52 protein-coding genes and 2 pseudogenes (2 of these 54 only partly in view) are annotated in these 56,552 nt (G+C 55.7%); 31 read left to right on the top strand and 23 right to left on the bottom strand.

The features are described 5' to 3' along the window. The 4 genes from ABCR88_RS14540 to ABCR88_RS14555 all read right to left on the bottom strand — a co-directional run. Positions 1 to 574, bottom strand: partial view of a c-type cytochrome gene (locus ABCR88_RS14540; RefSeq protein ID WP_236188167.1) — the beginning only. The gene continues 1,451 nt to the left of window position 1, outside the view; 574 of the gene's 2,025 nt are visible here — the first part of the coding sequence; it begins with the start codon at positions 572 to 574; the stop codon falls past the left edge of the window. A 352-nt stretch (positions 575 to 926) separates the two neighbouring features. Beyond that, on the bottom strand, positions 927 to 1,727 hold the full coding sequence (locus ABCR88_RS14545) for a sulfite exporter TauE/SafE family protein (RefSeq protein WP_236178662.1): 801 nt from the start codon (positions 1,725 to 1,727) through the stop codon (positions 927 to 929). Between the two features lie 28 nt (positions 1,728 to 1,755). After that, positions 1,756 to 3,426, bottom strand: coding sequence for a bifunctional protein tyrosine phosphatase family protein/NAD(P)/FAD-dependent oxidoreductase (locus ABCR88_RS14550; protein ID WP_236188165.1), 1,671 nt, complete (start codon positions 3,424 to 3,426; stop codon positions 1,756 to 1,758). A gap of 53 nt (positions 3,427 to 3,479) precedes the next feature. Next, positions 3,480 to 4,358 (bottom strand): MBL fold metallo-hydrolase, encoded by an 879-nt coding sequence (locus tag ABCR88_RS14555; RefSeq protein WP_236184431.1) that lies wholly within the window; start codon positions 4,356 to 4,358, stop codon positions 3,480 to 3,482. Between the two features lie 243 nt (positions 4,359 to 4,601). Between ABCR88_RS14555 and ABCR88_RS14560 the strand changes: the two genes are divergently transcribed. From ABCR88_RS14560 to ABCR88_RS14585, 6 genes are all read left to right on the top strand, one after another. After that, positions 4,602 to 5,927 carry a sigma 54-interacting transcriptional regulator gene (locus tag ABCR88_RS14560; protein WP_236184428.1) on the top strand — a complete coding sequence of 442 codons (1,326 nt, stop codon included), beginning with the start codon at positions 4,602 to 4,604 and terminating at the stop codon, positions 5,925 to 5,927. Positions 5,928 to 6,085: 158 nt separating this feature from the next. Next, positions 6,086 to 6,262, top strand: a complete 177-nt coding sequence (gene cydP / locus ABCR88_RS14565; RefSeq protein WP_024076427.1) for a cytochrome oxidase putative small subunit CydP — start codon at positions 6,086 to 6,088, stop codon at positions 6,260 to 6,262. After that, positions 6,259 to 7,830 carry a cytochrome ubiquinol oxidase subunit I gene (locus ABCR88_RS14570; RefSeq protein ID WP_236184419.1) on the top strand — a complete coding sequence of 524 codons (1,572 nt, stop codon included), beginning with the start codon at positions 6,259 to 6,261 and terminating at the stop codon, positions 7,828 to 7,830. Before cydP ends, ABCR88_RS14570 begins: the two co-directional genes overlap by 4 nt. Beyond that, on the top strand, positions 7,823 to 8,959 hold the full coding sequence (gene cydB / locus ABCR88_RS14575) for a cytochrome d ubiquinol oxidase subunit II (protein ID WP_236184417.1): 1,137 nt from the start codon (positions 7,823 to 7,825) through the stop codon (positions 8,957 to 8,959). The genes ABCR88_RS14570 and cydB overlap by 8 nt, the downstream gene beginning before the upstream one ends. A 22-nt stretch (positions 8,960 to 8,981) precedes the next feature. Beyond that, positions 8,982 to 9,104, top strand: coding sequence for a cytochrome bd-I oxidase subunit CydX (gene cydX, locus ABCR88_RS14580; protein WP_236184415.1), 123 nt, complete (start codon positions 8,982 to 8,984; stop codon positions 9,102 to 9,104). After that, complete coding sequence (locus ABCR88_RS14585) at positions 9,104 to 9,388, top strand: cyd operon YbgE family protein (RefSeq protein WP_276574944.1); 285 nt, start codon at positions 9,104 to 9,106, stop codon at positions 9,386 to 9,388. Before cydX ends, ABCR88_RS14585 begins: the two co-directional genes overlap by 1 nt. 222 nt (positions 9,389 to 9,610) lie before the next feature. Here ABCR88_RS14585 and ABCR88_RS14590 read toward each other — a convergent pair whose 3' ends face one another. Beyond that, entirely contained in the window at positions 9,611 to 9,814 is a 204-nt protein-coding gene (locus ABCR88_RS14590) for a hypothetical protein (protein ID WP_224796979.1), read from the bottom strand. A 583-nt stretch (positions 9,815 to 10,397) separates the two neighbouring features. Between ABCR88_RS14590 and ABCR88_RS14595 the strand changes: the two genes are divergently transcribed. Then, the gene (locus tag ABCR88_RS14595) at positions 10,398 to 11,009 is read left to right on the top strand and encodes an ACP phosphodiesterase (RefSeq protein WP_236184413.1); all 612 of its coding nucleotides are present in this window, start codon (positions 10,398 to 10,400) and stop codon (positions 11,007 to 11,009) included. A gap of 45 nt (positions 11,010 to 11,054) precedes the next feature. Here ABCR88_RS14595 and ABCR88_RS14600 read toward each other — a convergent pair whose 3' ends face one another. Beyond that, a complete protein-coding gene (locus ABCR88_RS14600; protein ID WP_069787660.1) occupies positions 11,055 to 11,558 on the bottom strand; it encodes an Lrp/AsnC family transcriptional regulator in 504 nt (167 codons plus the stop codon). Between the two features lie 275 nt (positions 11,559 to 11,833). Here ABCR88_RS14600 and ABCR88_RS14605 point away from each other — a divergent pair, with 275 nt between their 5' ends. The 8 genes from ABCR88_RS14605 (at position 11,834) to ABCR88_RS14640 (ending at position 19,634) form a co-directional block, all read left to right on the top strand. Continuing rightward, positions 11,834 to 12,655 (top strand): transporter substrate-binding domain-containing protein, encoded by an 822-nt coding sequence (locus ABCR88_RS14605; protein WP_236184405.1) that lies wholly within the window; start codon positions 11,834 to 11,836, stop codon positions 12,653 to 12,655. 48 nt (positions 12,656 to 12,703) lie between these two features. Then, positions 12,704 to 13,507 (top strand): amino acid ABC transporter ATP-binding protein, encoded by an 804-nt coding sequence (locus ABCR88_RS14610; RefSeq protein WP_150750596.1) that lies wholly within the window; start codon positions 12,704 to 12,706, stop codon positions 13,505 to 13,507. Beyond that, on the top strand, positions 13,491 to 14,159 hold the full coding sequence (locus tag ABCR88_RS14615; RefSeq protein WP_108538218.1) for an amino acid ABC transporter permease: 669 nt from the start codon (positions 13,491 to 13,493) through the stop codon (positions 14,157 to 14,159). Before ABCR88_RS14610 ends, ABCR88_RS14615 begins: the two co-directional genes overlap by 17 nt. Positions 14,160 to 14,169: 10 nt before the next feature. Next, a complete protein-coding gene (locus ABCR88_RS14620) occupies positions 14,170 to 14,835 on the top strand; it encodes an amino acid ABC transporter permease (RefSeq protein WP_236184403.1) in 666 nt (221 codons plus the stop codon). Between the two features lie 70 nt (positions 14,836 to 14,905). Beyond that, positions 14,906 to 16,216: an FAD-binding oxidoreductase gene (locus ABCR88_RS14625; protein ID WP_224790104.1), complete on the top strand. Its 1,311-nt coding sequence runs from the start codon at positions 14,906 to 14,908 to the stop codon at positions 16,214 to 16,216. 277 nt (positions 16,217 to 16,493) lie between these two features. Beyond that, the gene (locus ABCR88_RS14630; protein WP_236184401.1) at positions 16,494 to 17,996 is read left to right on the top strand and encodes an NAD(P)/FAD-dependent oxidoreductase; all 1,503 of its coding nucleotides are present in this window, start codon (positions 16,494 to 16,496) and stop codon (positions 17,994 to 17,996) included. Between the two features lie 106 nt (positions 17,997 to 18,102). After that, positions 18,103 to 18,480, top strand: a complete 378-nt coding sequence (locus tag ABCR88_RS14635; protein WP_236188162.1) for a Rid family detoxifying hydrolase — start codon at positions 18,103 to 18,105, stop codon at positions 18,478 to 18,480. 32 nt (positions 18,481 to 18,512) lie between these two features. Then, complete coding sequence (locus ABCR88_RS14640; RefSeq protein ID WP_236184399.1) at positions 18,513 to 19,634, top strand: PLP-dependent cysteine synthase family protein; 1,122 nt, start codon at positions 18,513 to 18,515, stop codon at positions 19,632 to 19,634. Positions 19,635 to 19,757: 123 nt separating this feature from the next. Here ABCR88_RS14640 and ABCR88_RS14645 read toward each other — a convergent pair whose 3' ends face one another. Beyond that, complete coding sequence (locus ABCR88_RS14645; protein WP_236184398.1) at positions 19,758 to 20,072, bottom strand: EthD family reductase; 315 nt, start codon at positions 20,070 to 20,072, stop codon at positions 19,758 to 19,760. A gap of 25 nt (positions 20,073 to 20,097) precedes the next feature. Continuing rightward, the gene (locus ABCR88_RS14650) at positions 20,098 to 20,973 is read right to left on the bottom strand and encodes a TauD/TfdA family dioxygenase (RefSeq protein ID WP_236184396.1); all 876 of its coding nucleotides are present in this window, start codon (positions 20,971 to 20,973) and stop codon (positions 20,098 to 20,100) included. Positions 20,974 to 21,268: 295 nt separating this feature from the next. On the opposite strand from ABCR88_RS14650, the gene ABCR88_RS14655 reads away from it, so the two are divergent. Then, entirely contained in the window at positions 21,269 to 22,867 is a 1,599-nt protein-coding gene (locus ABCR88_RS14655; protein WP_236184395.1) for an NAD(P)/FAD-dependent oxidoreductase, read from the top strand. Here the strand turns inward: ABCR88_RS14655 and ABCR88_RS14660 are convergent. The 5 genes from ABCR88_RS14660 to ABCR88_RS14680 all read right to left on the bottom strand — a co-directional run bounded on the left by ABCR88_RS14660 (position 22,864) and on the right by ABCR88_RS14680 (position 28,258). Further along, positions 22,864 to 23,979: an AraC family transcriptional regulator gene (locus ABCR88_RS14660; RefSeq protein WP_078732109.1), complete on the bottom strand. Its 1,116-nt coding sequence runs from the start codon at positions 23,977 to 23,979 to the stop codon at positions 22,864 to 22,866. The two genes, ABCR88_RS14655 and ABCR88_RS14660, sit on opposite strands and share 4 nt — an antisense overlap. 276 nt (positions 23,980 to 24,255) lie before the next feature. Next, on the bottom strand, positions 24,256 to 24,831 hold the full coding sequence (locus ABCR88_RS14665) for a peroxidase-related enzyme (RefSeq protein WP_236188161.1): 576 nt from the start codon (positions 24,829 to 24,831) through the stop codon (positions 24,256 to 24,258). Next, positions 24,828 to 25,325 carry a hypothetical protein gene (locus ABCR88_RS14670; protein ID WP_008015713.1) on the bottom strand — a complete coding sequence of 166 codons (498 nt, stop codon included), beginning with the start codon at positions 25,323 to 25,325 and terminating at the stop codon, positions 24,828 to 24,830. The genes ABCR88_RS14665 and ABCR88_RS14670 overlap by 4 nt, the downstream gene beginning before the upstream one ends. 81 nt (positions 25,326 to 25,406) lie before the next feature. Then, on the bottom strand, positions 25,407 to 26,843 hold the full coding sequence (locus ABCR88_RS14675; RefSeq protein WP_309295707.1) for an NAD-dependent succinate-semialdehyde dehydrogenase: 1,437 nt from the start codon (positions 26,841 to 26,843) through the stop codon (positions 25,407 to 25,409). A gap of 398 nt (positions 26,844 to 27,241) precedes the next feature. Then, the gene (locus tag ABCR88_RS14680; protein WP_236188158.1) at positions 27,242 to 28,258 is read right to left on the bottom strand and encodes an AraC family transcriptional regulator; all 1,017 of its coding nucleotides are present in this window, start codon (positions 28,256 to 28,258) and stop codon (positions 27,242 to 27,244) included. Between the two features lie 222 nt (positions 28,259 to 28,480). Here ABCR88_RS14680 and ABCR88_RS14685 point away from each other — a divergent pair. From ABCR88_RS14685 to ABCR88_RS14700, 4 genes and pseudogenes are all read left to right on the top strand, one after another. Next, positions 28,481 to 30,151, top strand: a pseudogene (locus ABCR88_RS14685) (GMC family oxidoreductase N-terminal domain-containing protein). Next, positions 30,138 to 30,674 (top strand): NAD(P)/FAD-dependent oxidoreductase, encoded by a 537-nt coding sequence (locus ABCR88_RS14690; protein ID WP_350404764.1) that lies wholly within the window; start codon positions 30,138 to 30,140, stop codon positions 30,672 to 30,674. Before ABCR88_RS14685 ends, ABCR88_RS14690 begins: the two are co-directional and overlap by 14 nt. Then, complete coding sequence (locus tag ABCR88_RS14695; RefSeq protein WP_350404765.1) at positions 30,614 to 31,435, top strand: NAD(P)/FAD-dependent oxidoreductase; 822 nt, start codon at positions 30,614 to 30,616, stop codon at positions 31,433 to 31,435. Before ABCR88_RS14690 ends, ABCR88_RS14695 begins: the two co-directional genes overlap by 61 nt. After that, positions 31,410 to 32,576 (top strand): alpha/beta hydrolase, encoded by a 1,167-nt coding sequence (locus tag ABCR88_RS14700; RefSeq protein ID WP_350404766.1) that lies wholly within the window; start codon positions 31,410 to 31,412, stop codon positions 32,574 to 32,576. The genes ABCR88_RS14695 and ABCR88_RS14700 overlap by 26 nt, the downstream gene beginning before the upstream one ends. Positions 32,577 to 32,648: 72 nt before the next feature. On the opposite strand, the pseudogene gorA reads toward ABCR88_RS14700, so the two are convergent. From gorA to ABCR88_RS14725, 5 genes and pseudogenes are all read right to left on the bottom strand, one after another. Further along, positions 32,649 to 34,010: pseudogene (gorA, locus tag ABCR88_RS14705) on the bottom strand (glutathione-disulfide reductase). Between the two features lie 316 nt (positions 34,011 to 34,326). Further along, positions 34,327 to 34,845, bottom strand: coding sequence for an alpha/beta fold hydrolase (locus ABCR88_RS14710; RefSeq protein WP_350404767.1), 519 nt, complete (start codon positions 34,843 to 34,845; stop codon positions 34,327 to 34,329). 484 nt (positions 34,846 to 35,329) lie between these two features. Beyond that, positions 35,330 to 36,076, bottom strand: a complete 747-nt coding sequence (locus ABCR88_RS14715) for a sulfite exporter TauE/SafE family protein (protein ID WP_236188152.1) — start codon at positions 36,074 to 36,076, stop codon at positions 35,330 to 35,332. Between the two features lie 48 nt (positions 36,077 to 36,124). Further along, complete coding sequence (locus tag ABCR88_RS14720) at positions 36,125 to 37,708, bottom strand: rhamnogalacturonan lyase B N-terminal domain-containing protein (protein ID WP_236188151.1); 1,584 nt, start codon at positions 37,706 to 37,708, stop codon at positions 36,125 to 36,127. Further along, complete coding sequence (locus ABCR88_RS14725) at positions 37,708 to 38,961, bottom strand: pectate lyase (RefSeq protein ID WP_236188150.1); 1,254 nt, start codon at positions 38,959 to 38,961, stop codon at positions 37,708 to 37,710. The genes ABCR88_RS14720 and ABCR88_RS14725 overlap by 1 nt, the downstream gene beginning before the upstream one ends. Positions 38,962 to 39,202: 241 nt before the next feature. Between ABCR88_RS14725 and ABCR88_RS14730 the strand changes: the two genes are divergently transcribed. Next, positions 39,203 to 40,738 carry an aldehyde dehydrogenase family protein gene (locus tag ABCR88_RS14730; RefSeq protein WP_236188149.1) on the top strand — a complete coding sequence of 512 codons (1,536 nt, stop codon included), beginning with the start codon at positions 39,203 to 39,205 and terminating at the stop codon, positions 40,736 to 40,738. Positions 40,739 to 40,744: 6 nt separating this feature from the next. Here ABCR88_RS14730 and ABCR88_RS14735 read toward each other — a convergent pair whose 3' ends face one another. From ABCR88_RS14735 to ABCR88_RS14750, 4 genes are all read right to left on the bottom strand, one after another. Further along, positions 40,745 to 41,758: an AraC family transcriptional regulator gene (locus ABCR88_RS14735; protein ID WP_236188148.1), complete on the bottom strand. Its 1,014-nt coding sequence runs from the start codon at positions 41,756 to 41,758 to the stop codon at positions 40,745 to 40,747. 21 nt (positions 41,759 to 41,779) lie between these two features. Further along, a complete protein-coding gene (locus ABCR88_RS14740) occupies positions 41,780 to 43,216 on the bottom strand; it encodes a coniferyl aldehyde dehydrogenase (protein ID WP_350404769.1) in 1,437 nt (478 codons plus the stop codon). 54 nt (positions 43,217 to 43,270) lie between these two features. Next, a complete protein-coding gene (locus tag ABCR88_RS14745; RefSeq protein WP_236188146.1) occupies positions 43,271 to 44,491 on the bottom strand; it encodes an amino acid deaminase/aldolase in 1,221 nt (406 codons plus the stop codon). 136 nt (positions 44,492 to 44,627) lie between these two features. Beyond that, positions 44,628 to 45,302, bottom strand: a complete 675-nt coding sequence (locus ABCR88_RS14750; protein ID WP_236188145.1) for a TetR/AcrR family transcriptional regulator — start codon at positions 45,300 to 45,302, stop codon at positions 44,628 to 44,630. Between the two features lie 162 nt (positions 45,303 to 45,464). Between ABCR88_RS14750 and ABCR88_RS14755 the strand changes: the two genes are divergently transcribed. The 7 genes from ABCR88_RS14755 to ABCR88_RS14785 are packed head-to-tail and all read left to right on the top strand — an operon-like array spanning position 45,465 to position 53,222. Then, positions 45,465 to 45,890 carry a DUF2147 domain-containing protein gene (locus ABCR88_RS14755; protein ID WP_150689072.1) on the top strand — a complete coding sequence of 142 codons (426 nt, stop codon included), beginning with the start codon at positions 45,465 to 45,467 and terminating at the stop codon, positions 45,888 to 45,890. A gap of 27 nt (positions 45,891 to 45,917) precedes the next feature. Next, positions 45,918 to 46,799: a TorF family putative porin gene (locus ABCR88_RS14760; protein WP_236188143.1), complete on the top strand. Its 882-nt coding sequence runs from the start codon at positions 45,918 to 45,920 to the stop codon at positions 46,797 to 46,799. 10 nt (positions 46,800 to 46,809) lie between these two features. Then, positions 46,810 to 48,438, top strand: a complete 1,629-nt coding sequence (locus ABCR88_RS14765; protein WP_236188141.1) for an FGGY-family carbohydrate kinase — start codon at positions 46,810 to 46,812, stop codon at positions 48,436 to 48,438. Further along, positions 48,435 to 49,112 (top strand): class II aldolase/adducin family protein, encoded by a 678-nt coding sequence (locus tag ABCR88_RS14770; RefSeq protein ID WP_236178698.1) that lies wholly within the window; start codon positions 48,435 to 48,437, stop codon positions 49,110 to 49,112. Before ABCR88_RS14765 ends, ABCR88_RS14770 begins: the two co-directional genes overlap by 4 nt. Continuing rightward, complete coding sequence (locus ABCR88_RS14775) at positions 49,109 to 50,590, top strand: aminotransferase class III-fold pyridoxal phosphate-dependent enzyme (protein ID WP_236184365.1); 1,482 nt, start codon at positions 49,109 to 49,111, stop codon at positions 50,588 to 50,590. The genes ABCR88_RS14770 and ABCR88_RS14775 overlap by 4 nt, the downstream gene beginning before the upstream one ends. A gap of 10 nt (positions 50,591 to 50,600) precedes the next feature. Next, entirely contained in the window at positions 50,601 to 51,221 is a 621-nt protein-coding gene (locus tag ABCR88_RS14780) for a class II aldolase/adducin family protein (protein WP_236184363.1), read from the top strand. 24 nt (positions 51,222 to 51,245) lie between these two features. Next, entirely contained in the window at positions 51,246 to 53,222 is a 1,977-nt protein-coding gene (locus ABCR88_RS14785; protein ID WP_236188139.1) for an SDR family NAD(P)-dependent oxidoreductase, read from the top strand. Between the two features lie 9 nt (positions 53,223 to 53,231). Here ABCR88_RS14785 and ABCR88_RS14790 read toward each other — a convergent pair whose 3' ends face one another. Beyond that, complete coding sequence (locus ABCR88_RS14790; RefSeq protein WP_236184353.1) at positions 53,232 to 54,278, bottom strand: AraC family transcriptional regulator; 1,047 nt, start codon at positions 54,276 to 54,278, stop codon at positions 53,232 to 53,234. A 222-nt stretch (positions 54,279 to 54,500) separates the two neighbouring features. Between ABCR88_RS14790 and ABCR88_RS14795 the strand changes: the two genes are divergently transcribed. The 3 genes in view from ABCR88_RS14795 to ABCR88_RS14805 are tightly spaced (at most 38 nt apart) and all read left to right on the top strand, a layout consistent with a single transcriptional unit that may run on beyond the window. Beyond that, complete coding sequence (locus ABCR88_RS14795; RefSeq protein ID WP_236188137.1) at positions 54,501 to 55,130, top strand: NAD(P)/FAD-dependent oxidoreductase; 630 nt, start codon at positions 54,501 to 54,503, stop codon at positions 55,128 to 55,130. A 38-nt stretch (positions 55,131 to 55,168) separates the two neighbouring features. Next, positions 55,169 to 55,924, top strand: coding sequence for a hypothetical protein (locus tag ABCR88_RS14800; RefSeq protein WP_236184350.1), 756 nt, complete (start codon positions 55,169 to 55,171; stop codon positions 55,922 to 55,924). Continuing rightward, positions 55,914 to 56,552 carry the 5' portion of an SDR family NAD(P)-dependent oxidoreductase gene (locus ABCR88_RS14805; protein WP_236184348.1) on the top strand. It continues 231 nt past the right edge of the window, so the window shows 639 of its 870 coding nt (coding positions 1-639); the start codon lies at positions 55,914 to 55,916; its stop codon lies off the right edge, out of view. Before ABCR88_RS14800 ends, ABCR88_RS14805 begins: the two co-directional genes overlap by 11 nt.

Below are 56,552 nucleotides of genomic sequence, written 5' to 3' on the forward strand. Positions count from 1 at the left end.
AGCCGCAGTGGCCAAGGCCCTGGACCAGGTAAGCGCCACGGTTAAGCACTTCATCCTTCGCCGCATCAGGCACGAACGGCTGCTTGTCGAGAAACGCGAAATTCCACAACGCCAGGCCCCAGCGCTGGTTGAACGGAAAGCCCATCTGCGCTTCCATGTTCGGTTTTTTCACTGCCTCCACGCCCTGCATCAGGTAGGCGAACAAGGCGCGCATATCGCCTTCGCTCATCTTCGCGTATGACGGATAGGGCATCGCCGGGTACACGTTCTGCCCGGCAGGCGTCACGCCTTCACGCATCAACCGGTCGAACTGCTCGAATGTGTACTGGCCGATGCCAGTGTCGCGGTCCGGGGTGATGTTGCTCGAATAAATCGTGCCCATCAGCGTGCTCAGCTCCAGCCCGCCGGCCATTGGCGCGCCTTGTTTGGCGGTGTGGCAGGCGATGCAGTCGCCCAGTTGGGCAACGTACTTACCCTGTTCGATCAGCGAGGGGGGAGCTTCGTTGGCGTGCAGGGGAAGAGACAGACACAGCGTCACCCCCACAAGGCACAGACGTAACAGGGGAAAAATCATCGCACTATTCCTTTAATAACCCGGCCTGGGGCGGTCCCCTCGGCGCAGGTCTGCAATCGTTTTTATTGAGTCATCAGGCAGACAACCGGGGCGTGGTCAGCCCCAGCATCGTTTTAGCAAATTTTTTGCGGGCGTCCCTTGATGTGGGTCAGCGTCAGCCACTTACATCAAGGGATTTTATTAAGTGACTCGGACTTCGCCACTGACAACGCGATTTGAAAAAAGCGGTCGACGCAGTGCCCGCCGGTGACACTCACTACACCCGTTCGCTCAGCCGAACAAAGCTGGGGGCAAGTCACGGGCTATAGGCGAGGCTTAGGCAGGCCTGGAAGTGGATGGCTCATGTACATCACTAAATAGCCTTCACCAGCAAGGCCACCGAAACCGCCATCGAAACAGCGGCGAACCCTTTTTGTAGGTGTGGACCTGCTAGCCTGGCCGCGATCAGGCGCCCGCACATCATTCCAACCAATGCGCCCAGGGAGAACGGCAGGGCAATCGCCCACTGCAGATGGCCGGCCGCCGAGCTTGCGGCAACGCCGGACATCGACACCAGTGCAATCACCGCCAGGGACGTTGCCAGCACCGACTGCGCGGTCAAATTGGTGTATCGCTGCAGCGCCGGCACCATCACAAAGCCGCCGCCCACGCCGAGCAAGCCCGAAAGCCCGCCCGCAACCACGCCCGACACCGTGAGCGCCCAGGCGCACGGCGCCGTCCAGTTCAGCTTGCCTCGTTGGGCGTCCAATACGCAGGGCGGCGGCTTGCTCGCGACAGCGGCCTTTGACGCCGCGGACGGCGGCAACGACCGTTTGAATACCCGGAACGCCACATACATCAGCACGCAGGCAAACAGGATCGTCAGCGGACGATTCGGCGTGCGCTGCGCCAACCAAAGGCCCAGGGGCGAACAGATGATCCCGGCGGCGGCAATTAACAGCGCTGCCTTGTAGCGGACGGTGCCGTTTTTCAGGCCCATCACCGCGCCCAGGGTCGCGGCCAGGCCGACGGCCAGCAGGCCAATGGGCCCGGCCTCGGCCATGCTCAAGCCCGCCCCGAACACCAGCAACGGCACCGCGAGTATTCCACCGCCGGCGCCGGTCAGAGCCAGAATCACGCCCACTGTCAATCCGAGCAGTAAGACGATGATCATTTCAGTCTCCTTGCGTTCAGCCCTGATTTCATTGGTCGGTCAACTCGGGTTTCGCCAGCCATTCGCGGCCCTTGAGCATGCCCTTCCAATACAGCGGTGGAAGAATCCGCTCTTTGAGCAGCCAGGCCAGCCGGGACGGGCGGGTGCCGTCGATCAGCCATGACGGGAAGCTGGGGGCGACCTTGCCGCCATAGGTGAACTCCGCCAGGACGATCTTGCCGCGTTCCACCGTCAGCGGGCAGGAGCCGTAACCGTCGTACTGCGCGCAACCGTTCGCCTTACCCATGGCCGCCAACACGTTATGGGCCACCACCGGCGCCTGTTTGCGGGCGGCGGCAGCGGTCTTGGCGTTGCTCGAATTGGCCGCGTCGCCCAGCGCATGAATGTTTGCCCAGGTTTTATGTCGCAGCGTGGCGGGGTCGACATCAATCCAGCCGGCCGCGTCAGCCAACGGGCTGACTCGAATGAAATCCGGCGCGACCTGCGGCGGTACCACATGCAGTAAATCAAACTCACGGGTCACCACACGGGGGCTGCCATCCAGATTCACCCCGCTGAACGTGGCCGTCCGTGCCGGGCCGTCGACGCGGGTGAGGGTGTTGCCGAAATTCAGGTCGATACCGTAAGCAGTGACGTATTCCATCAGCGCCGGCACATAGTCCGGAACCCCGAACAGCACCGCACCGGCGCTGTAGAACTCGATCTCGATGGCATCCAGTACGCCGCTGCGTTTCCAATGATCGGCCGATAGGTACATGGCTTTTTGCGGCGCCCCGGCACATTTGATCGGCATCGGCGGCTGCGTGAAAATCGCCCGACCACCTCGCAGTTGCTGCACCCTTTCCCAGGTATAAGGTGCCAGGTGATACAGGTAGTTGGAGGTCACGCCGTTGCGGCCCAGGGTCTCCGACAAACCTTCGACGGCATGCCAATCGAGCTTCAGGCCGGGGCACACGATCAGTTGCTCGTATTTGACGACCCGGCAGCCATCCAGAATGACCGCATTTCGCTCGGGCTCGAAAGCCGCCACCGCTGCCTTGATCCAATGCACGCCGCGGGGCAGGGTGGTGCCCATCGTGTGAGCCGTTTGACGCGCGTCGAACACACCGCCGCCCACCAGCGTCCAGCCAGGCTGGTAGTAATGCACATCGGCCGGGTCGACGATCGCAATGTCGAGCCCCGGCGCGCGGGCCAGCAGGCTGGAGGCGGTGGCGATACCCGCCGCGCCGGCGCCAATGATGACTACGGTGTGCTGCGCCTCAGCCACTTCGACCGGCGTGCGACCCTGGTTCGCAATCCGCCGAATCACGCCCTTCATATCGAACCCGGCTTTTTTGGCGCTCTCGACGATGTGCGGCAGGTCGTGTTGACCCGCTTGTGACAGCGCCCACATCGTTGTCGAGCGCATACCGGAGCGGCAATAGGCCAACACCGGCTTGGGCAGCGTTTCCAACAGCTTGCCGAAGGCAGCCCCTTGCTCGTCGGTGACTTTGCCCGATTCGGCGGGAAGGTAGTGCGCCTCGATGCCGACTGCGTCGGCGGCGCGTTTGATTTCGGCAAACAACGGTTGGTCGCTGCCTTCGCCATCGGGGCGGTTACAAATGATGGCACGAAAGCCGGCGGCTTTCAGTTCAGCCAATTGGCTGGGGAAAATCTGTTCTGATACTGATAAAGCAGGTGCAAGGCGGCGGATATCCATTAGTGTCTCCGTTATGGCTATTTTTCTTATAAGTTTTTTTGGGTGGGTGAGCGTCAGGCGACGTTGAGCGGGATTTTCAGATAGCGGGTCCCATTCGATTCAGGTTCGGGCAAATGCCCGGCTCGCATGTTGACCTGGACCGAGGGCAGGATCAGTGTCGGCATGTCCATCGATGCATCCCGCTTGGTACGCATCGCCACGAACGCCTCTTCACTGATGCCATTGCGCACATGCACGTTGTGGTCGCGCTGGTCGGCAACGGTGCTGACGAATTGCACTTCACGGCCCCCCGGTTGGTAGTCGTGGCACATATAAAGCAATGTCTCTGCCGGCAGACTCAACACTTTGTTGATTGACTGGAACAGCGTGCGTGCGTCTCCGCCGGGGAAGTCACAGCGGGCAGTGCCGTAGTCGGGCATGAACAAGGTGTCGCCGACGAAGGCTGCCGTTTCGCCGCCGTTGCGGATCACATAAGTCATACAGGCTGGCGTATGGCCGGGTGTGTGCAGTGCGGTGCAGTGCAGCGTGCCGATGCTGAACGACTCGTCGCTGACGAACAGGTGATCGAACTGACTGCCGTCGCGGGGCATATCGCTACCGGTATTGAACAGCGTGCCGAAGACCTTCTGCACCGTCGAAATCTGACTGCCGATGCCTATTTTTCCGCCGACTTTCTCTTTCAGGTAGGGCGCGGCGGTCAGGTGGTCGGCGTGGACGTGGGTCTCCAGAATCCACTCGACCTGCGCATTCAGCTCGTTCACCCGGGCTATCAGGCGGTCGGCGGACGTGGTGGCGGTGTGGCCTGATTTGGGGTCGTAATTCAAAACGCTGTCGATGATCGCGCAGTGGCGGCTGGCTTCATCCAGTACCAGATAGCTGACGGTGTTGGTGGCAGAGTCGAAGAAGCCTTCGACGTGAAGTTTGACGCGCATGAACGGTCTCCTTGAGGGGGCTTTTTTACCGAGCCACTTAGACTAAGGACTGACATTGCAATAAGTTTGCCAGGCGATGGCACTCACTAAATTTTCTAATATCTAATTGATTTTATTTGTTTTTTTGTTGTTGTATGGGCGTGTTAGGGCCTCTATCGGGTGGATTTTTCTGCCATTGGCAGTGCCTGTTGACAGAGGTGGCAGTGCCACAACAGGATAGAAGAATGGATTCCAGGAGCCATGATGAAGACTTTTCAGCCGACCCCCACCAACGCCGTCCCCCCTCCGGATCAAGTGCAGTCGCTTGTTTCGTTTTTGGAACACGAACCGAACCCCATGATCGTGCTTGATCCGGACTACAACATCCTGGCGGCCAACACGGCCTATCAGCGTCAGTTCGGCAGCGCTGACAAGCCCTTCATCGGGCATAAGTGCTATCAGATCTCCCACCATTACGACGTCCCTTGTGATCAGGCGGGTGAGAATTGCCCGATGAAAAAAGCCCAGGAAATGCGTGGGCCGGATCGTGTCTTGCACATCCACCACACGCCTCGGGGGCCGGAGCATGTCGACGTGGAATTGCGCCCGATCCTCGACGAGCACGGGGTGATTACCGCCTATGTGGAGCGCCTGACACTGGTACGCAGCGCCTCGGCGCGCCCCAGCGACGAAGGGTTGGTCGGCTGTTCAGCGGCTTTCAACCTCGCCCTGTCGGAGTTGCAACGGGTGGCGCCCTCCATGCTGCCGGTGCTGCTGCTGGGGGAATCGGGCACCGGTAAAGAGCTGTTCGCGCGCGCCGTCCATGAAACCAGCGAGCGGGCCGCCGGGCCGTTTGTCGTGGTGGATTGCTCGGGCTTGACCGAAACGCTGTTCGAGAGCGAGTTGTTCGGCCATGAAAAAGGCGCCTTTACCGGCGCCATCACGCGCAAGCCCGGCTTGGTCGAAACCGCCCAGGGCGGCACATTATTCCTGGATGAAATTGGCGATGTGCCGTTGGCCATGCAGGTGAAACTGTTGCGCCTGATCGAATCCTCGACTTATCGCCGGGTCGGCAGTGTCGAGACCTGTCACGCCAATTTCAGATTGATTGCCGCCACCCACAAACCGCTGGAAAAGATGATGGAAACAGGCGAGTTCAGGCAGGACCTGTACTATCGCATCAGCGCCTTCCCGATTCACTTGCCACCCTTGCGTAACCGGGTCGAAGACATCGGCTTGCTGGCCAATTCCTTTCTACAGCGTGGCGGTGCCGGCAAGCGCCGCCTGACCCTCGACCCTGAAGCCTTGGCAAGGCTCCAGCAATACCCCTGGCCTGGCAATATCCGTGAGTTACGCAATGCTCTGGAAAGAGCCAGTCTGTTCGCTGACGACGGCGTCATCCGTGCCGTCCATTTACCCCAGGCATGCGCGGCGCTGCCGCCTCAGGCTGTGGCTTCGACGCCGTTAGACAGCAACACGCTGGCGCAGGTGTTGGCGACATTCAAAGGCACCCGCAGCGAGTTGGCCAAGCACCTGGGGATCAGCGACAGGACCTTGTACCGACGCCTGAAAGAACAGGGCCTGGCCTAGGCAGTCTACGACTGCCAATGACTGCCAACCTGGCAGATTGGCAGCGTGCTGGCCTGCCAATTCACGCTGAATTCAACCCGATAACATCGTAACCGTCTGTTTTGTAACGATATAAATACAGACTCAGGCCATGGCATGCCCTGTGCTAATTGCCTGGCATGACCATTTCCGACAAACGACTGCTGCGCCATCTGCTCACCGCGGTGCTGATCAAGCTCGTGCTGCTGAGCGTGCTGTGGTGGCTGTTCGTCCGGGATTCGCACGTCACTGTCGACCCGAACACTGTCGGCAACCGATTCGGTGTACCCACCTCGACTCAAGGGGCAAGCAAGTGATCTCAGAACAACTGGTGGATTTGTCACGGCTGCAGTTCGCAGCTACTGCGCTATACCACTTTCTTTTCGTACCGCTGACGGTGGGCATGGTGTGGCTGCTGGTCATCATGGAGAGCGTCTATGTGATGACCGGGAATGTCATCTGGAAAGATATGACGCACTTTTGGGGCAAGTTATTCGGCATCAACTTCGCCTTGGGGGTGACCACCGGCATCACCTTGGAATTTCAGTTCGGCACTAACTGGGCGTACTACTCGCACTACGTGGGCGACATCTTCGGCGCCCCGCTGGCGATTGAGGGGTTGATGGCGTTTTTTCTCGAATCGACCATGATCGGGCTGTTCTTTTTTGGCTGGGATCGCCTGAAGAAAGAGCACCACTTGCTGGTCACGCTGCTGATGGCCATCGGTACCAACCTGTCGGCGCTGTGGATTCTGATCGCCAATGGCTGGATGCAGAACCCGGTGGGCTCGGAATTCAGCTACATCACCATGCGCATGGAGATGGTGGATTTCTGGGCGGTGGTGTTCAACCCGGTCGCACAGGCCAAGTTTGTGCACACGGTGTCGGCCGGTTATGTCACCGGTTCGATGTTCGTGTTGTCAATCTCCAGTTGGTACTTGCTCAAGAATCGAGATGTCGAGTTCGCCAAGCGCAGTTTTCGGGTAGCGGCCGCCTTCGGCCTGGCCTCGGTGTTGAGCGTCATCGTGCTGGGGGATGAGTCCGGTTACACGGTGGGCGAGGCGCAGCAAACCAAGCTCGCGGCCATGGAGGCGATGTGGGAAACCAAGCCGGCGCCGGCGGGGCTGACCTTGCTGGCCAGCATCAATGAAGCCGAATCCCGGAACAACTGGGAAGTCGACGTGCCGTGGGTGATGGGCTTGATCGGCACGCGCTCGGTCAGCAAGCAGATCCCGGGCATTCATGACATCAAAGCGAAAAACCGCGTGCGCATTTTGCGTGGCATTACCGCCGTCAATGCGCTTGAAGCCCTGCGGGCCGATCGTACCGATAAGGCGGCGTTCGATACCTTTGAAGAGTACAAAGCGGACCTCGGCTTTGGCCTACTGCTTAAAAAGTACGTTGAGGATGTGAACCAGGCCACGCCGGCCATCATCGACAAGGCGATGAACGATACCGTACCGCACGTGACCCCGATGTTCTGGGCGTTCCGGCTCATGGTCGCGCTGGGTTTCGCCATGCTGTTGCTGTTCGGGCTGGCCTTCTGGAGCACCTTGAAGTCGGTCTGCACACGCCGCCGCTGGTTGCTGCGTTGGGCGCTCTGCATGCTGCCTGCACCCTGGTTGGCCTGCGAGCTGGGCTGGTTCGTCGCTGAATATGGCCGTCAGCCCTGGACCATCTACGGCGTGCTGCCCACCCACATGAGCGTATCGACCCTCAGCATCAATAACCTCTATGGCTCGCTGGCAGGCTTCGTGGCGTTTTACACCGTGCTGCTGGTGGTTGAAATGTTCCTGATGGTCAAGTTTGCCCGCCAAGGGCCCGGCAGCCTCGGAACCGGTCGTTACGCTTACGATGCCAACCTGAAGGACCTCCAACATGCTTGATTACTTCACCCTGAAACTTATCTGGTGGGCACTGGTCGGCGTACTGCTGATCGGCTTCGCCATCATGGACGGCCACGACATGGGGGTCGGCACCTTGCTGCCCTTTGTGGGCCGCACGGACCTGGAACGCCGCGTCGCAATCAACACCGTCGGGCCGCACTGGGACGGCAACCAGGTGTGGTTCATCACGGCGGGTGGCGCACTGTTCGCGGCGTGGCCGGTGGTGTATGCCACCGCGTTCAGCGGGTTTTACTGGGCGATGATTCTGGTCCTATGGGCGCTGTTCTTCCGCCCGGTGGGGTTTGACTATCGCAGCAAGATTCACAACGCCAAATGGCGCAGCACCTGGGACTGGGGGCTGTTTGTCGGCGGGGCCGTGCCGCCGCTGGTGTTTGGCATCGCGTTCGGCAACCTGTTGCAAGGCGTACCGTTCCACTTCAATAACATGCTGGTATCGACTTACACCGGGAGTTTCTGGCAACTGCTGAACCCCTTCGCGCTGCTGACCGGCGTGGTGAGCAGTGCAATGATCACCCTGCAAGGCGGTACCTATCTGGCGCACCGCACTGAAGGCGTGATCCAGGCCCGTGCCATCAAGGGCGGGGTTGGCGCGGCGCTGGTGCTGCTGTTTACATTCGTCATTGCCGGTGTGTGGTTGCAATCGATCGACGGCTATCGCATTACCTCGGTAGTGGATACCGCCGGGCTGCCGGACATTCTCAACAAGACCGTGGTACGCGAAGCGGGGGCCTGGATGACCAACTATGGCCATTATCCTGTGTTGTGGCTGCTGCCCGCGCTGGGCTTGGGTGGCGCAGTCGGTGCCGCATTGTTGATGATGATGCGCCGCACACTGGCCGCGTTTGTCGCCTCGTCACTCGCGGTGATCGGGGTGATCAGCACGGCCGGCGTGTCGATGTTCCCCTTCGTCATGCCGTCGTCGACCGTGCCTGCGGCCAGCCTGACCGTGTGGGACAGCGTGTCCAGTCATCTCAGCCTGTCCATCATGTTCTGGGCTACGTTGATCTTCATGCCGCTGATCGTGATTTATACCTCGTGGGCCTATCGCGTCATGCGCGGCAAGGTCACCGTGGCACAGATCGAAGCCAACGAACATTCGGCCTACTAACGCCATCAGAGGAGTAAAGACTATGTGGTATTTCGCCTGGATGCTGGGAGTCGGTTTTGCCTTGCTGCTGGCCATATTGAATGCGATGTGGGGCGAGAACGAAGCCGGTCGCGCCCTGAGCGACCGTGAGGAGCCGCAGCCATGATGCCGCGTGTCGCCGACGCCCCGGCACCCTCACGCCTTCACCCGCTAAGCTTGCTTATCGCAGTAGCTATCATGCTCGTGTGTACGCTCTATCCGCCCCTGATGGTCGCCCCGGACGGCAAAGCTGATCATGGGCTGGCAATGGCCTTGTTCACGGCGATGAGTGTGGCCTTTGTGCGGGGCGTGGGGTTTGTGCCACGCGCGCGCGCGTGGCGCTGGCTGTTCTCGGGCTGGACTTGCTTTGCGTCACTTGCAGTTGCTGGCTGGGTCAAGTTTCTACATTGAGCACTGACAACACGATTGACCTCTTGAGTGCTCGACCTAGTGAAATGTGCAAGTATTTTTCTTTGGTCCAGTAGAACGTTAGACATCTGCAAACTCGTCGGCGGCTTTAATACCTGATTTAGACGTTATTTGAAACGCGAGTGGTGCGCCTGTAGGATTCAAGGAATGCACCACTGAAACCCTGAAGTGTCTGCGCGGCGAGGCAGTTCAGTTGAATAAACTCTAGTTCCCGCTCATTGAGTGCTGCTGCCGTGCTCGTCTAAATTTATTCTCACCGTCGTATATGCAAGCGTCATACAGGTGCCCAAACGGTGAGCAACCTACATCGGTCTTGGAACCAGCGATTTCAGCAGCAACCGAATCAATAGTCTCCAGCAGGAAGCGCTGACGGTTTTCAACGGAGCCACTGTATTGGTCCGTTCGAATGTTCGGCGTGCTGCTTAGGAACTAATCGAACAGAAAGTCATTGGCAGCCATGATTTCGATATCACCAAAACCTGCGTCCATTACCATCCGCGCAGATTTCACAGAGTCTGCGATGCCCGGTATTCCATCCTCATTTTCCACACCACATGGGACACTTGGTTGAACCGGGCCTGATTTGTAGGGCGACCAAAGCTATGCCATGCCCTTCACGTCTCGGGGTGGCAGGCTACTCACCTGCGCCAAGCAAGCATTGAGGGCTTCACGAGTTTGCTTACCGTCTTGCATAGCATCCTACGTGGAATTAACAGCCCGGATGCTCACCGGCAAGGGGGTTGAATATTGTTACATGCCGCCACCTAATTGGTTGACTATTAACGGTGGATTAAATATTCGATTTTATCATGTCGCTTTGAACGCGTCGGCGGTTGACCGTCGTCTGCCACACGACGGTGTTGGGGGAGGGGAAATCTGGTGTTGATGACCTACCTATTGACTGGTAGTGTTCCTGCTAAGGGTATTTTTTTACGCTTGGAACTCTCCTTCAATAGTGTGGCCAGCCTCCATTCAGCTACTAGGAATCAATATGAACTACCTTGCACACCTCCACTTAGGCGGACAGGAGCCGCAACAGCTGCTGGGGAGTCTTTATGGAGATTTTGTGAAGGGTGCGCTTTTAGGAAAATTTTCTACTCAGACTGAGGAGGCAATCAGGCTGCATCGTCGAATTGATGCCTTCACGGATTCCCATCCACTGGTTAGAAGGGCGCTTGATCGATTCCCGGCAACAAGACGTCGCTATGCAGGAATCGCGCTCGACATGTTTTTTGATCACTGCTTAGCGCGAGATTGGGAGCGATACGCCGATCTACCCCTGGACGTTTTCTCTCAAAAAATCTATCGACTTTTAGAGGGGGAGCCCGCGTTGCCGGAACGATTGGCTCAAATCGCGCCGTTGATCATCACGGAAGATTGGCTTGGAGCGTATAGGGATTTTTCGATGATCGGCCATGGGCTGGAAGTCATCTCCCTACGCCTATCCCAACCAGACGGCTTGCGTGGGGCATACGAAGAGCTGACAGCTCTGTATGAGCCGCTAAGTGCGGATTTCTTAGAGTTCTATCCATTGCTGTGGCAGTACGCCCAACCCGGTTCGGAATTAGGAAAAAAATCGCCAATTTCGATGGTTAGCGTTTAGACCAGGCAGCTCGTCTGGATACAACGAGCTGCCTCAGAAGTCGATTTAATCTGGAATAAAATCAAGCGGTACTTCACTTGTCGACTTGATTTCTTCCATTGCAAACATGGAAGTCATATTCGCAACCGGTAGCTGACTAATGATCTTTTTATAGAGTGCATCGTACGCTTGGATATCAGGCAGGAAAGCCCGAATTAAATAGTCAACCTCACCGCTCATCCGATAAATGTCGACAATTTCGGTCATGTCACGGGTGGCTTTATGGAAGCGATCTATCCATTCAATGGAGTGTTCCCTTGTTTTGATCATTATGAACACTGTCACTTTTGCGTTCAGCGTCGTTCTGTCAAGGATGGCGACACGTTTCTTGATGAAACCTTGTTGTTCCAGGCGCTGAATTCTGCGCCAGCAGGGAGTCATGGAGAGCCCGACTTGCTCCGCGAGCTCGGTGACTGGCTGAGTAGAGTCTCGCTGGAGACCTGCCAGTATTCGACGATCAATACGGTCTAGGCGGGATGAGCGATCCGGCAGCTTTGAAGAACTGGACATTTACACAGCCTCGAAAAAATATTGCACAGATACAGAAAGCATTGGAAGTTGCTTCTATGTCAAGAGGTTGGGGTGTGGAAATTTTGCAATAGTTTACCTATTGTCAAATGGTAGTCTTTTTTCATCAGCTAAACGGATCGAGCAGAGTGCTTCATCAGGGAGAAAAAAAGAGGTGCGTTCTAGCCCCAAAGCGGGCGCGCTGAAAATAACAAGAGGCTCAGAGGGCCATCCCCTCAAATCTGCGCATGGCCGGCGCATCACTGGGAGATACCGATATGATTTTCAAACGTATGGGCATGCGTCTGTTACCGGCATTGGTTCTAGTAGGAGTGGTTTCCGGATCATCAGGCGTTTACGCCGAAGGTGAGGGGGATGGCGTTTGGGCAGCAGCCCAAAAATCTGGGTCGATTCGTTGTGGCACGGCAGAAGCTCCACCGTACATCATGAAAGATCCGGCCACCGGGGAGTATTCAGGTTTCTTCGTCGATGCGTGCAGAGAGTTTGCTGAGATCCTGAAGGTCAAGCCGGTATTTGTGGATACCAGTTGGGACAACATGATCGCTGGCTTGCAATCCAGAAAATGGGATTTGGCACCTGCACTTACGGCTACCCCGCAACGTGCGCTCTCTATCGTATTCTCAAAAAACTTATCAGCGACCGAATCGACCTTTATCTACAACCAGAAAAACCCAAAGACGAATCATCCGAAAAGCCTTGCTGATATTGACCAGCCTGGCGTGACCATCGCTGTCTCGTCTGGTACTGCTCAAGATAAGTCACTTACGGCCATCATCAAAAACGCATCGATTATGCGGTTACCTGGCCCGGACGAAATCCGTTTGGCTGTAATGTCTAAACGAGCTGATGTGATTTTTGATACGTCAGCAGCTAATGACTTATTCGCTGCTTCGCACACCGACTGGGCAGTCATTCTTAAGCCTGTGCCGGCGATCGACAAAAAAGGCGTTTCGTTCGGCCTACGGCGCGATACCTCATACGCTGATCTTCAAGTATTAGACCTTTATATCAATGACGCCGTCGCGACCGGTCATATGGATGAGCTAATCAATAAAGCGATCGCACACGAGACTAAGTGATTGGTCTTAGTGGGTGTTAGAGGCTGTCTGATCTTGGAGTAGAAGCTAATGGCAAATTCAAATTATCTCGTAGAAATGAAGGGGCTGCACAAAAGCTATGCGGGCGGCGTGAAACCTGTGCTGCAAGGTTTGGACATTAGCATGTGCCCTGGTGATCGGGTTGTCGTGATTGGGCCGAGTGGTGGCGGGAAAAGTACATTGCTGCGAGTGTTGATGGGTCTAGAAGATATTGATAAAGGCCAATTACTGTTTCAAGGCAAAAACTACATTACGACTGACAAATATGGAAGAACGGTAATTGATAAGGAGATCCGTCGTAACATTGGAATGGTTTTTCAGCATTATACGTTGTTCCCCCACCTCAATATTCTTCAGAACCTGACACTCGCACCGATCAAGGTAAGAGGTGAGTCGAAGCAGTCGGCAGAACTTCGAGCGCGCGGTTTGTTGACGAGATTCGGGTTGGAAGCAAAGGAAAAAGCTTATCCTGCCCATCTTTCCGGTGGGCAGAAGCAACGCGTCGCCATCGCTAGAGCCTTGATGCTCGATCCAAAGCTAATGTTGTTTGATGAAGTGACTTCTGCTCTCGATCCCGAGCTGGTGGCTGAAGTCGAGCAAGTCATCATGCATTTGGCTGAACAATCCATGCCCATGGTGATAGTGACTCACGATATGCACTTCGCCAAAAACATCGCTTCACGTGTGATTTTCTGCGCTGGCGGCGTTGTAGTCGAAGATGGGCCTCCCGAGCAGGTACTCGGTAGGCCGAAGGAAGCTCGAACGAGAGAGTTCATACAGCGAGTCTTTCATATTGGCGAGACGGTAGGAGTCGGACGTGAACTATCAATTTGATTTGTTCTTCATCGCGAACGGTCTCTGGCCGCTGCTCAAAGGGTTAGTCGTAACCCTGGAACTCACTGTCGCAGCGAATATCATCGGATTGACTCTTGGTTTCATCATTGCACTATTGGTTATGAGCCCAAATCCGATACTCCGTTGGCCTTTTACCTTGTTCATCGAGTTTTTCCGCTGTACCCCTGCGCTTGTCCAGATCGTATGGTTTTTCTACTGCATACCCATCATCTTCGATGTTTACATCGATGCAATGACGATGGGTATTTTGGCGATTGGACTCAACCTTGCTGCATTCAACGCGGAAGCGTACAGGGCCGCCATCCAGGGAGTTCAAAGCAATCAGTACGATGCAACTGTTGCTCTGGGGCTTTCTCCGTTTCAACGAACTGTGTATGTGGTGCTCCCACAAGCATTTCGTTCGGCGCTACCCGTTTTGGTTGCAAACGGCATTGGCGCATTCCAACAAACTGCGCTGGTTGCGATAGTCGCTTTGCAAGATCTCATGTATATGGGAAAAATACTGGCCACCGACACTTATCGACCTATCGAGGTGTTTACCGTTATAGCTCTTATATATTTTGCAATATCGTTCCCTATATCACAGCTCGTAGAATACATAGAGCGACGCCGTAAAGCGGAAAACTCATGAGGACGCGGCCATGGAACTAGATTTTTCAGTAATCTTCGATTACAAGGCTGCGTTGTTTTTTGGCCTTTTGTTAACTTTAAAGCTCACGGCGATCTGCGTTGTGTTGGGGTGTGCTTTAGGTTTTTTGGTTGCGATTGCAAGGAGCTCAAAAAATAAGATTATCTATGGGGTCAGCACTGTCTATGTAGCGCTGTTTCGCGGTACTCCAGTGCTCATTCAGTTGTTTTGGATGTTTTTCTGCTTGCCTCTGGTCTTGGGTATGGAGCTCTCGAATCTGACTTGCGGAATAATCGCGCTTACGTTGTATATGGCGGCGATTACGAGCGAGACGTTCCGCGCATCGTTCAGTTTTGTTAGCAAAGAGCAACATGATGCGGGGGTTGCTCTCGGACTGACTTATCGTGTTCATACTTTGTACGTTCTTCTACCGCAAGCGCTTCTCAGAGCGGCTCCCACGCTTTTATCGAATTGCACTAGCTTATTTAAGGAGAGTGCACTCGTCTCCGCCGTGGGTATGGCTGACTTGATGTTCGTTAGTCAAAACATATCGAACCGAACAGGGCACCCGGTGGAGCTTTTGACAGCAGCGGCAGTAATCTATTTTGTTATTGCATTTCCTATTACCCGGGCAGTTACTGCCTTGGAGCGGAAAATCCTGCATACCATGGCTATTTAGTTAAGCAAGAAAGAAAAACTTTGTAGCGATTGACAACAGTTAATAATTTAAGCGCTCGTAGCGAAGTAGGATGACTATGTTTAATGGCGATAGACCTTTCATTAGCGGACAAGAATCTGAGATCGACCATTCAATGTGGTCTGCGACTGGTGGGGCAAAGCCAGAAAGCGTGATCCTTGCACGGCAAGAGTCGTGCGATGTGTTGATCATCGGTGGCGGCTTTAACGGTGTGACGGCAGGACTCCACTGTGCGGAGCGCGGTGCTAAGACGATATTGGTTGAGGCTCAAGAAATTGGTTCTGGTGCGAGCGGTCGCAATGCGGGGCAAGTGAATCCTGGCCAGTTCCTCTCGCCCGAACAAATCCTCCGCGCGTTAGGCCCCGATTATGGTCAGCTTTTCTTGAAGGAATTGGGTAGCGCCCCAGACGTCGTCCGTCAGTTGATACGCGATTACGATATTGATTGTGCCGCTGACGAAAGGCCTATCATCCGCTGTTCAACGTCTCCTCAAAAAACACGAGAACTCGAAACCCAGGCTTCGGATTGGCAAGCCCTGGGCGCGAATGTTCAGATGGTCTATGGCTCTGAACTCGAAGAGATGAACGGATCGACCCGATATAAAGCTGCACTGATCGATCATCGCGGATTTACGCTTCAACCGCTTGCCTACGTGCGCGGGTTAGCGCGAGCCGCAGTCGCCAGAGGTCTTAGAATTTCTACCGGGTCTAAAGTGACATCCCTGGAACCTTCAGGTACCGGATGGGTTGCTACCACCGGCAATACGACAATAAAAGCCGACAAAGTCATTCTCTCAACCAACGCATACAGCAATGATCTGGTACCAGGTTTCAAAGAGGAAATAATGCCTCTTGGTGCTTTTGGTATCGCCACTGCAGATCCGTTACCTCCTGAGTGGAGAGAGCGAATTTTGCCTCACTACATAGCCATGTGGGACACCCATAAGATACCGCTGTGGTTCAGATATGACCCGGTTGGGCGTCTTCATGTTGGATCTATTGGATTCCTTCCCATTCATTCGGAAGGGGATAACTGGGTAAATCGCGCAATGAAGTTTGTCTACCCTTTCGCGCCTACATTCAAATGGGGCTATCGGTGGTCAGGCACGCTTGGCCAAACGGTCGACAGATTGCCGCATCTCGTTGAACCGCGCCCGGGCATCTTTGCAACCATCGGATGTAACGGACGAGGCATTGCACCAAATGCTTATTTCGGAAAAATGCTGGCTAAAATCGCACTTGGCGATGATGTAATCACTCCGTTGCCACTAAGAAAGTCTACGAAATATCCAATGCGTGAGATCGCATTAGAAGCATATGACGCTGGAATTCGTTTCTATCGTAATACGCTGCTTTTCACGTAGCCAAGACGAAAAAACTCGTGGGCTCTGCAGTTCTGTTGGAGGTCTTCATTCGTGCGCTAGCGAAACCTGGAAAAATAATTCCAAGAGTTTGGCTTTTTTTAGAAGTTTATTCATTTTTGCCTGGCTTTAGCGGTGAAGATTGGAAACTGCTTTTGATGAAGGAAGAATACACTGACTTCATCGAGCCCAATTAGCGAAATAGCGATATGAGTGGCCTCTGGGGCTGTTTGCGACGAGATGACCTATATTTCGGATCTATGTAGATAGGTGAAGAAAAATGAGTGTGAAATCAACAGAATATAGTGCTCTAGATGAATTGGCGTCCAGGGTACAGGCCGATCTCCACGTTCTACGTTTTCCTCATGACCCTTGGGTACTGCCTAAGGCGCACCCTAGCGGCAAGCATGTCTACGACGTTGCTATCATCGGGGGAGGCCAAGGCGGGTTGGCAATCGCTGCAGGTCTCTTGCGCGAACGGGTTGATAACATCGTTGTTTTTGATCGGCAGCCCAAAGGCCTGGAAGGCCCATGGAATAATACGGCGCGGATGCGCACTTTGCGTACCGTAAAGCATTTGCCGGGTATTGATGCGACATTAACCAGTCTTGCACCTCAAGCATGGTATACAGCCAAATACGGCGAAGAGGCTTGGGAAGAGCTGATAAAAATTCCGAAAGGGGACTGGCAAGAGTATCTAACATGGTGTCGCGATACGTTGAAGATCCCAGTGGAGAATCTTACTGGTGTCTCCAACGTCATTCCAGAAGAAAAGCTGTTTCGACTAGAGCTGAACAGATTCGACGATCGAGGAGAAATATCGGCTCGCGACGTTGTTTATGCTCGCAGAGTGGTTGTTGCGACAGGTGTTGATGGCAGCGGGGCGTGGCATGTACCCAAGTTCATCTCATCGGCATTGCCTAAAGATCGATATGCATCTTCAGGAGAGCATATAGATTTTTCCAAGCTTGTAGGGAAGAAGATTGCTGTTCTCGGTGCAGGCGCATCTGCATTCGACAACGCTTCGACTGCGCTTGAGGCAGGAGCGTTAGAAGCGACTGTTTGTATTCGTCGCAAGGATATCCAGCGAATTAACCCTCAGATCTGGATGGCAAAAGCAGGGTTTCTTAATCATTACGCTGATATGGATAATTCCCTGAAGTGGAAATACATGCGGCATATGTTCAGGTACAACATTCCAGCTCCGCAGGACGCCTACAATCGATTGTCAGGTTTAGAAGGTGCGAGCGTTCGTACCAATGCGGCCTGGGAAGGGGTGAAACTCGTCATTGATGACGGAAAAGAACAAGTTGAGATCACCCTTGCGTCTGGAGACAAGCTCAAGGTCGACTACTTGATAGTTGCTGTTGGGTTTGTGAACGATTTTTCACTACGCCCAGAGCTTTCAAGCATTGCCAATGACATAGCGCTGTGGCAAGACAAATATAGTCCTGCCCATGGGGAGGAAGATGCTCAAATATCTAGCCATCCCTACCTGGGTGAGAATTTTGAGTTTGTCGAAAAATCGCCTGGGGAAGCCCCCTACATTAAGAATATATTCAACTTTACTTATAGCGCCCTTGTAAGTATGGGGCTTTCCGGTTCGGCTATCAGCGGGTTTAGATATTCGGTTCCTCGTGCGGTACGTGGTATCACCAAATCGCTTTATCTTGAGGATGCTGAAGAAATTTATAATAAATTCACCGATTATGCCGAGCTTGAGATGGTAGGAGTTGTTCCGTTCAGCAATTCAACTCAGACAAGCAAAATTTTCGCTGATTGAATTATTTGTCATTGCTTGGCCCATGAAAGGTATCGGTAATCGATACCTTTGCTGACATAAAATTATAAATTGTTAATATCCATTAATAATGGATAGGGATCTGTTCATGCGAAATATTTCAACTTTGTTAGCCCCTGCTGCCGTTGGCCCTTATTCCCAAGCAGTCTGCCATGGCGAATATCTATTTGTTTCTGGGCAGCTAGGCATTGACCCAGCCAAAGGAGAGCTGGTGGCGGACGATGCCTTGCTTCAAATGAAACAGTGCCTCAGCAATATCTCAGCGATTGCTGAAGCAGCGGGCACCGGTATTTCAAAGACTATCAAAACAACAATAATGGTCACGGTTTTAAGTGATTTTGCGAAGTTGAATGACGTATATGCTACCTATTTCTCTTCTCCGTTCCCTGCTCGCGCCACATTCGAGGTTTCCGCACTACCAAAAGGAGCCCTCGTTGCAGTAGATGCCATTGTCGCGCTGGACTGAATGTTGAATCAGTAGCCAAATACAGGATATTTATGAATCTTAATCTCGGTAATCAGGATAAAGAGTGGACTCGCTGGGCGATCGGCGTGTTGCAGGGGGATGCCAATCGCTCTGCCGATACACATCTGATTCCTTTAGATTTTAACGGGCTGCCTGGGATATCGATTTATCTAAAGGATGAGTCTACTCACCCTACAGGCAGTCTGAAGCACCGCTTGGCACGATCGCTTTTCCTGTATGGCATCTGCAATGGCTGGATAAAGAAAGGTACTTTGTTAGTCGAGGCATCTTCAGGCTCAACAGCTGTCAGTGAGGCGTATTTCGCTAAGCTCCTAAATCTGCCCTTTACTGCAGTAATGCAGCGTTCCACCAGTTGCCAGAAAATCGATGCAATCAATCGATTAGGGGGAACATGTCACTTTGTTGACAATCCTGGGGCTATCTATACGGTCGCCGAGCAACTTGCTCGTGAAACGGGTGGTCATTATTTAGACCAGTTTACAAATGCAGAACGCGCTACTGACTGGCGTGGCAACAATAACATCGCCGAAAGTATATTTTCGCAAATGGCGATGGAGAAAGATCCTGAACCAGCTTGGGTGGTTATGAGTGCCGGCACTGGAGGAACGTCAGCTACAATCGGAAGGTATATCAAGTATAAGCATCTGAACACTCGACTTTGTGTAGTTGACGTTGAACATTCTGCTTTCTACGAATCCTACGATACTGGGGATAAGGCGAGCACTTGTGCCACTCCCTCTCGGATCGAAGGTATTGGTCGGCCTAGGGTAGAGCCTTCGTTCATCCCTGATGTCATCGACCACATGATAAAGATTCCAGATGCAGCTTCACTTGCTGCCATGCACGTTCTTTCAGAGCGGCTATCGCGTCGTGTTGGTGGTTCTACGGGAACGAATTTCTTTGGTGTTTGTTGTATCGCGGAGCAAATGCGCTCACAGAAGCAGACAGGGTCAATAGTATCGGTAATTTGCGATTCGGGAGATCGTTATACCTCTACGTATTACGATGCTGACTGGCTTAAAGAAGCCAAAATTGACATAAGGCCTTATGAGAAATATTTGAATTTATTTCTCGATGGAGAAGCTTCAGATGTGTCACTGATCAACCTCTGTGAAAATGTACGAGGCCAGTAGTTAGTCTTGACTCATAACTGGTTATTAATAAGCTGACGGCTCTTATGCAAGCTTTAAATAAATCGGCACTTGGTTCTTAAAAGCCAGGTGCCTTTCGGTTCGCGCCAATCAGTTTCTTGGGGATCAGCCTACGAGCACTTCGCTGATCTGAATGATGGGCTTGAGATTGGTGTAATTGGCGATGTCCGCCCCGATGGCCTTGGCATGCGGCCCGAATGCTGCGGTGAATGCGTCGAGCGATTCGAAGAAGAGATGGCCTATCGCAAGGTAGGTCGGATCGCTTCCCGGCACTGGGCCTTGAAGGCCTTTTTCAACAGTGAAGTGACTGCAGGCCCCGGCCATCTTCTGCTGAATCATCGTCATATGTTGGTCACGATAGTAATCGAAGTCGAAGGTTGCGTCCGCTTCATTCGGGTACAGAATGCTTACGTCAATCATTGGGTGTATCTCCCTGGTTTATTGATTAAACGGCGGCAACACCAACAGGGCGTTCGCCTGAGATGGTTGTTCGATGCATGAGGCGTAGGTGGCCGTCGTAGCCACCCTCTGCATTGTGAAGCGTGCAGCGGTTGTCCCACAGAGTAAGCATGTTCGGCGCCCATCGGTGACGGTAGACATATGTGTCCTGCACCATGTGTTGATACAAATAACTCAGCAGCGCCGTTGATTCTCCACGAGTCAAACCCTGAATACCCTGCGTATAGACAGGGCTCACGTAGAGGGATTTGCGACCCGTCACGGGATGTATACGTACCAGCGGGTGTGGCCAGGTTTTGTCGGCGTCTTCACTGACTACTATCTTCATTGAGCGTGCTTCTGTCTCTTTTGCGAAGAGGCCATTTTTGCCATACGGCATGCTCGCAGAATGTATCGCGACGAGATTATTCATGAGTCCTTTCATCGTCTCAGAAAGGTCATCGTAGGCACGATAGCCGTCGGCAAATAGCGTATCGCCACCCACGGGTGGAGTGATCTTGGAATGTAGGATGGTTCCCGCCGGCGGCTGTTCCTGAAAGCTCCAGTCTGAGTGCCACTGGGCACCAAAGTTAACTGCCTTTTCATCTGCCTCGCGTCTGAGTTCGAGAATGTGCGGATGAGCCTCCATCGGGACGATATATGGGTCTACGCCGAACTCACCAAACTGAAGCGTGAACGCTTCCAGTTGTGTGTGGGAGAGAGGCTGATCCGGGAAGTAAATTACCGAGTGCCTGGCCCACGCTTCCTTTACCTCTCTTAATACAGCTGCCGTGAGTGGCTTATCAATCGAGATACCAGTAATCCTGGCTCCAAAACCCTGAGCCTCGGGTTCCACCTGAATATGCCTAAAGTTGCTGTCCATCATCGCAGTCCCTTTCTCTCATTTTTATAAATAGATAAATCACAGGAAGACCGTGGAGGGATTCTCCGATGCCAGCCCTCTGCTGTCGTTGCTACCGTGCGACAGAGAATTGATTTGGGATGCCAATACCTTGGGCGGTTGGTGTTCCCGCTTTTCAATTGTCGTGTCGAAACAAATCTTTGGCGTGTGGTGCCATTCCCGCCGATTCCACACGTACCCACACTCAGCCAGGCTGCGTAGCGTGCGCAGCAGTGATCAATAAAAATCCCGGAAAGGGCAGGGAAGGGGACGAACGATGAGCGATTACGATCTGAGTTTTAAGCGCGCGTTGGCTCGTGGCGAGCTAGACAGCAGGTTCGACACGATTGTCATAGGTTCTGGTGCAGGCGGCCTAAGCACAGCCGCATTGTTGGCGCTCGAAGGACAGCGCGTTTTGGTGCTCGAACGCCACGCGGTGTTGGGTGGTTGTTTGCAATCCTTCAAACGCCAGGGCTTCGAGTGGGACGTAGGCCTGCACTATATGGGCGAGGTACATCGCAAAACGAGTGGCCTCTATCGCCTTTTCGACAAAGTCTCAGGTGGTCAACTTGAATGGGCGCCCATGCCCGAAAACTACAATCGCATTATCGTAGGTGCCAATAGCTACGATCATATGGCCGGTGCAGAAGCCTACAAGGATCGACTCAAGGACTACTTTCCGAAGGATGCGCGCGCGATCGATCGTTACGTAGAGCTAGTGGGTGAAGCAAGCCGGGCTGCGAAATGCTTCTTCGGAGAGCGGGCGTTGCCACGTTCAGCGTCTGATGCAGCGTTCACCAAGGCTCAGACTGCGTTCATGTCACTTGCGCAGCGCACAGTGCAGGATGTTTTGGACGAATTGACTGACAACGCTGACCTTAAGGCAGTCTGGTGTGGGAACTACGGCGACTACTGCAATTCCCCTGCGGAGGCCTCTTTTGCGATCCATGCCATGGTTTTCAGCCATTACATCGATGGTGCGAGCTACCCCGTTGGCGGTTCGCAACGCATCGCCACAGCAATGGCCGACACTGTACGTGCGGCAGGAGGAGCTTGTCTGGTGGCGGCAGAGGTTGTGAGCATCGAGATGAGTGATGGTTGCGTAGTAGGTGTGCAAACCGCTGACGGAAGCCAGATTCGCGCGGACAGAGTCGTCAGTGCGATTGGTATCTCTCAGACCGTACCGTTGCTGGCTCATGCAAATCCTGAACTGGCGCAACCATTGGGTGAGGTAACTAAGAGCATTGGTACAACTCAATGTTTTGCTGTGCTGAACCTAGGCATCGACATCGCAAACGCTGATCTGAACATTCATCCAGCCAATCTGTGGGTGCACCCAAGCAATGATCTCCCGGCGAACCTTGTACGGTACAAAGCTGATCCAGAGGGACAGCCCATGCCCCTGCATTTCATTGCCCATCCATCACTGCGGGATCCGAGTTGGCCCGAGCGCCACCCTAAGCAGAGCACGATGGATATTTGCGGCTTAACTGATTGGTCGGTGTTCGAGCGTTTCACTGGCACGAAGTGGAAGCACAGAGGCGCAGAGTACGAGGATATGACGGCAAGACTGAGCGAAGACCTCTTGGCCGTGGCCTTAAAACATTATCCTCAAATCAGCGGACGCATTGCTCATGCCGAGTTGGCTACACCTCTAACTTTCAATCACTTTCTAAATCGTAGTCGCGGCAATTTCATGGGATATGAACAAACGCCGCTTCGTTTTGCACAGCGCTGGATGCGCGCGCACGGCCCTGTTAAAGGTCTATTCTTCGGTGGACAGGATGTGACCGCTGCCGGAGTCAGTGGTGCGATGGTCAGTGGGCTGGTCGCGGCGAGTGCCGTTCTCGAACGTGACCTTTTTCGTGAGCTTTAGACCTCAAGTTCGCACCGGGTCGAATCGGCTTTACAAGGCGCCCTCTGGTGGTCAGAACCCTCAGTATTGTTGATTGCAAGGGCCTTTCCTCCTGCAGAGAAGCTGCTTACTAATTCAAGGCGCAGCGCACTAGGTGCTTTACCGAAATGACCTCGCACAGCATGCGAAAAAGCGCTGGGCTCTGCATAGCCCAGCCGTTCTGCCAGCATCATAAGCGGCAGATCGGGATCAGCCAGGCCTTCCAATGCCTCGCTCATACGCACCGCTTCCAGTAATTGGCGGAAGGATGAACCGCGCTCAGCCAATCGACGCTGAAGAGTACGCCTGCTGAGATCCAGCGAACTCGCAACGCTGTCGCAATTCGCTTCTGAAAATCCCTGCGCGGCAATGGCTGCTGTCACGTAATCAACGAGCGTGTCGGAGCGACCCTGGGTTTTAAGCAACGTCTCCGCGCGACCGAGTACGATGCGAAGCAGTGTTGGATCAGCAGCCTGCCAGGGTGAGTCCAGCAGTTCAGCGCCAAATACGACACGAGCGTGCTCGACTCCGAGAATGACCGGACATTCAAAATAGACTTGATAGCGGTCGGCTAAACACGCGTCAGTACCAGGTAGCTCAATTCTGGATGGCCTACGATCAGCCGGCATACAGTTATAGAGAAGGCGTATGTACGCGGCAAACAGCGAATCTATCTGGGCCGGATGCATGGCAACTGGGCTGGGTGTTACGTGGTAAACCAGATGAACACCATTGTTGGACGCAGGTTCAATTAAAAAACGACCAGAGTTGCTGACCAATTGCTGCAGCCTGACCGTATGGGCGAGCGCCTGGCGTAAGGAGCTACTGTGCATCAACACCAGCGCTACGACGTTCATCGATTGCAGTGGCAGTGCTACGCCAACCTTCAAGCCGAGCAGCGGATCCTGGGAGAGTTGCATTGCCCGCTGCCAAAGCCTTCTCACTTGTACGAGTTGTAGTTGCCGCGTCGGCGCCACGTCTTCCAGGTGTTTAGCCCATGAAGCGCCCAGACGGGAAGGCTCGATACCTTGACGAGTCAGTTCCTCGATGACGCCTACAAGCCAAGTGGCACTGACGGTGAGAGGTCGGGTCATTTTACGTCCTTTATCCACAGTGCGATGCTTGGTTAGAAAGGGAAACGCCGCTATATATGCGCAGCATTGCTCTCTTTAATTAGAATTCAGCAAGGCAATATGACGAATATCTAGCACGACAGGCATGAATATTCCAAGGCTATCGCGGACGCGTTTCGCAGCGGAGTAAATCCGGCGAATTAGGGGGACGAAGGAGAGGAGTGGAATTGTGCAATGCATCTGTTGATTTTTACTAACGGGCAGATCGTGGCTACCCGTTAGTGTGCGATGTGCTGGTCAGATTCTTACGGGTTCTCCTAGAACGTGCATCAAGCGATTTGCCCATCCGAAAATGGCTGTAGCCAATACCAGATCAACGACACCAAGCGTGTCAAAGCCGAGTTCTTTCAAGGCATCGGCATGCCGTGTATTCAGCACTGGGGGTGACTTGGCTAACTCAACCGCAAAGTCAAACAACGCCTGAGAGCGATCATCCAATTGTGCTTCGGTTTCGTCTGCAAAGATTTTTGCGACCAGCTCTGTACTTTTGGTCAGCTGATTGTATCGGGCGCCGTGTACTGCAGCGCAGTAGACGCATCGATTAACAATTGAAGAACCAATCGCCCCCAGTTCACGCTCAGCTGGAGGCAAGCCAGCGCGGCCATACATAATAGCGTTGAACAAAGGGGATCGCACCGCGAGCGATTCAGGGTCATGAGCGAGAGTGAGCACATACTCCGAGATCTTTTTGCTCGATGGGGTCACTTTCATCGCATCAAGCTGCTCTTGGCTCGCACTTTCTAACTCGACAGGCTTGATGTACGGCGACCAGTGAGGCACCGATACGGTGAAATTATGCACAACCTGGCTCATTTCATTTCTCCTGCAATTTTGAATCCTGCTACGACCCGGAGTTGGTAGTTCACGAAAGCGAGGACTTCCGTGAGCCTTACGATGTCCGGTTCTGAAATCCCAGCGGCCTTTAAGGTATCGATATCTTGCTTTGTAGCTTCTCGCGGCTTTTGAGTGACCAGATCCGTGAATCGGATAATCGCCATAAAGCGTTCATCCCCGTACGCGGACTGCTGAGGATTGGCAGCAACATAAAGGCCTTCTTCGCCACCTGCTGTCTCAAGACAAGCATGGTAGTGATCAGCCAATTCTTCAGAGTTGCTCAACCGAGCGATTCGTTCAGCAAGAGCTGCACGTTCTGCATGTGACAGACCACCGGGATCTTTCGGAATGATCACGGCATCATGGCTCGCTTGGCTCAGCGCCATAATTTCTGCCCGCTCAGCAATGGCCATCGCGAGCGGAGAGTTTTCGTTTGCGCCGACAAGACGCTCGATAATGTTCGGAGTAAGCATATGAGTTCCAATAGTTAGCGACACGTTATTTCCTGGATGCAGCCGTGTTCGATAGCGACTAAAAAACACGTTCGCCGAACGTTAAAGAACGCTCGCAAGCGAAACGAACTTCGTGGTCATGAAAGCATCCAGTGCGCCAGGGCCTCCTTCGGTTCCGTATCCGGAATCTTTCACGCCGCCAAACGGGTGCTCGGGTAGGGCAACGCTGTGATGGTTGATCGAGATGGCGCCAGACTCGATGCCGTTAAACAGCTTATTGGCCGAGGAAAGCGATCGCGTATAGGCGTAGGCAGAAAGACCGTATGGCAGTCTGTTCGCTTCTTTGATGGCTTCGTCGATGTCGTCGAATGGGTTGATTATTGCAATCGGCCCGAAGGGTTCATCAACCATGGCGAGGGCGGTCACCGGTACATTCGTGAGAACGGTGGGTTCGAAGAAATAACCCTTGTCGCCCACGCGGTTGCCGCCAATCTCCAGCTTCGCTCCATGGGATACAGCATCTGCCACGAGTTCTTCTGTTGCCTTAAGCCGGCCCAAATGAGCCATCGGGCCCATTGTTACCGTCGGATCAAGACCGTCGCCTACCTTGATTGCGCGTGCGCCTTCCACGAAACGGGAAACAAACTCGTCGAACACTTTAGAGTGAACAAGAAAGCGAGTAGGGGAGACACAGACCTGGCCCGCATTTCGATATTTAGCGGCTACAGAAATCTTAACTGCGGTTGCGATGTCCGCGTCGTCCATAACGATTACCGGCGCATGGCCACCCAGCTCCATTGTGGATCGCTTCATATGCAGCCCGGCGAGGCTTGCAAGCTTTTTGCCCACTGGCGTTGATCCGGTGAAGGTCACTTTCCGGATCGAGGGATGAGCAATCAAATGCTCAGAAATCTGGCTCGAGTCGCCAAACAGTAGGTTGACGGCTCCCGGAGAAACGCCAGCGTCAGCGAATGCTTTCACAAGCTCAACAGCACACGTAGGTGCCTCGGTTGCGCCTTTTAAGATGATCGAACAGCCGGCGGCCAGCGCACCAGCGACCTTTTTCACTGCTTGAATGAGCGGGAAATTCCATGGGGCAAAACCCACTACAGGCCCGATAGGCTCCATCAGAGTAAATTGATGAATCCCTAGTGCGCGCGAAGGTATAACACGCCCGTACGCGCGTCTTCCTTCTTCAGCATGCCAATCGATGGTATCAGCAGTTGCTGCGACTTCACCCATTGCTTCCGCCAAGGGCTTTCCATGCTCGGCAGTGAGCACCAGAGCGATATTTTCAGCACGCTCACGAATCAAATTTGCCGCTTTGTGCATAATCGATGCACGATCGAGCGCGGAAACCTGCTTCCATGTCGCAAAGCCTTTCTCAGCTGCGATAGCCGCATCTTCAATATCAGCCAAGCTAGCTTTTGCAATGAGTCCGATCTGCTCTTCAGTTGCCGGATTGATTACGGGGATCGATTCAGTGGGATGCGTGTTACGCCATACACCGCCAATAAACAATGGTATTTGTTCCATGATCACCTCTCATAGTTGCTATGGTTTTGACATCCCACGACTTGGCTAAAAACTCATTGTGGTGCTTAGCTACAAGCTATCTACGACACATGGGCTTCAATAAAATATAGGGCATTTCTCAACGGAAAATTTTCTGTTCTTTTTCAGAAAACACATCAAATTTAGAATTTTCTTCTAAAAAATATGGCGCTAGTAAAAGTATTATCCAATTGGATGGCGGGGAGCGATTTTGCCTCTACTACATGGAAGTTTCTGTCCATAGGCGAACGCAAGGATCGTTTCAACCAGCCTCAAGACCTCACTGCTGATACGAGTCGCTTATTCTGGTGAAGGGCGCGTGAGCGCTATTGGTTGTATTTGGCAAAGCAGGGATTCATTAACCCGAAAATCCTTTCCGGTGATCACTTTTGTTTTTTTGAGTTTTGGAAATTGCTCGGTGCCACCCCATGCCATCGCTTGAATGCTTGAGAGAAGCTCGATAAATCACTGAAGCCTAGTCGCTCGGCGATCTCGGTCAGGCTCAAGCGGGAGTCGTTGATCATTTCGATGGCGCTGCTGCTGCGGGCTTCTGCCAGCAGTGTTCGAAACGTGGTGCCTTCATCGCTCAGTCGGCGCTTCAGGGTGCGCGTGCTGATATGGGTCAGACGGGCAATTTCGGAAAGATCCCTTGGTGTGTTTTCGGAGCTAGTTAGGTAGTGCTGCACCAGGGCAGTCATGCCCGAGCGGGCGACTCTGCTTTGCATCAACTTTGTGCACATCTGTTCGCACATGCTTACCGTGACGGCATTGGCCTGGGGCAAGGGGTGAGACAGGAACGCGCGATTGAAGGATAGGCTATTGCAGCTGGCCGAGTAGGTCGGAGTGGTGCCCAAAAGATGATCGATGCCAGGTAGCGTTGGTGCAGTAGCTCTGAGGGTAAAACGCGACAGTGCGAAGTGTTCACCAGCCAACTCGTTCAGGAGCACTGCTGCTGCAGCCATATCCCGAGCCAGCACAAAATCACGCAAGTCCGACGCTAGCCCAGGTGCTTGAAAGGTCAACACGCCGTCATTGCCTTGCGCTTCATACAAAATGACGGTGAAAGCGTAGGTGAGCGGCAGAAAGTGCAACGCCAGTGCCAAGGCATCACCTGTAGTCGCACTGCTAATCAAGCCGTAACCGAACAGGCCATAAGTGGAGAAGTGATAGCGTGTACCAACTTCAAATCCCAAGCCGGATGGATTCCCCAGAAGTGTCAGCAAATTGCTGATCACGCGTAGCTCCTGGTCGGCGGTCAACTCGACGTTCGGATCGCCCAATTGCGCCTGAGTCAGTCCAGAGCCCGCAAGAACTTTAGTGACCGACAGGCCTTTCTCACGACCGAATTCGAGCTGTAACAAGGCGCTGGCGGGGCCGCGCGTAAAATCCCGAAAGCTCATGATTCTTTGCCTATTGCAAAATATTGGCCCAAATAATAAAGCAGTTGGCCCTTTCCAGCATTGGTCTCTTCCCTGATGGGCGTCAACATCATCCGTGTTCGGCTAGCCGTTTCAACAACAATAAAGGCTGTCGCGGTGCTTGGCGCGAATCAGAAATCGCGTTTAAACGTTTCTGATTAGACGTTTGGGACCTCGCACTGCCCTGTGCGTGAGAAAACAATAATGAAAAAGACCTTCGATTACATCGTTGTGGGTGGTGGTTCCGGTGGGTGTGTGGTTGCGAGCAGGTTGACCGAAGATCCGAACGTCAGCGTTTGTGTGCTGGAGGCGGGGGGAGGTGGTCAATCAAGTCTGATAAATATCCCAGCCGCCGTGGTGTCCATGGTGCCGACTTCGGTGAACAACTGGTCGTTCGAAACCGTTCCGCAAATATCTCTAGCTGGCCGCAAAGGCTACCAGCCTCGCGGTAAGACATTGGGCGGTTCATCAGCGATCAACGCCATGATTTATGTACGGGGACATCAATGGGATTACGACCATTGGGCTTCGTTGGGTAATACCGGCTGGGCGTTCAGAGACGTGCTGCCTTACTTCCGCCTCAGCGAACACAACGAGCGAATCGATAACGAATGGCACGGTCGAGGCGGGCCTTTGTAGGTAAGCGATCTGCGTTCCGACAACCCGTTTCAGCAGCGATTCCTGGACGCGGCCCGTCAGACCGGGTTGCCGCTCAACGACGATTTCAACGGTGTCGAGCAGGAAGGCGTAGGTATTTACCAAGTGACGCAAAAGCATGGTGAGCGTTGTAGTGCAGCGCGAGCCTATCTTCTTCCTCATATCGGTGTACGCAACAATCTAACGGTGGAAACCCGGGCACAGGTTCAACGCATCCTGTTCGAAGGTACCCGCGCCGTAGGTGTGGAAGTTCTTCAACGCGGCCAGATTCACGTGTTACGGGCACATCGGGAAGTAATCCTTGCTGCCGGAGCCTTTCAGACGCCACAACTGTTGATGCTTTCTGGTGTGGGGCCGGAGGCAGAACTGGAACGCCACGGCATCAAAGTCCTGCTGAATCTTCCAGGGGTAGGCCAGAACCTGCAGGATCACCCGGATTTTGTCTTCGTTTACAAAACACCCAGCCTCGACGCAATGGGCGTCTCCATGGGCGGCGGCGTCAAGCTGCTGAAAGAGACAGTCCGTTTTCGAAATGTACGTCGGGGTATGTTGACCTCGAACTTTGCCGAAGGCGGGGCGTTTCTTAAAACTCGCGAGGCTTTGGACAAACCGGATATTCAACTGCACTTCGTCGTTGCGCCGGTCGAGGATCATGCCCGCAAATTGCGACTCGGCCATGGACTTTCCTGCCATTTTTGCCTTCTGCGACCACGCAGTCGCGGTGCGGTGTCGCTGGCCAGTAATGACCCGCAAACGGCGCCATTGATTGATCCGGCCTTTCTTCAGGATCCACAAGATCTTGAAGACATGGTCGCGGCGTTCAAAATCACCCGTCAGTTGATGCAGGCTCCCGCTCTTGCCAGTTGGATCACTCAAGATCTGTATACCGCAGAAATCGGCACCGATGAGCAGATCCGCGCCATCCTGCAACGTCGCACCGACAGCGTTTATCACCCAGTGGGTACCTGCCGGATGGGCGTTGACGTACTTGCTGTGGTGGACTCGAAGCTGCGCGTACATGGGTTGCAGGGCTTACGGATTGTCGATGCTTCCATTATGCCAACCCTCATCGGCGGCAATACTAACGCGCCGACAATCATGATCGCTGAGAAAGCCGCTGATCTTATTCGGGGTATTCAACGGGTGAAATTGTCCGTGGAGCCGGAAGACTCGACCATTGCCAATAACAAGAATGAGGCACCTTATGTCGTTGCATGAATTTGATGTGGACCTTCAGTCCGCAATGCCTCTGACCGCGATCATCATTGGAACCGGCTTCGCTGGCATCGGCATGGCCGTTGCGTTGCAAAAGGCCGGCGTCGAGGACTTCGTCATCCTGGAAAAAAAACATGACGTAGGCGGTGTCTGGCGGGACAACACATATCCCGGCGCAGCGTGCGACGTACCTTCGCACTTATATTCGTTTTCGTTTGAGCCCAATCCGGGCTGGAGCCGAGTGTTCGCTCCGCAGGGTGAAATTCATAACTACCTGCAACGCTGTACCGACAAATATGGGTTGAGTAAATACATCCGTTTTGGCGTCGAAGTCGCCTCCGCTGAATTCGATGAAGCGACCTCGCTGTGGCAGGTCATTCAGAGGGACGGAACTGTACTGAGTGCTTCGTTGCTGATTAGCGGCACCGGACAGCTGAGCGCCCGGCATTTCCAAAATTGGCGGGCATGGATAATTTCAAGGGCCACATCTTTCACTCGGCCACTTGGGATCACAGCTACTCGTTAGCTGGTAAGCGGGTAGCGGTAGTCGGCACCGGGGCCTCTGCGATCCAGTTTGTCCCGGCCATTGCCGGACAGGTGGAACACTTGAAGGTTTTCCAGCGCTCCCCCGCGCACGTGATGCCACGTCCCGACCGCGCTTACTCCGAACGAGAAAAAGCCCTGCTACGCAATGTTCCCTGGTTGATGAAGGCTTACCGTGCATCAATATATCTACGGTATGAATCACGAGCTCTGGCGTTTACCCGGTTCAAGTCTTTGATGAAATGGGCGGTCGGTATTCCATTTCGCAAGCTGCTGACCGAGCAAGTGACTGATCCCGTATTACGGCAGAAACTTACTCCTGATTATCCGTTCGGCTGCAAACGCATTTTGCTGTCTAGCGAATACCTCATGACCATGAGTCGGCCCAACGTGGAATTGGTCACCGACGGTATTGTCCGTATTACGGAGAACGGAATTGAAACCGCTGACGGCAGACAGCATGAGGTCGATGCGATCGTCTACGGTACCGGGTTTGCGGCCACTGAATTTTTGTCTCCGATGCGCATTGTCGGGCGTGGCGGAATAAACCTTAATCAGGCTTGGCGCGACGGTACCCGGGCTTATCTTGGACTAGCGGTTCCGAACTTCCCCAATTTCTTCATACTCTACGGCCCAAACACCAACCTTGGCCACAACTCGATCGTGTATATGCTTGAAAGCCAGATTGCCCACATCATGCGATGCTTGCGCACTTTGAATGCAACGGAGACGAAACACAGTTGAGATCGATCAAAGCGCGTATGACCGTTTCCACCAACAGACCCAGAACCGCCTGGCCAACACGGTGTGGAACGGATGCAAGAGCTGGTACGTCGATGAAGCCGGCAACAACAGCACAAATTGGCCAGGCTTCACCCTAAGCTATCGCTGGCTAACGCGATTCTCGGCTTTGCACGCCTACCGCTTTAGCCGTCAGTTCGAAGGAGGCACCACGATAGCGGAATCACCAGATTGGCTTGAGGTGATGAAAACTCGTTTTTTGCGAGGCTTCTTGCGCACCACATTTCGGTCGTTGATCGGGCCGGGATTGGGTGTCGTCGCGCAGAGAAGGGTGGTCAGGGGACTTTCCCGGCTGATGCCCGGCACCACTGGCGTGATCCGTTATTGCCAGCAGGTCAATGGTGTTCCCGTACAGGTGGTTGCTCCCAAGCAAGGTGAGAGCGGCGGTGTCATTTTGTACCTGCACGGCGGAGCGTTTTGCCTCGGCTCCCCGGACACGCACTGGAGCATCACCAGTCGCTTGGCCAAGGCATCCAGGATGTCGGTATGGGTTGCGAATTACCGATTGGCTCCAGAGCATCCCTGTCCAGCAGCACTGCAAGATGCGCTGGCATGCTATGAAGCCTTGCGCGCTCAAGGTTATGCCGCCAACCGGATTTTTCTCGCAGGCGATTCGGCGGGCGCTGCGTTGGTATTGGCCTTGGCCCTCAAGCTTCGAGATCGTTACAAGCTTTTTGCCGCTGGGCTGCTGCTGATGTCACCGGTAACCGACGAGCACTTGACCGGCGCCTCAATGATCTCGCGACTTAAGGAAGACCCCATGATTCGTCGCGGTTGGCTTGAGCAGGGATTGGGTTGGTATGCCTCCGATGAGGCGACGCCCAGTCCATTGCGAGTGGATCTGCAAGGACTGCCTCCGATGCTGGTTCAGGTTGGCGACCATGAACTGCTGTTATCCGATTCCATACGTTTGGCCGAACACGCAGTCAACAGTGGGGTGAATTGCTGGCTGGAGGTGTACGCAGCACGATGGCACGTTTTTCAGCTTCAAGCCTTTTACCTGCGCTCAGCGGCCAAAGCGCTGAACACAGTGGCTGAGTTTGCCCGTGAGCAACTTTCACAGGCGGAGCCAACAAGTTCGTGATGATGGTGAAAAGCGTGCGTCTAGCTGCTGTCGTTGCGACAGGGCTAGACGCGTCAGATAACCGAAGAGCGGTTAACCCGCGACCGGTGTGCGCATGGTGACGAACTCTTCAGCGGACGTCGGATGCACGGCGATGGTGTCGTCGAAATCGCGCTTGGTCGCGCCCGACTTCAGCGCAATCGCCAAACCCTGCACGATCTCGCCGGCCTCCGGGCCGACCATGTGACAGCCCAAGACCTTGTCGGTCTTGGCGTCCACCACCAGCTTCATCAAAGTGCGCTCCTGGCATTCAGTCAGCGACAATTTCATCGGAACGGAAACGGCTTTCAAAGATCACCACTTCGTGCCCGGCCTCTTCGCGCCTCTTCTTCGGTCAACCCGACAGTGCCGATGTCAGGCTGGCTGAACACCGCCGTCGGGATCATCTTGTAATTCACAGGGCGATACTGCTCGGGCTTGAACAAGCGCCGCGCTAACGGCATGCCTTCTGCCAGCGCGACCGGTGTAAGTTGCACCCGACCAATCACATCGCCCAGAGCCAGGATCGACGGTTCAGCGGTTTGATACAGTTCATCGACCTCGACAAAACCTTTCTTGTCGAGTTTGACGCCAGTGTTTTCCAAGCCCAGGTTGTCGAGCATCGGGACGCCGACCGGTAGCGTAGAACACGCAGTCCGCCTCAAGCTGACGACCATCCTTGAGGGTTGCTTTCAGGCTGCCATCGGCTTGCTTGTCGATGCGCTCGATGTTGGCATTGAATTGCAGGTTCATGCCGCGCTTGCTCAGCTCTTCCTGCAAATGTTTGCGCACCGTACCGTCAAAGCCGCGCAGGAACAAATCGCCGCGATACAGCAATGTGGTCTCGGCGCCCAACCCGTGGAAGATACCGGCGAATTCAACAGCGATGTAACCACCACCCACCACCAGAACACGCTTTGGCAGTTCTTTGAGGAAGAATGCCTGATTGGAACTGATCGCATGCTCATGACCCGGAATCTCCGGAGTCTGCGGCCAGCCACCGGTAGTGATCAAAATGTTCCTGGCGGTGTGACGCTCACCATTAATCTCGACCGTATGCGGGTCGACGATCTTGGCGTGGCCTTCATGCAAGGTCACGCCGCTGTTGGCCAGCAGATCGCGATAGATACCGTTCAGTCGATTGATCTCGCGATCCTTGTTGGCGATCAGTGTTGCCCACTCGAACTTGGCGTCCCCTGGAGTCCATCCGAACCCTTTCGAGTGCTCGAATTCGTCGCAGAAGTGCGCTCCGTAAACCAGCAGTTTTTTCGGGACACAGCCAACGTTTACACAGGTACCACCTAAATATCGGCTCTCGGCCACAGCCACTTTGGCGCCGAAACCGGCGGAGAAGCGCGCAGCCCGAACACCTCCGGAACCTGCACCGATCACATATAGGTCAAAATCGTAAGTCATTTTCAATTTCCTCGTAATCCAACATGGCAGCGCGCTGTTAAGGGGTCGAATGTGTTCTGGGTTGGGTGGAGGTGGACTTAGGTCAGAGGTATCTGGAGCTCCAAGCAGTAATGCAGGAAGCGACATAGTCTGCATCCTGACTGTTAGTAAGGAGGTGATCTGCTGAGTCGAGCGAAATAAAGCTTTTGGGGTGCTTAGCTGCCAGATAAATTTTTTGGGCTTGTTCTATGGATACGGTGGTGTCTATTGGGGAATGAAAAACAAGCAGTGCGCGTCGAAGGTTAGCGATATTCGCATCCTGTTTTGGGCCTCAATGTCATCCAGAAACTGTTTTTTTTATCGTGAACTCTCTGCCGGCGAGCATCACGTTGTATTCGCCAATGTCTCTGATTGCCTCAACATGACCTCTGAACTGCTTCATGACATGGGCGGCTTCAGCGGGTGCACCGATTGTGACTACGCCCTTGGCCTCAGGAATGTGCTTCGCCGCCGCTATGACTGCGGCTCCACCCAAGCTATGGCCAATCAAGATGGAGGGAGCCTGGTACATTTCACGCAGATATTCCGAAGCCGCTACTAGGTCGGCAACGTTGGAGGAGAAATTGCTGTTGGAAAAGTCGCCTTCACTACTGCCCAGGCCCGTGAAATCAAATCTGAGCACCGCGATATTGTTGTTGACTAACGCTTTAGCAATTCTTGCGGCAGCTTTGATATCTTTACCGCACGTGAAACAGTGGGCGAACAATGCATAGGCTTTAGGAGATTCTGGCGTCTCGAGCAAACCAGACAGGCTCATACCTTGAGGGTTTTGGAACGTTATCTTCTTTTTGCTCATCGTGAATCTCTCTCAAATGGCTCTGCTCCTTGCCCAGTGCGAACCGGATGAGTGAGCAGTGAATTTAACAAAGCTACCATCCAGAAGGTAGATTATCAAGATTTGCTACAATAAACTCGATTGTGAGCGTCTTGGTTCGGTTTGGAGAGAGGAGGGGCCGGGCGTAGCCGCTCTGTTGCGAGCGATCTGCAATTCATCGTATTTGATTATTTCCTCTCTGGCGTTCTCGTGGTATCGCGCTCATCGCAGCCCCGTCCATCTTGATTCCAACAAAACAGTAATTGATGAGTCTGGGGTTGGGCTGATTTTGAAATCTACGGCTGGGTCATAACTTGGTTTTGCGCCGTATCGTTGCTCGCGGTCAGTATCTCTGGTCGGTAACGGCTTCAAGGTTGCGCAACGATAGGTATATCCAATTACCGGACCGGCTGCAGGTTCAACACGATATGATAAATTTCGGCTTGGCGGCACCTATCCCTATCGATTACTCAAAAAGCAGCTTCAACGCCAAGCCAATCACCACGATATTGAATACCCACTCCATCCATTCATCGCCTTTGCTTAACGCAAATCGTGCCCCGGCGTTTGCGTCAAGCACTGTGCCGGCCAATAGGCATCCGCCGTATTGCCAGTTGATAATGCCGTTGATGCCGAAGACCATCAGCGATCCGATTGACAGCACCAACCCTCCGACCTTTCGAGTGCCAATGGATTCGCTGATCGTTTTGCGAAAAAAAATAATGTAGATGTACGTCGACAGTTTTGCCTGCCCGCCAAATAAACCCCCAATTGCGCCTACTGGGATGAATAGCAAATAGCCTGTGAGTCGCCTTGTCCAGGAAGGGCGTGGCTCTCCGGCAAGCGGCTTTTTGATTGGCGAAAGCGCTACAAGTAATAACGTCAGTGCTCCAATTATTTTGTGCAGCAGCAGAGGATCGATTTCAATCAGCAGACTCGCCCCCGCCAGCGCCCCAAGCAGACCTAGGAGCGCCGCTGGGAAAGCAGCGGCATAATCGATTTTTCCGTGCTTGTGGAAATGACGTAGTCCAGCCAGCATCGTGCCCAGTGACGCTAAGCGGGCAGTGGCTACCGCCGACTGCGGTGCAATGCCTAGCCCAATCATGACCGGGACTGTGAAAAACACGCTTCCTCCCGTATTGGTGCCGACAAAGCCGGTTACGATACCTAGAATGACCAGGCCGGCCCCTGTCAGCCACTGGCTAGCTATCATTTCGGCGTGCTTGCCGATGGTGAGTGGGCCGATCGGTCCCAGTGATCATTACTGCACCCACTGCACGCTATCGAACACAATGCCTGGGCTTAGAAAGCCTTTCCCCGTGTTACCTGATGCCACGCCGATCTCCACTGTGTTAACGCCTACCTGCAGCGCTGTGGCCGGAATGCTGACCTCGAACACGGTGTTGTTGCCGCGATAAGTGCCCCGGGTGATGCCACGGCTGTCGGGCTGCTTCGAAGCGGGTGGCACTGGCGCGGTCCAGTGCTGATTGACGTTCACTGCTGGGCGCCCTCCGGCTTGGGCCAGCGAAATAAACAGGCGTAGCCGGTAAGCGCTCAGCTCGTTGGCGGCCAATACGAATTGAATGCGCGTGGGGCTGTTAACGTCGCGCCATTGCACCGCCGGGAATTCATCAGCAGTGCTGGTGCCTACGGTGTAAGTGACGGGGCCCCATGACGCCATGCGTGAATCGCTGGGGTGTGCCGATAGCACCAGGTGCGCGTTGATAAAGCCAGTTGGAGTGCCATCGGGCACACCAATTTGCCATTTCACCTGGCCTGGAAGCGGTTGCGCCTGCAAGCTCGCCTGGGTGGTGGTGCCGGCTTTGACATCAACCGTGCGCTGCGCGACTTCCAGTTCATTCTGATAGAGCGTCATCCGATATTGCCCCGGGCGTACCGCCGTCAATTGGAATCTCCCTCTGCCATCGGCGCGCGCCCAATATTCGGCGTTGGCATTGCTCAAACCCACCACCGCCGGCAGTGCGCTGGTCACGCCGGAAACTTGACCGGCTACCGCGCCGCGCCCAGCGCTGTCCACGAACCCGGCAAGGCCCAGGCTGTTATTGACGAAACCCACGTCGATCAAGGCTGCGTCAGGGGTGCCACCGTCGGTAAATAACAGCCCGTAAACCCCATGCAAGCCGCCGCGATAGGGCTCGGTCTGGGTGTGATTGGAGAACATGTAGTTGTAAAGCTCATGGGTGGTTGGCGTTTTCTGGGTGGCAATATCTTTGAAAAAGGCACCTCCAGAGCTGAGTTCACGACTGCCCATCAGCATGTAAACCGCCACACCGGGGCCTTTGACCGCGTGCAGTGGGTCGTCGATCATCGGTTGTGCCGAATAGAACTTGGAGCTGGTGCGCCCGTCGGGTAGCAAAAACACATCTTTGCCTTCGATCGCTGTGCCGACGTTGGAGTCGGTGCCGCGGTCGGCCTTGGGCAGCTTGTTGGCGTTGAGCCGGGCCACAAAGCGCAGCTCGCCCACGGGTAGCAAGGCTGGGGCGTAGGTCGCCATGTAGATAGCAGCGCGACCTTTTTTCGCCAGGTAGTAGTGGATCAACTCTCCCGCCCGCGCACTGATCACAATCACGTCACCTACCGTGTGCACGTCTACCTGTGCGCTGCCAAGGCCTGAAGCAATCTGCGAGGCTTTGGGTTCGGTGGTCTGCAATTCGCTGTCGCGATAGCGCATGGAAGTCAAATCGCCATTGCGCGTGTCCACTCTGAACAGCAAGTTTGCACCGGTGTCGACGACGATCCGGGAGTCGGTGCGGGTGAAGCCGAAGCCGGCGGCGTGTGCATGGGCCGCAAGTGTGCAAAACATGATCAGCAGGAGGCGTCGCATCACTGGCTCCCCGGATTGACGTGACCAGCACCGGCGTTGCTGGGGACTTCAATTCGCGCCGTTTCGGCTGGCTGCGGTGCAATAAGGTATTGACGGTATTCCTTGAACGCCGCCAGCACAGGAGCATCCTGGGGACGATAGTCATCACCACTCAGGTGTTGCTGGTTGGCAACACAGGGCCTGCCTAGCGCGGACTGGCAGGTGTCGTTGGCCGACTGCGGGATTGGGGCGAAGAGGGCGAATGCCGTGCCGGGTTGCCGGGTATCGTTGAACAGCGGGTGCGATACGTCTTCGAAGTCATTGCCCTCCACCAGCAGATGGGAGCTGACGGTGCGGGACATGATCGCGCCCTGATAGGTGAGATGGGCAAATACGTTATTGACCAGTTGCGCACGAATCTCGGCGTTGCCCATTCCGCCGGCATGGGGAGCGCGCCCCGAGGTGTCATGCACGTAGTTTTTGAGCAGCGTCAGGGTGTCGTGATGGCCTAGAAACAACCATACCCAATAATGGTGACCATCGCAGGTCGCCGAGTAGGGCGTGCGGCCGTCGAACTCGTTGTTAGAGATCGTCACATGGGTCGCGCTACCCCAACCGGTCACGATCATCTGCCGGCCGATACGTGCGAAGGTATCATGGTCGATCCACACGCCATCTGCATCGTCCAGGGTGAGTGCATCACCGCCCCAGACCACACGGGGGTTGATGTCCGACAGGGCCAAGTTACGCACGATGACATTGTGCGCACCGCTCCCGATAAACAGCCCCATGCCCTGAATACCGGCATGGGCACTTACTCCCAATAGCGTCTTGTTCGAGCCAATCTTCAGGCGCTGCAGCCCTGCCTTGTCGTAGGTCACTGTGGTCGGCGGTTTTGACTGGCAGAAATGGTTGGCGCCGTCGATCGCCCATTGCCCACCGCCATGGGCACAGGCGTTGGCCATGCATCCGGCCTCCGTTACTTGGGCGCTGCCGTCGGAAACAACCGAACCGCGAAAATCGAAGGTATGGTCCAAGGCGATCACGCGTGGCGTGTCATCGGTGCAATTGCCGCGCGTGTCGAAGCGCGCGCACAAGGCATTTTTCAGTTCAGTGGGTGTGGCGGGGTGCACAGCCGCAGCCTCGCCACCACCGGTCACGCCCTTGGCAAAACCTTCGGGATGGTTTGCCGCCTGGGACAACTGCGGTACCAGCACAAAGGCATATAGCACGGACGCTGACAGGCACTGCACAAATGGATTCCGGAACGTCAATGGTGTGGTCCTGAGTGTTTCATTACAGGCGGCCAAGCCTTGTTAAACAGGCTGGCCATGATCTGAATACCCATCGGTATTAATCAAACGTTTTAACGGCGATAGCGATTGTCTTCAGCTGAGGTTCAGTTGGGCGCTGGCAAATAGCCGTATTTAACCGGTTTTCGTCCGTCTCAACCCTGCTTCAGAGGCTTGCGGCCAGTTACCTTGAAGATTGGCCGATGATTCCGAGGAACGTTGAATGAACACTCCCGATGAATTCAAACCCCGCCCGCGCGACAACGTGCTGCCGTATGAGGCCGAGGTTGCCCGGATGGCATTCACAAACGCCCGCACGGCATTGCGCGCTCACTCACAGCTGTCCACCAAGGAGCGCCTGGCCGAACTGTCCAAGCTTAAACAAACGATTCTGGCCCATCGCTCAATGATCATCGCGCGAGTCATGGAGGAGGTGGGCAAGTGTCGAACGGACGCACTGGTTGCGGAAATTCTCGGCACCCTTGATTGGCTCAACTGGTTGGAAAAAAATGCCCAGCGTCTGCTGAAGCCTGAAAAGGTCAAAACGCCGATTACTTTGTTGGGCAAGCAGTCGTTACTGCTGCATGAGCCCCTGGGCGTCGTCCTGATCATCTGCCCCTGGAATTACCCCTTCCACAACGCAATTACCGGCATCGCCGCAGCGTTCGTAACGGGCAACGCAGTGGTGTATAAACCCTCCGAACACGCTCCCTGCAAGGGATTGATCGAACAGGTCCTGGCGTGTTCGCCGCTACTCCAGAGCCTGGTCCGGGTGGTGTACGGTGCTGGTAGCCTGGGCTCGGCGTTGATCGAGCAGCAGCCGGCGAAGATCTTTTTTACCGGCAGTGGCCCCACAGGCAGCAAGATCATGGCTCAGGCCAGTCGTGAATTGATTCCGGTGGAGTTGGAGCTGGGTGGCAAAGATCCGATGATCGTGTTTGCCGATGCACCCATGGCGCGCTCGGTGGCCGGCGCGCTGTGGGGCGGTTTCACCAATGCCGGGCAATCCTGCAGCGGTGTGGAGCGCCTGTTGGTAGAGCATAGCGTGCAGGATCGTTTCGTCGATAGCCTGGTCAAGGAGGCGCAAAAGCTCGTCGTGCGCGTTGGCGATAAAGGCGACGCCGACGTCGGGCGCATGACCGTCGGCTTTCAGCGTGACAAGGTCATCGAGCATGTGCAGGACGCCCTGAACCTTGGCGCGCGCCTGAGATTCGGTGCCGTACCCAGCGCGAACTCCCTGACTGTACAGCCGATCATTCTGGACCGTGTCACGCCGGCGATGCGGGTGTGGAACGAGGAAACCTTCGGTCCGGTATTGCCGGTCATGGCCTTCACCAGCGAAGCGCACGCCATTGAGCTGGCCAATGACACCCACTATGGCTTGTGTGCCAGTGTGTTTACCGCAGACAAGCAGCGCGCGTTGCGGGTGGCCGGCGCACTGGAGGTCGGCGGAGTGTCGATCAACAACGTCAACATGAGCGAAGGCAACCCAGGCTTGCCATTTGGCGGTGCGAAGAAAAGTGGCTTCGGCAAACTGCGTGGACCGGAAGGGCTGCTTGGGTTCACCCGTAGCAAGGCCGTACTGATTGACAAGGCCGGGAGCAAGATCGAGGCCAATTGGTACCCCTACACACCGCGCAAATTCAAGTTGTTCGAACGCTTCATTCAGGCGCTGTATGGGCCGCGTCGTTTACGCCTGCTGGCGATCGCATGGCATGGCTTGCGGTTAGAAGCGTTCAGTCAAAAGCCACGAAAGTGACGGCAGTCAAGCGCGCGTTTGTCGCGGGCCGTGCCCGGTCCAGCGCTTGAACGCCTTACGGAAGTTCTGCGCGTCGCTAAAGCCCACCTCAAAAGCGACCTCATCCAGCGTCATGCGTACATTGCCCAATAATGAAAGGGCACGCTGTTTGCGCAGATCATCCAGAATGGCTTGATAGGACATCTCGTTCTGCGCCAGACGACGGCGCAAGGTGCGTTCGCTCATGCACAGTTGCGAGGCGACCGCTGACAAATTGAGGGGTGTACGCAGATCACGACGCAGGATGCGCTCGACGGATTCGACGAACTCAATTTCGCCGCCCCGGCCGTCACTCATTTCCAACAACTCCATGACTTGTCGATTACTCAACGCATTGTGGGTGCCGATGGGGGTATTGGCCCAGTGCTTGGCGCAGACAAACAGATTGTCCTTGCGGTCAAAGTGCACCGGGCATCTGAACAGGTTTTCATAGTGGGCGGCGTAGGCGGGCCGTGGGTAACTCAGCTCGATCGACGACGGGCTGAACGCCGGGCCTGCCAGGGTACGCGCGACATTCAAGAACACGCCGAAGGCTTCCTCCACCAGAAAGGTCAGGATCTCGGGCTCATGAAATGGGCAGGTGACCTGGAGCGTGATATGCCCTGGAGATTCGAGGTTCTCGAAGCTCAATAGCGCGCCGGTCTGTTTCTGCATGTCGATGCCCAGTGCTATCGCGCTACCGAGGGTAGCGCTGGTCAACATGGCATAACCCACCAGGCCCATGGAGGCGATGGACTCGGTCGTGCTCATGTCCAGGCCCAGTCCTCTGTCGCGCCCCTTGGTCATGTCCAGAGCGCGCTTGATCATCAGGCATGCCTGACGAATCGAGACGCGACTTTGCGGGTTGGCCAGGTCAGCGATGTTGAAGCCTAAACCCAGGCACAGTCGATTTGGGTCCAGGCCCAGTTGCACAATTAGGTCTGCCAGACTGCGCAGCAGGTTGACCGGTAAATCGGCGGTGTGCCGTGTAGCACCGAGCATGGTCTGCTCCCTGTGATGCGGTTATTTGCCCAGCATCAGGCGGGTCACCAGGCGGGTAAACCGCCCATACGGCGCCGCGGCTTTGTCGGACATATTGAAGGGGCTCAGCTTGAATACGCCACGGGCATGGGACAGGCGCACAAACCCTTCGTAGCCATGGTAGGCCCCCGTGCCACTTTCACCGACGCCGCCGAAGGGCAGGTCGTCCTGGGTGGCATGCAGCATGGTGCCATTGATCGTTACACCGCCTGAGCGGGTTTGCTGCACCACCTGCTCAATACAGGTCCGATCATTGGAGAAGCAATACAGCGCCAACGGTTTAGGCCGCGCATTGATAAACGCCAGCGCCTCATCAAGGGTGTCGTAGGCGACAACCGGCAACAGTGGGCCAAAAATTTCCTCGCGCATGATATCGGTGCTCAATGGCACGTCGGTCAGCAGGGTCGGTGGGACTTTGCGCTCGGTGGTCTGATCGAACTCAGTGTTCTGCCACACTTTGGCGCCGGCAACGATCGCCTGATCCACGAGGTTCAGCAGGCGCTCATAATGACGCCGCGAAATAATCGAGGTGTAGTCTTTATTACCATCGATGCTGGGGTACAGCTGCTTGGCTGCCGCCAGCCATTCAGTGGCAAAGCGCTCGACCAAAGACCGCGGCACCAGCACATAATCGGGTGCGACGCAGGTTTGGCCGGCGTTGAACAGCTTGCCGATGGCGATCATCCGCGCCGCTTTCTTCAGTGGAAAATCCGCAGCGAGCACAACCGGTGATTTGCCTCCCAACTCCAAGGTCACCGGGGTCAGGTTGCGCGCCGCGGCCGCCATCACCAGGCGCCCGACCTGAGTAGAACCGGTAAACAACAAGTGATCAAACGGCAGTTCGCTGAAGCGGCTGGCCAATTGCGCGTCGCCGATGATCACGGTGACCTGGTCGGCAGGAAAGGTCTGGGCCAGCAAGTGTTGCAGCAGCAACGCCGTACGCGGGGTCAGTTCGGACGGTTTGATCATCACGCGATTACCCGCAGCCAGGGCTTGCACCAATGGCGCCAGGGTCAGCGTCAACGGGTAGTTCCATGGGGCCAGGATGCCCACTACGCCCAGCGGTTGATAAATCACCCGCGCAGTGGCGGGCTTGAAGGCTATGCCCACTTTGCGTTTGCTGGGGCGCATCCAGACTTTGAGGTGCGAGCGTATATGCTTGATGCCATTGACGATGGGCATCAGCTCACTGAGTTGGGTCTCGGCAAACGAGCGATTGCCGAAATCCGCACACACCGCTTCCAGCAGTTGGTCATGATGATCGGTGACCAGGCGTAACACCGCGTTCAAGGCGGCGATGCGCTGCGCGTAGGTCGGGGCGCCCTGGGCATGCACGGCGGCTTGTTGGGCAGTGAACAGTTCATTGAGTAACGGCACAGGCTCAAGCGACGTGGGCATGCTGCTGACAGGCTGATTCATGACGGTAATCCTTGGGCAAAATGCCAGAGAGGGGATGTGAGCGCGCGCGAGTCGTCAGAAGAAATTTTTGCCCTCGCCGCGGTAAGTCGGCACGCGATCCACCACGCGCCCATTGCTGATCACCAGCAGTTCATCGAAACGCTCACACAGCTCGCCCGCCTTGGCGTGACGAAACAGCACCGGGTCGCCGAGGTTTAATGCTTGGCTCAGGGGGTGTTGCAGTGGGGTCTGGACTTCGCCAGCGGCCTCGTTGTCGATCAAGCGACAGCCGCTGGGTAGCCAGGGCTGGGGCAATCGGTCCTTGCCCGCGGGCCCAGAGGCGATGTAACCACCGCCTGAGCACACCATCACGCCGGGGGCCTGGGTGCGTGTCACGGGCAAGGCAAACCCGGCTGCGGGCGTCAACTCAAAGGCTTGGTAATGGTCAAACAAGGTCGGTGCGTACAGGCCGGAGCCGGCTGCCAATTCGGTGACCGAAGGATCCTGGCGGGTGCTTTCAAAACTGCCCGTGCCGCCGCCGTTCACAAACTGCAGGGTGTGGCCGGCTTTGCGCAAGGCTTGCACAACCTGTTCCCGGCGTTTATTAACTTCGGCTATGGAGCGGCTTTTGAGAAACCGGATAATTCTATTCTTGACGGTTTGGCCTGGCACCGCATCCATCAGTCCGGCAATTTGCCCTTCATAACCCATCAGCCCTTGCAACATGACGCCTTGGTTCGAGGCGATATCGGCGGCCAGTCCGAGCGCACTCGCCACGTCGTTGATCGGAGAGCGGTGCACGCCGAAGTACAGCCCAGGAAAATCAGACGACATATCCAGATCGATCGCCAACGGTATAACCACACCTTCGGTTACGGCTATCTCGTTGATCGCCTGCACTTGGGTCCGGTTGTCGACCATCAGCGTGATCGAGCGTCCTCGCCGCAATTGGCAGGCGACTTTGACCAGGCTGCGCTCATCCACCGTCGGATAAGCCACTACGATATCGTCGAAACCCAGGCCAGCCAGCCAGGCGGCCTCAGCGGCGCTGTAGCACAGCAGGCCCTGCATGAACGACCCCGTTGCCATGATCGTGCGAATCATCTCCACCGAGCGTATGGATTTTGTCACTAGTCGCACGGGCAGGTGCCCGGCCCGTTTGCCCAGGCACTGAAGGTTGATCGTCAGTGCATCCAGGTCAATCAATGCGGCGGGCAACTGCACCCCGGCCAGTACCTGATGGTAATAGGCATAATCGCGAACAGGTGGCTGTGGGGCGGTTTCGACACGGCGCATGAAGGACCTAATGAGTTCAGCGGTAGGTAAGGAGGCGTGTGGTCTCGCTGTTAAGAGGGTAAAGCGCCCGTGGGTGTCGACGAAGGTGCGATCCGGCCGGGCAACAGGTGCTCACCGGCCATGCTCGCATTCCACTTCACGCTCTCGTGACAGGTGCCAACCGATCCAGATGGCTGACAATCATCGACGCGACCATAGCGCAGACGCTCCTGGGGTCCATGGATTCGTCAAACAGCAGTTCGATCGTCGCGTGGATCATCTCCACCGCCACACGGGCAGCAGTGGCCAATTCTTGAGGATCCGCCTGGGGAAACACGGCCGCGAGGATTTCTGCCTGTGCGCCGGACACTATTCGGTGCGAGTCAATCCTCACATGCTCCAGCGCCGGTACCGCGCGCAGCCCTTTGAGGATCCACATGCCGCCTAGCGTTGCCTCGGTGACCCGATAGGTCTCCAGGATCAGATCGGCGAGCGCCAACTCCAACGCCTCTGGCGGCCCGGACAACAGCTGCGGAGTGATCCAGTTATCGATCAGCCCGTTCTGTTTTTCCAGCAGGCGCTCTCCCAATACCGTCAGCAGCGCGTACTTGTTCGGAAAGTAGCGGTACAGCGCTGGCGGGGTCAGCCCGGCACATTCGCAGACCAGGTTGGTGGACAGACGTTCTATTCCCACATCACACAGGGTTTGCGCGGTCGCGACGAGAATCCGCTCGTAGGTCTCAGTGCTGCGCTGCTGTGCAGGCGGTTTCTTGTATTCCTGTGTTTTCCCGGCGTTAGCGGCGCGGGCGCTGGCGGTGTTGGGCTTGGCCATAGGTACCTAGCAAAAAAAGGTTAAAGAATCAGCTTATCAAAATGAAAAAAAATGTTGCTGAGGTTGTTAATGGTAGTTATAACTATCGTGTAGCGATGACTATCATAACCGATGCGTCGTTAGTGTGACGGTCTCTTAAAACAAAAAATACAGGTGACGACTATGAACGCGCGGCAATGGCTGTTCCTTTCACTGGCACTGGTGTGCTGTTCCAGCGGTTATGCGGCGGCGGGCCCACAGGAGGCCAAGGGCCTGTGGCTCACGTCGGAAAAGGATGCGGTGGTCAAGGTAGACGAATGCGCCGACAAACCCGGCGCGCTGTGTGGAAAGGTCGTCTGGGTCAAGGACGTGGCCTCCACCACCAGCGATTGCGGCGTACAGATCATGCAACTGGATCGTTTCGACCAGGAAGCGTGGCGCGATGGCTGGGTGTTTGATCCCCGCGATCATAAAAAATACAAAGGCGTCGTTCGGGTCAAAGAGGGGTACCTCAATGTCCGGGCTTTTGTCGGTACCGAGATCCTCGGTAAGACAGAGCAATTCGAGCGCATTGCCTCACTGCCTCCTACTCCGGTTTGCACTTTGTAAATCCGACCTTTCTTGTGGGAGAGCCTCATGCGTGCAACTACACACCATTATCTGATGGCTGCTTTGCTGTGGCCTGTCGTCAGCCCCTCCTTGGCGTTTGCCGACGAGATGGCCAGCTATGCAATCGATGTCACGGCCAAGGCCGTATCCGATGTCAGGACCCGGGGCGTCTCGGACTCGTTGAATCGGCCGGGTGCCAGAGTCACCATTCAAGTCGCCCATGAATCAGGGTTGGTGGCACTGGCCGAATTCACCACTGTCAACAAAAAGCAGTTTCTTGAAGGTGACGGCCTTGGCGTCCTGCTCGCGGGCGGTTATCGCTTCGGCGATCCGGAGGCTTGGCATTACGGTGTGGGTTTGGCGGCAGAGATGTTCCCCGGTGCGCAGTTCAAGGCACCCTACAAATTTGACTTCGACACCTTCACGCCCACCGATGAGCGTACGACCAACTACAACAGCCAGTTCGCCGTGTTGGAAATCGGTTACGGCGCGTTTGAAGGTCGAGTCGCGCGGGTATTGTCCAAAACTTACCGTGGTGCCAACACCGGCGGTGTGTGCGGGGCCCAGTTGCAGTTCCGCGACGATCCCACCAAGGGCTTGGAATGCTACGCCAAGGGCGACCGCAACTCCCGTGGCAGCATGCTCTATGACCTGGACTACAAATACGCACTCGGCATGAACACCACGCTGAAGCTGCATGCGGGTTATCAGCAAATCGTTAATTTCTCCGAAGCCAATGCGGCTGACTACGGCGTTGGCCTAATCCATCACTTGTGGGGCTTCGACTGGGGGCTCGACTGGGTGACCGCAAAGACACGGGCGCGTGAGCTGTATATGGCCGAGGACAACGGGCATGTACGCGCCACGGATGAGAACCGCTGGGTCGCATCGATTTCACGTACTTTCTGAGTAGACCTTTATGACTTCGCTTTTCTTATCCCGGACGCCTCAGGCGGCCACCGGTCTGGAGCAACTCGTCCTCGCGGTGGACCTCGGCACCTCTGGTTGCAAGTGCGCGCTGGTTTCATTGGAAGGCGAGATTCGGGCGTGGGCGTTTCACAGTGTACCGTTGCATGTGAGCGGGTTGAGCGTCGAGCAGGAACCGCAGGATTGGTGGAATGCCTTTCTGCGCGGTGCCAACGAACTGCTCAGCGCCGACCCCGTCCGGCGGCGCCAGGTGATCGCGGTGTGTTGTTCGACACAGGGCGAAGGAACGGTGTGTGTGGATCAGGACGGCGTTGCCATTGGGCGTGCGATGTTGTGGCTGGACAAGCGGGGCGCAGGCGCGGTCAAAAAGCGCATGGGAGGAGGGCGGTTCAGCCTGGCCGGGTACGGGCCGCTCAAACTCTGGCGTTCGTTGCGCCTGACCGGGGGCGTGGCCTCGTTGTCCGGCATGGATGCCGCCGGGCACATGGCTTACATCCTTGATCACGAGCCGCAGCGCTACGAGCGAACCCACAAGTTTCTCAATGTGCTCGACTACATGAACCTGCGCCTGTCGGGTCGCTACTGCGCCACCAGCGACTCGATGCTGACAGCATGGATCACCGACAACCGCGACCCCCATCGCATCCGCTACGACGACGGCCTGGTCAAGGCGCTGGGAATCGAGGCTGGCAAACTGCCTGAGCTGGTCCGCTCCACGGATGTTATCGGCATGCTGCGCCCGGAGCTTGCCGAAATGCTCGGACTGGCGCGCACCACGCAAGTGGTAGCGGGCGCCGTCGACACCTCGGCGGTGGCCGTTGGTGCCACTGTCAGTGACTTTGCCCCGCACCTGTACCTGGGCACCTCGTCGTGGGTGGGCGCACACGTCCCGTTCAAAAAAACCAGCGTGCGTCACCACATTGCTGCGGTGCCCAGTGCCGTTAATGGCCGCTACCTGGCGATGGCCATGCAGTCGGCTGCGGGGGCGAACCTTTCGTTTTTACGCGACAAGGTGCTGTACCACCCGGATGAGCTGCTCAGTGATGAACAGCAGCCGGACGTCTACGCCTTGCTCGACCGGATCGCGGCACGGGTGCCGCCGGGCTCGAGAGGGTTGATCTACACGCCGTGGCTGTGTGGCGAACGCTCGCCAATCAGTGATCCGAGCCTGCGCGCCGGCTTGTTCAACCTGAAGTTGGAGCACTCACGGGAAGACATCATTCGCGCCTTCATGGAAGGAGTCGCGCTCAATACGCGCTGGATGTTCGAACCGTTCGCGCGCTTTCTCGGCCAACCCAGCGACGTGATCGTAGCGACCGGTGGCGGCGCCCAGTCCGAGGTGTGGTGCCAGATCATGGCCGACGTCTGCGGGCGCGTTATCCAGCAGCCGCAGAACGCGATCCAGACCAACGCCCGCGGGGCTGCATTTATTGCGGCGGTGGCGTTGGGCAAGTTGCAGTTTCACGACCTTCCGAGTCTCAAACGCCCCCACCGCCTGTTTGAGCCGTCCCGGGTCACTCGCGCGCTATATGACGATCAATTCGCAACGTTCCAGGAGGTCCGCAAGCGCCTCGCGCCTCTGTATCGACGCCTGAACCCCACACAGGAGACTGCCTCATGAGTCATGTGCAACAACAAATCGTCGAGCTTTCACAGCATCTGTGCCACCGCGGTTTTTTTGCGGCGACGGGAGGCAATCTCGCATTGCGCATCGATGCGCAGCACATCGCTGTTACGCCGTCGGCCACCGACTATTTCACCATGCGCCCCGAGGATGTCTGCGTGCTGCGCCTCAAGGATTTGGCACAGCTCTCCGGTGACCGCGCGCCAACGGTCGAAAGCGGTTTGCATGCAAAAATCCTGCGTGCTCGCCCGGACGTGCAGTGCAGCATCCACACCCACCAGCCCGTGGCCAGTGCCTGCACCTTGCTCGGTGAGCCTCTGGATGTAACGGACCCGCAGCTGTGGGAGTCTTTGGGCAAACACATTCCCCTGGTGGGGTACGCACCCTCCGGCTCCAATTGGTTGGCCGGCAAATTCGGCCGTGCCATTCGCTGGGATTACAACGCTTACCTGATGCGTAACCATGGTGTGCTGTGTTGTGGCCCGGATGTCGAGACGACCCTGTCGCGCCTCGAGGATCTCGAGACGTTTTGTCGTGACTACTTGCTGCGCCAAATCACCGAAAAGTCCCGTCATAAAGCACAGTCACCCGCCGCCGTGGCGCGCTTGGTCGACGCCCTGATGCGTTCCAGTGCTGTCGACGCTCACCCTTCTTCCGAGACCCCATCATGAACAAGCCTCTTGATCCCGTCACATTACCTGTACCAGCAGATTCAGCGGTTTCGCAATGGCCTGATGTCGACTCGCTGTATCGCCGTTTCGATGCGCTGGTCAAGCAGCCGATTCGCCCCTTGAAGCGTGAGGCGCTGAACAAAGTCATGGGCTATTTCGACGAGCGCTGCCAGGGTTCGAGACGGCTCGCTGAGGAGGCCAAGAAATTCATACCGGGGGGTGTCCAGCATAACCTTGCGTTCAACCATCCCTTTCCGCTCGCCATCGCCCAGGCGAAGGGCGCGCACCTGACCGATGTGGATGGCAACCGCTATATCGATTTCCTGCAAGCCGGTGGGCCGACATTGTTGGGCTCCAACCATCCGGCCATTCGTGAACAGGTCAATCGGATTCTCGACGACTGTGGCCCGGTCACCGGCCTGCTGCATGAGTATGAGGTGAAGCTGGCGCAGTTGGTCTGCGAAGTGATGCCCGGCGTCGACATGGTGCGCCTGCTCGGCTCCGGCACCGAGGCGGTCATGGCCGCAGTGCGTTTGGCGCGTGCCTACACCCGCAAGAAATGGGTGATCAAGATCGGCGGGGCGTATCACGGCTGGAGTGATCAATTGGTGTATGGCATGCGCTTGCCAGGCACCGGGCGTATGGAGGCGGTCGGTATTCCTCGGGGCGCCACGGCCAACACCCAGGAGAGCCCGCCGAATAACCTCGATGCGTTGCGTCGGCGCTTGCAGATCAATCGACTGCGCGGCGGTACGGCAGCAATCATGGTGGAACCCTTTGGTCCGGAAAGCGGCACGCGCCCGGTGCACCCGGACTTCAACCGCCAATTACGCAAGCTCTGTGACGAGTTCGACACACTGCTGATTTTTGACGAGGTGGTCACCGGTTTCCGTGCTGGCTTGGGTGGCGCGCAAGGTTATTTCAACGTGATGCCCGACATTACCGTGCTGGGCAAATGCTTGACCGGTGGTTACCCCATGGCCGGGGCGATCGGTGGGCGTAGAGATGTCATGCAACTGCTCGCCGGCGGTATCGGTACCTCAGCGCGGCGCGCCTTTGTCGGTGGCACGTTGTCGGCCAACCCGTTGTCCTGCGTGGCGGGCTACTACGCCTTGATCGAGGCGCGCAAGCTGAATGCGCCAGCCCTGGCGGGACGCGCCGGCGACCGTATGCGTAAGGGGCTTGAAGAAATCATCAACCGTCGTGGGTTGCCCTACGTGGCCTATAACATGGGCTCGATCGTGCACCTGCAAACGTCGGGTGTGCTGTTGCTGGACACCAGTAATCCGCTCAAGCTGCTACGAGCACGCAATGAAGCCAAGTCGCGCAAGCACATGATGGAGGAAATGGGAGCCGCTTATACGGCGCACGGTTTGATCACGTTGGCAGGCAGTCGGATCTACACCAGCCTGGCCGATACCGACGAAGTCATCGACGACGCGCTCGAGCGTTTCGACGCCGTTTTTCAATTGGTGTGAGGTGAGCGCGATGCAAGATTTACTGAGACAACAGTGGCTGGAACTTCGGCAACGGCTGAGCGGCCTGGTGGAGTCGAGAAGCAGCGTTTCCTTGCGCATACCGGGAAAGGAACGCATGTGGTGGGGACGGCTCGATGATGCGGCCCCCATCTGTATCGACTGGCCGGTGCACGTGATGGGTGAAAGCCAGACCCATCATGCGATCTATCACGCGCGGGCCGATGTGGGGGCCGTTCTGCTGGGCGGAGGTGATTTCGCCCGGAGCCTGGGGGACTTTGGGGGGGTGATGCCGATTTTATTTGATGAGCAAGCTCGACATATTGGTCATATGGACGGACCGGCTGCATCAGTCCAGGACATTGCTGCAGCCTTGCAGCGCGGTGGTAACGCGGTGTTGATCAAGGGTGTGCCCGTCATCCTGGGTACCACCGGTACCCGGATGGCGATGAATGCGCAGCTGTTTGAAAAGTGCGCCAAGGCCTTCACCCTCGCCAAAGCGTCCGGCGCCAAGATGACGCTGTTGCCCTGGTGGGTGGTGCTCGTCGCCAACGGCCGACTGATGAAAGATGAAAAACGCGCGACGCAATGTTTTGCCCGAGGCGAGATTCCGCCCGAAAACCGTGGTTACTGAAAACCCTTCAAGAGGTGTAACGCCATGCACATGTCGTCCGCTGTTTCCCGTAAACACCTAAGTGTCGCCTTGGCGCTGGGCTCGATCGCCGTGCTGATGGTGGGGCTGCAACCCTTGTTGCTGGGAGAGTTGCTGGCGCAAAACCGCCTGTCACTTGAGGGCGTCGGCTTGGTTGCAATGGGCGAAATTCTCTCGTTGGGGCTGGGTGTCGTCCTGGGCGATTTATTGCGCTCCGTGTTTAGCCTGCGCCTGCTTACGGTCGTCGCCATCCTGGCGGCATCGGGTATGGACCTGGTCACGGCCAACACCACCGGGGATGGCGCACTGGCATTGACGCGTGGTTTGGCCGGGTTGGCCGAGGGTTTGCTGTTATGGGGTACCGTAAATCTGATTGTCCAGGGGGCTGCGCCTGATCGTGTGGCGGGTGTGTTCATGGTGGTGCAGACACTTGGCCAGGCGGCGGTAGCCGCAGTGTTGGCATATTGGGTGCTGCCGATTCAGAGCACATCGTCTTACGGTTTCGTGTTTCTGGGAGCGCTGACGGCCGCTTCGTTGCTCTTAGTCCGCTGGCAACCCATTCGACTGGCGAATCAGCACGCAGGGCACGCGGAAAATGCCAAGTTCGGTTGGGGCCTTAACCACGTGCTATTGCTGGGGCTGGCTTTTATGCAGCTCAGCGCCATTGGTGGGCTCTGGGCTTACCTAGAGCCATTGAGCAAATACGTGGGAATGGATGCGCAAAGCGCACAGTTGCTTATCTCTGGGACGTTGCTGATGCAAGTGCTGGGCGGGTGCCTGGGAATTGTCCTGGTGCGTCGAGTCTCGGACTATTCAATGTTGGCGGTCGCCGCTTTGCTGTTGGGTGGCATCGCGCTGGGGATGTATTTTTCGGCTGATATGGGCGTCAAGGTATTCCTGGTGTTGTGCGGCGCGTTTGGCTTGATCTGGTTGATGTTGACGCCGTTCCAGGTGCGTATCGCGTTGCAACTGGATCGCTCGGGGCGGATAGCGGCGCTAGTTCCAGGCATGCAACTACTGGGGTGCGCCTTCGGCCCTTTGATGTCGTCGCAGTGGGTAGTGGGGGAGAACGCCGAGTACGTGTTGCTGGTCAGTGCCGCGTTCTCGCTGATTGCACTGACCCTGGTGGGTTTGCTGCGCCGATGCCCCGCGAGTAAGCCCGTCAGCTTTGCGCGCAAAGTGGTGCTGGTGGTGGGCGCTTCCTCCGGCATGGGGCGCGGGCTGGCGGTGCGTCTGGCGCAGGAAGGCGCTTGGATAGTGGCCACGGCCCGGCGCAAGGAGCTGTTGAATGATCTTCAACTGGAAATCACGCTTCAGGGGGGGAAATGCATGGTCTCGGCAGTCGATGCCCTGGATGCGCATGCTGCGGCCGGTCTCGTGGATGAAATTGTCGAGCTATATGGTCGTCTGGATGTGGTCGTGCTCAATGCCGGCGGAGCGCCCGCGCTGGATATGCGCGAGATGAAAGCTGCAGACGTCACGGCTTATATGCGCTCAAACTACGACGTGGTGGTCAACTACCTGTTCCCGGCGCTTGAGCAAATGAGCCGTCAGGGGCATGGCTTTGTTGTGCACACCAATTCCCTGGCGGGCTTCCTGGGTGTGACTTTGCAGGGGCCATATAGCGCCGCGAAGGGCGCGCTGCGCCTGTTGATCGATACCTGTCGCATTGAGTTTGGTAACCGAGGTATTCGCTTTCTATCGCTCTATCCAGGTTTTGTCGCCACCGCGCAAACCGCAAACGATGGCATGCCAGCACCGCTGGAAATTTCCGAAGCGTCAGCCGTCGATCACATGCTCTACGCGATGCGCAGCCAGCGCTGGGACTACTTGTTTCCTTGGCCGATGAGGTGGCTGATCCGTTTGGCCAGAGTTCTGCCCAAACCGATCACGCTCTGGGTATTGCGTCGAGAGTTGCCGGTGCTGGCCAATGACAGCAGCGCGTCTTCACCCGTGATCGCCTTCAAGAACACCTCGGCATAAAGTCAGACATCAGGTGGTGCGCTGCGTATTCGGCAACGCACCCGTCCAGCGTTTGAAGGCGCGCCTGAAGCCCCGGGCGTCGCTAAAGCCAATAGTGTGCGCAATGTCAGCTATCGACATACGGGTGTTTTGCAGTAAGTCACAAGCACGCTCGTGCCTGACTCGATCCAACAGCCCGCTGTACGTCACGCCCAGGTCCGTCAGGCGACGACGCAGGGTACGCTCACTCATGTTGAGCGCCTTGGAAAATGTCTGTAGCGCTTCAGGATCGTCGAGGTTGAGGCGGATATGACTGGAGAGGGTTTCGATCAAATCATTTCGTGAACCAACTCTGTTCATCAGCTGATCCAATTTCGCCCGCAATGGTCCACACGCCATGTCGTCATAATCCGGCAGGCGTGCGTTCAACCAATGGGCTTCGCAGATCAAGCGATTTTTCCCGGCCATGAATTTTATCGGGCAACGAAATTCGCGCCGATAGGCTTGGGCGTAATCCGGGCGGGCGTACGCCAACTCTACCCTGAGGGGATTGAAGGCTGGCCCGATAAGCCGCCTTACCACGGATACGGCACTTGAAAAGGCTTCTTCGATCAAGAAGGGCTCAATTTCAAGATCAAACACTTTGGGGGTGACCTCAATGATGAACTCGTTGGGGTGAACGCTGGCACGGTGCTCCAGTAACGCACCGGTATCACCTTGATGTTCAAGGCCATAGGTAATGGCCTCGCCCAGGGTTCTACAGGTCAGCATGGCCAGGCCTGCTAGTCCCCAGGAGACGGGCGTCTGACGCATGCCGGTAGCGAGCCCCAACGCTGGGTCATTGATCGCGCGCTGCGTTCGAATAATCAGCATCCGGGTCTGCCTATAAGACAAGCGCATGTCCAGGTCAAGCAGCTCGGCATAACCGAAGCCTAGCCCGCGGCAAATGCGCTGCGTCGACAGCCCGCTTTCCATCAACAGGCTGAACAAGGCCCGCGCGACGTTGGGAACCACCACGGTTTCATTCTGCTGGGGATGCTGCGTCCAGTGCTGGGCAGCGGCTGCGGGCTCTAACATAGATCACACGCTCTCCATCGGAATGAGTCTGTAGACGATAGCTTTGAGCCGGTAATCTAACACCTCCCTTTCTGCTATTGCGGGCATGACGGGCTGGTTTCCTGAGTGCGCAGCCTATCTGTCCTCCATGGTCCCCTAAATGGCCGAGAAAGGCTCATCGAACGCACCGGCTTCGCTTTAGATTTCGGTTTAACACTGAACTGAATATCCAAGGAAAGCGTTATGGAATCAGAACAAGACGCAGCGATTATCGACCGTGGAAACGCCGCCTGCATTATTGGTGCCGGGCCGGGTGGGCTGAGTGCCGCACGCGCACTCAAAGCCAAGAAAATCGTCTATGACCAATTTGAGCGGCATTCGGATGTAGGAGGGATTTGGGACATCACCAATGTCGGCACACCGATGTACGACTCGGCGCATTTTATCTCCTCCAGGGATCTATCGGGCTTCGTCGGGTTTCCAATGCCCAAGGACCTTCCGGAATACCCCTCCCACCGTCAAATTGCTCACTACCTCAGGAGCTTCGCTGCTGCCTTCGGGCTGCGTGAGTCTATTCAGTTCAGTACAACGGTGACCCGGATCGACAAGGAACCCGATGGACACTGGTCCGTCAGCCTCAGTGATGGTTCCACGCGCCGATACCGTTGGATAGTGTTGGCCACCGGGACAAACTGGAAGCCCAACCTGCCATCGTTGCGTGGTGAGTTTAACGGGGAAGTTCGCCACTCCAATTCATTTCAATTCGGCTCGGAATTTCACGGTAAGAACGTGTTAGTGGTGGGGGCGGGCAACTCCGGCGCAGATATTTCCTGCGAAGCCGCCATCCACGCAAAAGCGCCTTTATCAGCATGAGGCGCGGTTACTATTTCATTCCTAAGCACGTGTTTGGTGTGCCTGCCGATGTGTTTGGTGAAAGTGGGCCGCACCTGCCACTGTGGTTGGCCAGGCCCGTCTTCAAGTTTTTTTTGAAGCTGCTTGTGGGCGACCTGACCCGCTGGGGCCTGCCAAAGCCTGATCATCGCTTGTTCGAGACGCACCCGATCGTGAACTCGCAACTGCTGCATCATCTTCAGCACGGCAATATTGCGGTGCGTAAAAACGTCGACCGGCTGGAGGGTGATTTCGTCATTTTTTCAGATGGTGCACACGAAAAAATCGACTTGATTCTTTGTGCCACAGGATTCAAATGGGGCGCTGAATGCGCTGCGCAGTTTTTCGAATGGAAGCATGGCAGGCCCCTGCTTTATCTGTCGATGTTCAGCCGCACTCACCGTAACCTCTGCGCCATCGGTTACCTCGACCAGAACTCCAGTGCTTTCAAGCTTTTCGATACCCAGGCGCTCACCCTGGCTGCGTATTTTCGGGCGCAGCTGGATGGGCTCGACACCGCGCGCCAATTCGATCAATTGATTCAGAGCGACGAGCCGGACCTCAGTGGCGGGATTCAGTTTGTTCAATCGGACCGGCATGCGGTTTATATGGATGCTCGGTCCTTCACTGCTTACCTGGAGACGCTTCGCACACGCATGCATTGGCCGCGCTTGACTGAAGATATGTATGCAGCCATGAAGCTCGATCAGCCTTTTCCAAAGAGCGCTGCTCCTGTGGTTCATGAAGTGCTGGGGGAGAGTCTGCATGGCAAGTAATACGTTATTTACGGGCTGGACAGCGCTGATTACGGGAGGCGCCGGTGGGTTGGGGCGGGCGATCGCGGCGGCGCTGATCGCCCGCGGTGTCAAATGCGTGCTGGTAGATATTGATGCGGTGCGCCTGGCCGAGGCCGCCACTGCCCTCGGGCCCCAGGCATTGACCTATCAGGCCGACCTTACTGATCGTGAAGCGCTTGGGGGGCTGGTAAACTATGTGAGTAGTGAGATCGGTCGCCTCGATCTGCTGGTCAATACCGCCGGGATATTAAGCAATATTCCATTCGAGATCAGGCCAATTGTATCGATTGCGCGTGAAGTCCAGCTCAATATGATGGTTCCTTTGGAACTGTGTCAGGCGTTTCTACCCTTGTTGCAACAAGCCAGTGACGGACGGGTTATTTCAATTGTTTCCTTGGGCGGGTTATTTCCCATGCTGGAAACATGCATTTATTCGGCAACAAAATTTGGCCTGCGTGGCGCCATGCTGTGCTTGGGGTTGGATGGAAAACGCTTGGGCGTAAAATTCACCATCGTGAATCCGTCGGCGACGGAAACACCGATGTTGATGCGCGAGGCCATTGAAAATGGCAACAAGATGCAGTTTATGGACCCGCCCCAAATGCCC

It is taken from the genome of Pseudomonas sp. W17 (genome assembly GCF_040268305.1).
In the GTDB taxonomy this organism is placed as follows: Bacteria; Pseudomonadota; Gammaproteobacteria; order Pseudomonadales; family Pseudomonadaceae; genus Aquipseudomonas; species Aquipseudomonas protegens.

Excerpts from the sequence above, each read along its gene's own strand:
- ABCR88_RS14545 (WP_236178662.1), bottom strand. The coding sequence starts at position 1,727 with ATGATCATCGTCTTACTGCTCGGATTGACAGTGGGCGTGATTCTGGCT.
- ABCR88_RS14550 (WP_236188165.1), bottom strand. The coding sequence starts at position 3,426 with ATGGATATCCGCCGCCTTGCACCTGCTTTATCAGTATCAGAACAGATT.
- ABCR88_RS14555 (WP_236184431.1), bottom strand. The coding sequence starts at position 4,358 with ATGCGCGTCAAACTTCACGTCGAAGGCTTCTTCGACTCTGCCACCAAC.
- ABCR88_RS14560 (WP_236184428.1), top strand. The coding sequence starts at position 4,602 with ATGAAGACTTTTCAGCCGACCCCCACCAACGCCGTCCCCCCTCCGGAT.
- cydP (WP_024076427.1), top strand. The coding sequence starts at position 6,086 with ATGACCATTTCCGACAAACGACTGCTGCGCCATCTGCTCACCGCGGTG.
- cydB (WP_236184417.1), top strand. The coding sequence starts at position 7,823 with ATGCTTGATTACTTCACCCTGAAACTTATCTGGTGGGCACTGGTCGGC.
- cydX (WP_236184415.1), top strand. The coding sequence starts at position 8,982 with ATGTGGTATTTCGCCTGGATGCTGGGAGTCGGTTTTGCCTTGCTGCTG.
- ABCR88_RS14585 (WP_276574944.1), top strand. The coding sequence starts at position 9,104 with ATGCCGCGTGTCGCCGACGCCCCGGCACCCTCACGCCTTCACCCGCTA.
- ABCR88_RS14595 (WP_236184413.1), top strand. The coding sequence starts at position 10,398 with ATGAACTACCTTGCACACCTCCACTTAGGCGGACAGGAGCCGCAACAG.
- ABCR88_RS14600 (WP_069787660.1), bottom strand. The coding sequence starts at position 11,558 with ATGTCCAGTTCTTCAAAGCTGCCGGATCGCTCATCCCGCCTAGACCGT.
- ABCR88_RS14605 (WP_236184405.1), top strand. The coding sequence starts at position 11,834 with ATGATTTTCAAACGTATGGGCATGCGTCTGTTACCGGCATTGGTTCTA.
- ABCR88_RS14610 (WP_150750596.1), top strand. The coding sequence starts at position 12,704 with ATGGCAAATTCAAATTATCTCGTAGAAATGAAGGGGCTGCACAAAAGC.
- ABCR88_RS14620 (WP_236184403.1), top strand. The coding sequence starts at position 14,170 with ATGGAACTAGATTTTTCAGTAATCTTCGATTACAAGGCTGCGTTGTTT.
- ABCR88_RS14625 (WP_224790104.1), top strand. The coding sequence starts at position 14,906 with ATGACTATGTTTAATGGCGATAGACCTTTCATTAGCGGACAAGAATCT.
- ABCR88_RS14630 (WP_236184401.1), top strand. The coding sequence starts at position 16,494 with ATGAGTGTGAAATCAACAGAATATAGTGCTCTAGATGAATTGGCGTCC.
- ABCR88_RS14635 (WP_236188162.1), top strand. The coding sequence starts at position 18,103 with ATGCGAAATATTTCAACTTTGTTAGCCCCTGCTGCCGTTGGCCCTTAT.
- ABCR88_RS14640 (WP_236184399.1), top strand. The coding sequence starts at position 18,513 with ATGAATCTTAATCTCGGTAATCAGGATAAAGAGTGGACTCGCTGGGCG.
- ABCR88_RS14645 (WP_236184398.1), bottom strand. The coding sequence starts at position 20,072 with ATGATTGACGTAAGCATTCTGTACCCGAATGAAGCGGACGCAACCTTC.
- ABCR88_RS14650 (WP_236184396.1), bottom strand. The coding sequence starts at position 20,973 with ATGGACAGCAACTTTAGGCATATTCAGGTGGAACCCGAGGCTCAGGGT.
- ABCR88_RS14655 (WP_236184395.1), top strand. The coding sequence starts at position 21,269 with ATGAGCGATTACGATCTGAGTTTTAAGCGCGCGTTGGCTCGTGGCGAG.
- ABCR88_RS14660 (WP_078732109.1), bottom strand. The coding sequence starts at position 23,979 with ATGACCCGACCTCTCACCGTCAGTGCCACTTGGCTTGTAGGCGTCATC.
- ABCR88_RS14665 (WP_236188161.1), bottom strand. The coding sequence starts at position 24,831 with ATGAGCCAGGTTGTGCATAATTTCACCGTATCGGTGCCTCACTGGTCG.
- ABCR88_RS14670 (WP_008015713.1), bottom strand. The coding sequence starts at position 25,325 with ATGCTTACTCCGAACATTATCGAGCGTCTTGTCGGCGCAAACGAAAAC.
- ABCR88_RS14680 (WP_236188158.1), bottom strand. The coding sequence starts at position 28,258 with ATGAGCTTTCGGGATTTTACGCGCGGCCCCGCCAGCGCCTTGTTACAG.
- ABCR88_RS14690 (WP_350404764.1), top strand. The coding sequence starts at position 30,138 with ATGTCGTTGCATGAATTTGATGTGGACCTTCAGTCCGCAATGCCTCTG.
- ABCR88_RS14695 (WP_350404765.1), top strand. The coding sequence starts at position 30,614 with ATGGATAATTTCAAGGGCCACATCTTTCACTCGGCCACTTGGGATCAC.
- ABCR88_RS14700 (WP_350404766.1), top strand. The coding sequence starts at position 31,410 with ATGCAACGGAGACGAAACACAGTTGAGATCGATCAAAGCGCGTATGAC.
- ABCR88_RS14710 (WP_350404767.1), bottom strand. The coding sequence starts at position 34,845 with ATGAGCAAAAAGAAGATAACGTTCCAAAACCCTCAAGGTATGAGCCTG.
- ABCR88_RS14715 (WP_236188152.1), bottom strand. The coding sequence starts at position 36,076 with ATGATAGCTAGCCAGTGGCTGACAGGGGCCGGCCTGGTCATTCTAGGT.
- ABCR88_RS14720 (WP_236188151.1), bottom strand. The coding sequence starts at position 37,708 with ATGCGACGCCTCCTGCTGATCATGTTTTGCACACTTGCGGCCCATGCA.
- ABCR88_RS14730 (WP_236188149.1), top strand. The coding sequence starts at position 39,203 with ATGAACACTCCCGATGAATTCAAACCCCGCCCGCGCGACAACGTGCTG.
- ABCR88_RS14735 (WP_236188148.1), bottom strand. The coding sequence starts at position 41,758 with ATGCTCGGTGCTACACGGCACACCGCCGATTTACCGGTCAACCTGCTG.
- ABCR88_RS14740 (WP_350404769.1), bottom strand. The coding sequence starts at position 43,216 with ATGAATCAGCCTGTCAGCAGCATGCCCACGTCGCTTGAGCCTGTGCCG.
- ABCR88_RS14745 (WP_236188146.1), bottom strand. The coding sequence starts at position 44,491 with ATGCGCCGTGTCGAAACCGCCCCACAGCCACCTGTTCGCGATTATGCC.
- ABCR88_RS14750 (WP_236188145.1), bottom strand. The coding sequence starts at position 45,302 with ATGGCCAAGCCCAACACCGCCAGCGCCCGCGCCGCTAACGCCGGGAAA.
- ABCR88_RS14755 (WP_150689072.1), top strand. The coding sequence starts at position 45,465 with ATGAACGCGCGGCAATGGCTGTTCCTTTCACTGGCACTGGTGTGCTGT.
- ABCR88_RS14760 (WP_236188143.1), top strand. The coding sequence starts at position 45,918 with ATGCGTGCAACTACACACCATTATCTGATGGCTGCTTTGCTGTGGCCT.
- ABCR88_RS14765 (WP_236188141.1), top strand. The coding sequence starts at position 46,810 with ATGACTTCGCTTTTCTTATCCCGGACGCCTCAGGCGGCCACCGGTCTG.
- ABCR88_RS14770 (WP_236178698.1), top strand. The coding sequence starts at position 48,435 with ATGAGTCATGTGCAACAACAAATCGTCGAGCTTTCACAGCATCTGTGC.
- ABCR88_RS14775 (WP_236184365.1), top strand. The coding sequence starts at position 49,109 with ATGAACAAGCCTCTTGATCCCGTCACATTACCTGTACCAGCAGATTCA.
- ABCR88_RS14780 (WP_236184363.1), top strand. The coding sequence starts at position 50,601 with ATGCAAGATTTACTGAGACAACAGTGGCTGGAACTTCGGCAACGGCTG.
- ABCR88_RS14785 (WP_236188139.1), top strand. The coding sequence starts at position 51,246 with ATGCACATGTCGTCCGCTGTTTCCCGTAAACACCTAAGTGTCGCCTTG.
- ABCR88_RS14790 (WP_236184353.1), bottom strand. The coding sequence starts at position 54,278 with ATGTTAGAGCCCGCAGCCGCTGCCCAGCACTGGACGCAGCATCCCCAG.
- ABCR88_RS14795 (WP_236188137.1), top strand. The coding sequence starts at position 54,501 with ATGGAATCAGAACAAGACGCAGCGATTATCGACCGTGGAAACGCCGCC.